The sequence below is a fragment of the Rhodococcus sp. 3258 genome, from assembly GCF_031456475.1.
Classification (GTDB): Bacteria; Actinomycetota; Actinomycetes; order Mycobacteriales; family Mycobacteriaceae; genus Rhodococcoides; species Rhodococcoides fascians.
In genome coordinates this window covers 167819-222296 of the sequence record NZ_JAVDUT010000002.1, presented here as the reverse complement: position 1 = coordinate 222296, position 54478 = coordinate 167819, and the positions used below count along the sequence as shown (strand labels likewise).

Annotated in this window: 65 protein-coding genes (2 of these 65 cut by a window edge); 28 read left to right on the top strand and 37 right to left on the bottom strand. The window is 63.6% G+C overall.

All coding sequences use genetic code 11. The features are described 5' to 3' along the window. The 6 genes in view from J2X62_RS08505 to J2X62_RS08480 are tightly spaced (at most 39 nt apart) and all read right to left on the bottom strand, a layout consistent with a single transcriptional unit that may run on beyond the window. Positions 1 to 630: the 5' portion of an ESX secretion-associated protein EspG gene (locus tag J2X62_RS08505; protein WP_310179698.1), read on the bottom strand. 81 nt of this gene lie to the left of the window's left edge; 630 of the gene's 711 nt are visible here — the first part of the coding sequence; the start codon lies at positions 628 to 630; its stop codon lies beyond the left edge, outside the window. Between the two features lie 26 nt (positions 631 to 656). Further along, positions 657 to 2027 (bottom strand): PPE domain-containing protein, encoded by a 1371-nt coding sequence (locus J2X62_RS08500; protein WP_310179696.1) that lies wholly within the window; start codon positions 2025 to 2027, stop codon positions 657 to 659. A gap of 39 nt (positions 2028 to 2066) precedes the next feature. After that, entirely contained in the window at positions 2067 to 2870 is an 804-nt protein-coding gene (locus tag J2X62_RS08495; RefSeq protein WP_310179694.1) for an HAD family hydrolase, read from the bottom strand. Beyond that, positions 2867 to 5200, bottom strand: coding sequence for a phosphoribosyltransferase (locus J2X62_RS08490; protein ID WP_310179692.1), 2334 nt, complete (start codon positions 5198 to 5200; stop codon positions 2867 to 2869). Before J2X62_RS08490 ends, J2X62_RS08495 begins: the two co-directional genes overlap by 4 nt. After that, complete coding sequence (locus tag J2X62_RS08485; RefSeq protein ID WP_032382656.1) at positions 5197 to 6345, bottom strand: HpcH/HpaI aldolase/citrate lyase family protein; 1149 nt, start codon at positions 6343 to 6345, stop codon at positions 5197 to 5199. The genes J2X62_RS08490 and J2X62_RS08485 overlap by 4 nt, the downstream gene beginning before the upstream one ends. 29 nt (positions 6346 to 6374) lie before the next feature. Beyond that, positions 6375 to 7454 carry a hypothetical protein gene (locus J2X62_RS08480; RefSeq protein WP_310180366.1) on the bottom strand — a complete coding sequence of 360 codons (1080 nt, stop codon included), beginning with the start codon at positions 7452 to 7454 and terminating at the stop codon, positions 6375 to 6377. A 220-nt stretch (positions 7455 to 7674) separates the two neighbouring features. Between J2X62_RS08480 and J2X62_RS08475 the strand changes: the two genes are divergently transcribed. After that, positions 7675 to 8250 carry a TerD family protein gene (locus tag J2X62_RS08475; protein ID WP_027495074.1) on the top strand — a complete coding sequence of 192 codons (576 nt, stop codon included), beginning with the start codon at positions 7675 to 7677 and terminating at the stop codon, positions 8248 to 8250. A gap of 125 nt (positions 8251 to 8375) precedes the next feature. Continuing rightward, positions 8376 to 9473, top strand: a complete 1098-nt coding sequence (locus J2X62_RS08470) for a DUF475 domain-containing protein (protein ID WP_027495075.1) — start codon at positions 8376 to 8378, stop codon at positions 9471 to 9473. A gap of 31 nt (positions 9474 to 9504) precedes the next feature. Here J2X62_RS08470 and J2X62_RS08465 read toward each other — a convergent pair whose 3' ends face one another. From J2X62_RS08465 to J2X62_RS08455, 3 genes are all read right to left on the bottom strand, one after another. After that, positions 9505 to 9849 (bottom strand): response regulator transcription factor, encoded by a 345-nt coding sequence (locus tag J2X62_RS08465; protein ID WP_032389419.1) that lies wholly within the window; start codon positions 9847 to 9849, stop codon positions 9505 to 9507. 151 nt (positions 9850 to 10000) lie between these two features. Beyond that, positions 10001 to 10699: a response regulator gene (locus J2X62_RS08460; RefSeq protein ID WP_048318943.1), complete on the bottom strand. Its 699-nt coding sequence runs from the start codon at positions 10697 to 10699 to the stop codon at positions 10001 to 10003. Between the two features lie 52 nt (positions 10700 to 10751). After that, positions 10752 to 12155, bottom strand: coding sequence for a hypothetical protein (locus tag J2X62_RS08455; protein WP_310179686.1), 1404 nt, complete (start codon positions 12153 to 12155; stop codon positions 10752 to 10754). Between the two features lie 161 nt (positions 12156 to 12316). Here J2X62_RS08455 and rpsF point away from each other — a divergent pair, with 161 nt between their 5' ends. From rpsF to J2X62_RS08420, 7 genes are all read left to right on the top strand, one after another. Then, positions 12317 to 12604 carry a 30S ribosomal protein S6 gene (rpsF, locus tag J2X62_RS08450; protein ID WP_008711385.1) on the top strand — a complete coding sequence of 96 codons (288 nt, stop codon included), beginning with the start codon at positions 12317 to 12319 and terminating at the stop codon, positions 12602 to 12604. Between the two features lie 57 nt (positions 12605 to 12661). Next, complete coding sequence (locus tag J2X62_RS08445) at positions 12662 to 13207, top strand: single-stranded DNA-binding protein (RefSeq protein WP_027495079.1); 546 nt, start codon at positions 12662 to 12664, stop codon at positions 13205 to 13207. Between the two features lie 42 nt (positions 13208 to 13249). Continuing rightward, positions 13250 to 13492, top strand: a complete 243-nt coding sequence (gene rpsR, locus J2X62_RS08440; RefSeq protein ID WP_027495080.1) for a 30S ribosomal protein S18 — start codon at positions 13250 to 13252, stop codon at positions 13490 to 13492. A gap of 15 nt (positions 13493 to 13507) precedes the next feature. Then, positions 13508 to 13963: a 50S ribosomal protein L9 gene (rplI, locus tag J2X62_RS08435; RefSeq protein WP_027495081.1), complete on the top strand. Its 456-nt coding sequence runs from the start codon at positions 13508 to 13510 to the stop codon at positions 13961 to 13963. A 228-nt stretch (positions 13964 to 14191) separates the two neighbouring features. Beyond that, positions 14192 to 16471 (top strand): bifunctional SulP family inorganic anion transporter/carbonic anhydrase, encoded by a 2280-nt coding sequence (locus J2X62_RS08430; protein ID WP_222063146.1) that lies wholly within the window; start codon positions 14192 to 14194, stop codon positions 16469 to 16471. A gap of 523 nt (positions 16472 to 16994) precedes the next feature. Further along, on the top strand, positions 16995 to 19637 hold the full coding sequence (dnaB, locus tag J2X62_RS08425; RefSeq protein WP_230074091.1) for a replicative DNA helicase: 2643 nt from the start codon (positions 16995 to 16997) through the stop codon (positions 19635 to 19637). Between the two features lie 89 nt (positions 19638 to 19726). After that, the gene (locus J2X62_RS08420; protein ID WP_032367678.1) at positions 19727 to 19984 is read left to right on the top strand and encodes a DUF3297 family protein; all 258 of its coding nucleotides are present in this window, start codon (positions 19727 to 19729) and stop codon (positions 19982 to 19984) included. A gap of 130 nt (positions 19985 to 20114) precedes the next feature. On the opposite strand, the gene J2X62_RS08415 is transcribed toward J2X62_RS08420, so the two are convergent. The 4 genes from J2X62_RS08415 to J2X62_RS08400 are packed head-to-tail and all read right to left on the bottom strand — an operon-like array spanning position 20115 to position 22691. Beyond that, positions 20115 to 20597 (bottom strand): cysteine hydrolase, encoded by a 483-nt coding sequence (locus J2X62_RS08415; protein WP_310179673.1) that lies wholly within the window; start codon positions 20595 to 20597, stop codon positions 20115 to 20117. Position 20598: 1 nt separating this feature from the next. Then, on the bottom strand, positions 20599 to 21591 hold the full coding sequence (locus J2X62_RS08410; protein WP_310179672.1) for an aldo/keto reductase: 993 nt from the start codon (positions 21589 to 21591) through the stop codon (positions 20599 to 20601). Continuing rightward, the gene (locus J2X62_RS08405) at positions 21572 to 22057 is read right to left on the bottom strand and encodes a MerR family transcriptional regulator (protein ID WP_310179671.1); all 486 of its coding nucleotides are present in this window, start codon (positions 22055 to 22057) and stop codon (positions 21572 to 21574) included. The genes J2X62_RS08410 and J2X62_RS08405 overlap by 20 nt, the downstream gene beginning before the upstream one ends. Positions 22058 to 22112: 55 nt before the next feature. Then, on the bottom strand, positions 22113 to 22691 hold the full coding sequence (locus tag J2X62_RS08400; protein ID WP_310179670.1) for a TetR family transcriptional regulator: 579 nt from the start codon (positions 22689 to 22691) through the stop codon (positions 22113 to 22115). Between the two features lie 40 nt (positions 22692 to 22731). On the opposite strand from J2X62_RS08400, the gene J2X62_RS08395 reads away from it, so the two are divergent. Then, positions 22732 to 23976 (top strand): KasA/KasB family beta-ketoacyl-ACP synthase, encoded by a 1245-nt coding sequence (locus J2X62_RS08395; protein ID WP_310179669.1) that lies wholly within the window; start codon positions 22732 to 22734, stop codon positions 23974 to 23976. Here J2X62_RS08395 and J2X62_RS08390 read toward each other — a convergent pair whose 3' ends face one another. The 10 genes from J2X62_RS08390 to J2X62_RS08345 form a co-directional block, all read right to left on the bottom strand. Beyond that, the gene (locus tag J2X62_RS08390) at positions 23977 to 26157 is read right to left on the bottom strand and encodes a cation-translocating P-type ATPase (protein WP_052074005.1); all 2181 of its coding nucleotides are present in this window, start codon (positions 26155 to 26157) and stop codon (positions 23977 to 23979) included. A gap of 18 nt (positions 26158 to 26175) precedes the next feature. Next, complete coding sequence (locus tag J2X62_RS08385; protein ID WP_027495086.1) at positions 26176 to 26460, bottom strand: DUF1490 family protein; 285 nt, start codon at positions 26458 to 26460, stop codon at positions 26176 to 26178. Between the two features lie 43 nt (positions 26461 to 26503). Then, positions 26504 to 27043 (bottom strand): hypothetical protein, encoded by a 540-nt coding sequence (locus tag J2X62_RS08380; protein ID WP_310179668.1) that lies wholly within the window; start codon positions 27041 to 27043, stop codon positions 26504 to 26506. After that, a complete protein-coding gene (locus J2X62_RS08375; protein WP_310179667.1) occupies positions 27033 to 27794 on the bottom strand; it encodes a class I SAM-dependent methyltransferase in 762 nt (253 codons plus the stop codon). The genes J2X62_RS08380 and J2X62_RS08375 overlap by 11 nt, the downstream gene beginning before the upstream one ends. A 9-nt stretch (positions 27795 to 27803) precedes the next feature. Then, positions 27804 to 28286, bottom strand: coding sequence for an N-acetyltransferase (locus J2X62_RS08370; protein ID WP_032373444.1), 483 nt, complete (start codon positions 28284 to 28286; stop codon positions 27804 to 27806). Positions 28287 to 28300: 14 nt separating this feature from the next. Continuing rightward, the gene (locus J2X62_RS08365; protein ID WP_032367682.1) at positions 28301 to 28636 is read right to left on the bottom strand and encodes a hypothetical protein; all 336 of its coding nucleotides are present in this window, start codon (positions 28634 to 28636) and stop codon (positions 28301 to 28303) included. A gap of 39 nt (positions 28637 to 28675) precedes the next feature. After that, positions 28676 to 29077 (bottom strand): hypothetical protein, encoded by a 402-nt coding sequence (locus J2X62_RS08360; protein ID WP_204847243.1) that lies wholly within the window; start codon positions 29075 to 29077, stop codon positions 28676 to 28678. Positions 29078 to 29089: 12 nt separating this feature from the next. Further along, positions 29090 to 29461, bottom strand: coding sequence for a VOC family protein (locus J2X62_RS08355; RefSeq protein ID WP_204847244.1), 372 nt, complete (start codon positions 29459 to 29461; stop codon positions 29090 to 29092). Between the two features lies 1 nt (position 29462). Beyond that, positions 29463 to 29603 carry a hypothetical protein gene (locus tag J2X62_RS08350; protein WP_176457832.1) on the bottom strand — a complete coding sequence of 47 codons (141 nt, stop codon included), beginning with the start codon at positions 29601 to 29603 and terminating at the stop codon, positions 29463 to 29465. 184 nt (positions 29604 to 29787) lie between these two features. Further along, positions 29788 to 30720 (bottom strand): WYL domain-containing protein, encoded by a 933-nt coding sequence (locus J2X62_RS08345; RefSeq protein WP_310179666.1) that lies wholly within the window; start codon positions 30718 to 30720, stop codon positions 29788 to 29790. 103 nt (positions 30721 to 30823) lie between these two features. On the opposite strand from J2X62_RS08345, the gene J2X62_RS08340 reads away from it, so the two are divergent. Then, on the top strand, positions 30824 to 31444 hold the full coding sequence (locus J2X62_RS08340) for a TIGR03086 family metal-binding protein (protein ID WP_310179665.1): 621 nt from the start codon (positions 30824 to 30826) through the stop codon (positions 31442 to 31444). Between the two features lie 128 nt (positions 31445 to 31572). Here J2X62_RS08340 and J2X62_RS08335 read toward each other — a convergent pair whose 3' ends face one another. Further along, positions 31573 to 32034, bottom strand: a complete 462-nt coding sequence (locus tag J2X62_RS08335; RefSeq protein WP_222063155.1) for a DUF6194 family protein — start codon at positions 32032 to 32034, stop codon at positions 31573 to 31575. A 5-nt stretch (positions 32035 to 32039) separates the two neighbouring features. Further along, positions 32040 to 32663 (bottom strand): hypothetical protein, encoded by a 624-nt coding sequence (locus J2X62_RS08330; protein WP_310179664.1) that lies wholly within the window; start codon positions 32661 to 32663, stop codon positions 32040 to 32042. A gap of 182 nt (positions 32664 to 32845) precedes the next feature. Between J2X62_RS08330 and J2X62_RS08325 the strand changes: the two genes are divergently transcribed. Then, complete coding sequence (locus J2X62_RS08325) at positions 32846 to 33121, top strand: PLD nuclease N-terminal domain-containing protein (protein ID WP_027495096.1); 276 nt, start codon at positions 32846 to 32848, stop codon at positions 33119 to 33121. Here J2X62_RS08325 and J2X62_RS08320 read toward each other — a convergent pair. Beyond that, positions 33114 to 34508 (bottom strand): PLP-dependent aminotransferase family protein, encoded by a 1395-nt coding sequence (locus J2X62_RS08320; protein WP_094695857.1) that lies wholly within the window; start codon positions 34506 to 34508, stop codon positions 33114 to 33116. The genes J2X62_RS08325 and J2X62_RS08320 overlap by 8 nt on opposite strands. Here J2X62_RS08320 and J2X62_RS08315 point away from each other — a divergent pair. From J2X62_RS08315 to J2X62_RS08290, 6 genes are all read left to right on the top strand, one after another. Then, complete coding sequence (locus tag J2X62_RS08315; RefSeq protein WP_310179663.1) at positions 34507 to 35265, top strand: DMT family transporter; 759 nt, start codon at positions 34507 to 34509, stop codon at positions 35263 to 35265. The two genes, J2X62_RS08320 and J2X62_RS08315, sit on opposite strands and share 2 nt — an antisense overlap. Continuing rightward, positions 35262 to 36482 carry a pyridoxal phosphate-dependent aminotransferase gene (locus J2X62_RS08310; RefSeq protein ID WP_032392587.1) on the top strand — a complete coding sequence of 407 codons (1221 nt, stop codon included), beginning with the start codon at positions 35262 to 35264 and terminating at the stop codon, positions 36480 to 36482. The genes J2X62_RS08315 and J2X62_RS08310 overlap by 4 nt, the downstream gene beginning before the upstream one ends. A gap of 177 nt (positions 36483 to 36659) precedes the next feature. Then, a complete protein-coding gene (locus tag J2X62_RS08305) occupies positions 36660 to 37304 on the top strand; it encodes an ABC transporter permease (protein ID WP_310179660.1) in 645 nt (214 codons plus the stop codon). Then, entirely contained in the window at positions 37301 to 38509 is a 1209-nt protein-coding gene (locus tag J2X62_RS08300) for an ATP-binding cassette domain-containing protein (RefSeq protein WP_032367689.1), read from the top strand. The genes J2X62_RS08305 and J2X62_RS08300 overlap by 4 nt, the downstream gene beginning before the upstream one ends. Next, positions 38506 to 39243, top strand: coding sequence for an ABC transporter permease (locus J2X62_RS08295; RefSeq protein WP_179274294.1), 738 nt, complete (start codon positions 38506 to 38508; stop codon positions 39241 to 39243). Before J2X62_RS08300 ends, J2X62_RS08295 begins: the two co-directional genes overlap by 4 nt. Then, entirely contained in the window at positions 39240 to 40214 is a 975-nt protein-coding gene (locus J2X62_RS08290) for a glycine betaine ABC transporter substrate-binding protein (protein ID WP_310179657.1), read from the top strand. The genes J2X62_RS08295 and J2X62_RS08290 overlap by 4 nt, the downstream gene beginning before the upstream one ends. A 7-nt stretch (positions 40215 to 40221) precedes the next feature. Here J2X62_RS08290 and J2X62_RS08285 read toward each other — a convergent pair whose 3' ends face one another. Both J2X62_RS08285 and J2X62_RS08280 read right to left on the bottom strand, forming a co-directional pair. Further along, positions 40222 to 40419: a helix-turn-helix transcriptional regulator gene (locus J2X62_RS08285; RefSeq protein WP_032373454.1), complete on the bottom strand. Its 198-nt coding sequence runs from the start codon at positions 40417 to 40419 to the stop codon at positions 40222 to 40224. Further along, entirely contained in the window at positions 40416 to 40823 is a 408-nt protein-coding gene (locus tag J2X62_RS08280; protein WP_094621841.1) for a hypothetical protein, read from the bottom strand. The genes J2X62_RS08285 and J2X62_RS08280 overlap by 4 nt, the downstream gene beginning before the upstream one ends. A gap of 181 nt (positions 40824 to 41004) precedes the next feature. On the opposite strand from J2X62_RS08280, the gene J2X62_RS08275 reads away from it, so the two are divergent. Then, a complete protein-coding gene (locus J2X62_RS08275) occupies positions 41005 to 41946 on the top strand; it encodes a DUF808 domain-containing protein (RefSeq protein ID WP_094621842.1) in 942 nt (313 codons plus the stop codon). After that, complete coding sequence (locus tag J2X62_RS08270; RefSeq protein WP_094621843.1) at positions 41946 to 42431, top strand: GNAT family N-acetyltransferase; 486 nt, start codon at positions 41946 to 41948, stop codon at positions 42429 to 42431. The genes J2X62_RS08275 and J2X62_RS08270 overlap by 1 nt, the downstream gene beginning before the upstream one ends. Positions 42432 to 42441: 10 nt before the next feature. Here J2X62_RS08270 and J2X62_RS08265 read toward each other — a convergent pair whose 3' ends face one another. The 4 genes from J2X62_RS08265 to J2X62_RS08250 form a co-directional block, all read right to left on the bottom strand. Next, entirely contained in the window at positions 42442 to 42654 is a 213-nt protein-coding gene (locus J2X62_RS08265; protein WP_032373455.1) for a hypothetical protein, read from the bottom strand. Positions 42655 to 42662: 8 nt separating this feature from the next. Continuing rightward, positions 42663 to 43250 carry a helix-turn-helix domain-containing protein gene (locus J2X62_RS08260; protein ID WP_032373456.1) on the bottom strand — a complete coding sequence of 196 codons (588 nt, stop codon included), beginning with the start codon at positions 43248 to 43250 and terminating at the stop codon, positions 42663 to 42665. A gap of 62 nt (positions 43251 to 43312) precedes the next feature. Next, a complete protein-coding gene (locus tag J2X62_RS08255) occupies positions 43313 to 43987 on the bottom strand; it encodes a DUF1109 domain-containing protein (RefSeq protein WP_310179652.1) in 675 nt (224 codons plus the stop codon). 18 nt (positions 43988 to 44005) lie between these two features. After that, the gene (locus J2X62_RS08250; RefSeq protein ID WP_032367695.1) at positions 44006 to 44377 is read right to left on the bottom strand and encodes a VOC family protein; all 372 of its coding nucleotides are present in this window, start codon (positions 44375 to 44377) and stop codon (positions 44006 to 44008) included. A 62-nt stretch (positions 44378 to 44439) separates the two neighbouring features. On the opposite strand from J2X62_RS08250, the gene J2X62_RS08245 reads away from it, so the two are divergent. After that, positions 44440 to 44874: a MarR family transcriptional regulator gene (locus J2X62_RS08245; protein ID WP_310179649.1), complete on the top strand. Its 435-nt coding sequence runs from the start codon at positions 44440 to 44442 to the stop codon at positions 44872 to 44874. A 16-nt stretch (positions 44875 to 44890) separates the two neighbouring features. Here the strand turns inward: J2X62_RS08245 and J2X62_RS08240 are convergent, their stop codons facing one another. After that, positions 44891 to 45613 carry a pirin family protein gene (locus tag J2X62_RS08240; protein WP_310179648.1) on the bottom strand — a complete coding sequence of 241 codons (723 nt, stop codon included), beginning with the start codon at positions 45611 to 45613 and terminating at the stop codon, positions 44891 to 44893. Continuing rightward, positions 45610 to 46062, bottom strand: coding sequence for a MarR family winged helix-turn-helix transcriptional regulator (locus tag J2X62_RS08235; RefSeq protein WP_032382398.1), 453 nt, complete (start codon positions 46060 to 46062; stop codon positions 45610 to 45612). Before J2X62_RS08235 ends, J2X62_RS08240 begins: the two co-directional genes overlap by 4 nt. A gap of 85 nt (positions 46063 to 46147) precedes the next feature. On the opposite strand from J2X62_RS08235, the gene J2X62_RS08230 reads away from it, so the two are divergent. Both J2X62_RS08230 and J2X62_RS08225 read left to right on the top strand, forming a co-directional pair. After that, positions 46148 to 46672: a VOC family protein gene (locus J2X62_RS08230; protein ID WP_027495111.1), complete on the top strand. Its 525-nt coding sequence runs from the start codon at positions 46148 to 46150 to the stop codon at positions 46670 to 46672. 34 nt (positions 46673 to 46706) lie between these two features. Continuing rightward, complete coding sequence (locus tag J2X62_RS08225; RefSeq protein ID WP_094662351.1) at positions 46707 to 47489, top strand: pirin-like bicupin family protein; 783 nt, start codon at positions 46707 to 46709, stop codon at positions 47487 to 47489. On the opposite strand, the gene J2X62_RS08220 is transcribed toward J2X62_RS08225, so the two are convergent. Then, on the bottom strand, positions 47486 to 49051 hold the full coding sequence (locus tag J2X62_RS08220; RefSeq protein ID WP_310179643.1) for a Na+/H+ antiporter: 1566 nt from the start codon (positions 49049 to 49051) through the stop codon (positions 47486 to 47488). The two genes, J2X62_RS08225 and J2X62_RS08220, sit on opposite strands and share 4 nt — an antisense overlap. A 32-nt stretch (positions 49052 to 49083) precedes the next feature. Next, positions 49084 to 49887 (bottom strand): SDR family oxidoreductase, encoded by an 804-nt coding sequence (locus J2X62_RS08215; protein WP_310179641.1) that lies wholly within the window; start codon positions 49885 to 49887, stop codon positions 49084 to 49086. A 35-nt stretch (positions 49888 to 49922) separates the two neighbouring features. Between J2X62_RS08215 and J2X62_RS08210 the strand changes: the two genes are divergently transcribed. Both J2X62_RS08210 and J2X62_RS08205 read left to right on the top strand, forming a co-directional pair. Continuing rightward, positions 49923 to 50723, top strand: a complete 801-nt coding sequence (locus J2X62_RS08210; RefSeq protein ID WP_371832715.1) for an ABC transporter ATP-binding protein — start codon at positions 49923 to 49925, stop codon at positions 50721 to 50723. Beyond that, complete coding sequence (locus J2X62_RS08205) at positions 50720 to 52303, top strand: hypothetical protein (protein ID WP_032367701.1); 1584 nt, start codon at positions 50720 to 50722, stop codon at positions 52301 to 52303. Before J2X62_RS08210 ends, J2X62_RS08205 begins: the two co-directional genes overlap by 4 nt. Here the strand turns inward: J2X62_RS08205 and J2X62_RS08200 are convergent. Beyond that, positions 52295 to 52855, bottom strand: a complete 561-nt coding sequence (locus tag J2X62_RS08200; RefSeq protein WP_032367702.1) for a sugar O-acetyltransferase — start codon at positions 52853 to 52855, stop codon at positions 52295 to 52297. The two genes, J2X62_RS08205 and J2X62_RS08200, sit on opposite strands and share 9 nt — an antisense overlap. A gap of 23 nt (positions 52856 to 52878) precedes the next feature. On the opposite strand from J2X62_RS08200, the gene J2X62_RS08195 reads away from it, so the two are divergent. The 3 genes in view from J2X62_RS08195 to J2X62_RS08185 are tightly spaced (at most 54 nt apart) and all read left to right on the top strand, a layout consistent with a single transcriptional unit that may run on beyond the window. Further along, entirely contained in the window at positions 52879 to 53832 is a 954-nt protein-coding gene (locus J2X62_RS08195; protein ID WP_310179636.1) for a D-2-hydroxyacid dehydrogenase, read from the top strand. A gap of 54 nt (positions 53833 to 53886) precedes the next feature. After that, positions 53887 to 54336, top strand: a complete 450-nt coding sequence (locus J2X62_RS08190; protein WP_032367705.1) for an SRPBCC family protein — start codon at positions 53887 to 53889, stop codon at positions 54334 to 54336. Between the two features lie 27 nt (positions 54337 to 54363). Further along, positions 54364 to 54478: the 5' end (the start) of a class I SAM-dependent methyltransferase gene (locus tag J2X62_RS08185; RefSeq protein ID WP_310179634.1), read on the top strand. It continues 647 nt past the right edge of the window; 115 of the gene's 762 nt are visible here — the first part of the coding sequence; the start codon lies at positions 54364 to 54366; its stop codon lies off the right edge, out of view.

The following is a 54478-nucleotide window of genomic DNA, read 5'->3' as shown; positions in this document are numbered from 1 at the left end:
CGCGTGGGACCGAACGAGGTAGCGGCCGTCCCCGTCGAAGTCCATCCAGAAGAACGAGACGGCATCGGTATCGCGGCGGTGGTCGTAGGTGGCGCCGCGCGCGACGATCACCTCGCCGACTGCCGATCGCGGTCGGGCGAAGAACGCCTCGAATTTCTCGTCCGCAGTCGCGTTTCGAGTGGCCGTGGACAGGATTGCTCCGCTCGATGTGGTTGCAGTGCAGGGATGTTCGAGGGTGGCGGCCGCACGGCGTCCGGCCTGCACGGTCGGCACGGACTCGGCGATCCGTACGGGGGCAGATGCCGGGGTCACCGTGTCGATCGTGACCGAACAGTCCGGCCCGGGGCGTTGGGTGAGGACAACCGCGAAATCATGGGTCACCGCTGCATGAACGCGCACCGGGCTCTGCCCGAGATCGTGGGTGTCGCTTCGGCATTCGATGCGCACAGCGGGGTCGACCACCACTCCGATGGCTGCCTCGAGCCGCTCGTCCACCAGCGCGTCGATCCTCGCCGACGCTTCGCGCCGCAGCTGTCGGAGCTGACCCTCGGTATCGACGTCGACGGTGACGGCCAGAGGGTAGGGCAGCCGATCCCGTCCGAAACGACTGCAGAGCATCGCGAAATCCATGCCCCGCACGGTCCACTGCGTCACCGTCAGCCGCCGAGCACAGGGGGTGCGACGAGTGGCAGGTCGCCGATCAGTTCGCTGCCGTTGCCGACGTCGATCAAATAGCCGGGGGTGGTGTGTTCTCCGTCGTTGTCGCCGGTGCCACGACCTCCCGCCGCGCCCATACCGCCCACTCCGGGCATACCGTGAGCCCCTGCTCGACCGGCCGCCGCCGCACTCGCGCCGCCCGGGCCGCCGCTGGAACCGCCGGAACCGATCGGAGACCCGAGAACAGAGCCGCCGAAACCTGCACCGGAACCCACACCGCCACCGGATCCGTTGTAGCCCGAGCCGCCGTAGTTGGAGCCGTTGTAGCCCGAGCCGCCGTAGCCGGCACCCGGGGAGCCTGTCCCCGAGGAACCGCCGCCTCCCACGTTGCTTCCGAGTCCCCCGGGAGCATTTCCGGGGCCACCGGCTGCGGCGGCCCGGGTTTCCCCGGATCGATCTGCAGGCGGCAGCGGTCCGGATGGACTCGAACCCGGTTGCCCGGTGTCCGATTGCCCAGGCGTCGCGGTGCCGGCATCGGTCTGCTGCGTAGCCGACTGCGCTGCGGGATCGACGGTTCCTGCCGAGCCTGCGCCCCCACCGGACGTCGCACCGCCGCTCCCACTGGCGGCCGGGAAACTGCCTGCCGGGAAACCGCCTGCCCAGCCGCCGGTGGAACCACCGCCTCCGCCGTCGACGGGATTGTGCGCCGTCGGCAGCACCGGAACGTTGGTGTCCGACAGCACCACGCCCGGTACGTACACCGATCGCATGATCCGACGCGCTTCGTTCTGCTGTTCCTCCTGCACTGCCGTCGCCGTTTTCGTGGCGAAGGGAACGGGGAGCAGGGAACCGATCAGGGTGCTGGCCTCGGACGCGACCACCGGCGGCATTCTCGACTTGGTCTGCTCGAATCCTGCGTGCGCTTCGAGCAGCTTGTTCCCGATCAGACTCATCGACGTGGCCAGCGCGGACGCGGACGAGACGTAATCGCCCACGCCGCCGCGCACGGCGTCGGACATCGGCCCGGACCAGCCCGACGCCATGGCCGCCTCGATTCCCGTTCGGAAGCCGTCGGATCCGGAGCCGGCGGCGGCCGAGAGGTCGTTCCAGTTCTTCGACGAAGTCGCAATGGGACCGATGGCCAACGACCCGACCATGCCCGCGATGTCCTCGTGTGACATCACCTCGAACGGTTCGGTGATCGTCACTTCGTTGGGTTCGTAGTCACCGCGGTAGTCGAATGCCCCGTTCGCTTTCTCGAACGCCTCCCCGAGCATGGTGCCGACGAGCTCGGGCCCCACCGGGGTCACGAATATGTTGGTGACTATCCCGTCGATCGTCGCTTCGAGTTCCTCGTACGGATTCGCCATGCCCACCCCTTGCCACGCGCCTGTCCCCCCGACGAAGTGTTAGACGCGGTGCGCGGTGGTTCGGTTCCGCAGCCACTCGAGAATTTCCTCGCTGGCCCGCACGCCGGAGAAATCGGTGACGGTCAACCCGGGCCGGGTGAACCCCAGCAATTCGAGCTCGCCGTGCCGCGGTCGAACGGCCTCGTCGGCGGCCATGAGCATCTCGGCGTCGAGTGCGCCGTCACCGGCAGCGAACACGCCGGCCTCGGCATCCAGGGAACCGTCCTGAACCAGCCTGGCACGGACCTCGGCCACGGCGGAGCTCTTGCACACCGCGTTGGGCATCGTGTAGATTTTGCGACCCTGCTGGGAGACGTTCCAGTCGCGTGCCGCGCACCACTGCGACCAGTCCGAGACGAAGTCCGGCGGGACGGCGGTGACGTCGACGACGAGGTAGCAGAACAGGCCGTCGGCCTCCCGGTACTTGAGCACCCAGTCCTCGGAGACCCTCGATCTCAACTCTGCGCCGACGCCGGCCAGGTCCAGATCGAAGCCCTTGCGCCAGGCCGTATCCGGCTCACCGTCGACGAGAATGTTGCCACCGTTGCTGGTGATGGCGTACCGCCACGGGGCACCCGGCAGGTCGATACGCCGGAACTGTTCGATGGTTCGCGTCGTCGTCGGAACCACGGTGACGCTCTCGCTCAACCCGCGGAGCAGCGACATCGACCGAATGCTCATGTACGACAACGGTTTACCCTCGTACATCTCCACGCACTCGAACGTCTCGTCCAGGGGCACACCGAGCGCGCCTTCGGAGAAGATCATCGTGCGATCGAGGTCGACGGCGACGAGGGCGCTCACGAGGCATCCTCGGTCGAGACGTTCTTGATCAGACCCATGCACGAGTAGGCGAGGTCGGGTACCACGTCGACCGGTACTCCCCTGGCTTCGGCGAGCATCCGAATATGTTGGTGCTCCGGAGCATTCGCGTCGCGCACCAACACGCGCCACGGTACTCGGCGTAGCAGCACCCGCGTGGTCTCGCCGACACCGGGCTTGACGAAGTTGACGTGCGAGATGCCGTACTCCTGGCGGACCTTCTCCACCGATGCCCATCCCGACCAGGTGGGAGTTCTGTCGGACGCGAGCACCGACGACACCGTCTCCGCGACCTCGTCACGCACGTCGTCGAATCGAGCTGCCACCGCGTCGAGTAGATGCCGTGAGACATCGTCGGGGGCGAGGTCCGAGTAGTACTTCGCGCCGTGGAAGTCACCCGGCCGGATGAGACTGTCGTTGAGGACTGTTCGCGAAACGAGTCCCGAGACGGTCGAATTCAGGCAGGCCGACGCAATGAGAAAGTCGTCTCGGGTGCCGTAGGTGCGAGCGCAGTGTCCGGGATCGGCGAGCACGGCCAGATCGTCGTCGAAGTCCGCCCCAGGGAAGTCGCGTAGTGCCGCTGTGAGTTCGCGTGCGATGGCACCTTTGCCGGTCCAGCCGTCCACGAACACCACCGAGCGTGAATCGTGGTGCTCGGCGAGGTAGCGCAGAGCGACGCTGTCGATACCCCGATCACGCACGATCGAGACGGCGTAGTGCGGTATCTCGATGCCGTGGGCGGCGAAAGCCCAGCGCCGCATCAGAATTCCCACCGGAGTACCGGCCCGCGCCAGTGATGCGAGCACGATGTCGTGTCCGCGCTCGGCGAGCACCACCTCGGTGACGGTTCCAACGGCGACCGCGAGCCGCGCCGCACTGTCGTGCAGTACCTTCTCGAACAGTTCGCGATACGCAAGATCGGGTTGGTATTCGACCGGCAGCGATTCGGCATAGTGCGCCGTGCCGGCCTGAATCGCCCTCTCGCGCTCCGCCGTTGCTGCTTCCAGCGAGACGTCCGACAGGTCTTTCAGTAGCCAGGTCACCTCGTCCGGCGCGTACGAGCCGAACTCGGGCCCACGCAGCGGACGGGCGCGCCTGGCGATCTCGAGCGCCTGCGGATCGGCACCGGTCACGACCACGACCAGCACGTCGGTGCCCGCCGCCGCGAGTGTCTCCGCCGCGGCGGTGAGTGCGTCGGTATCCGCGGGGGCATCGGCGACGAACACCAGGGTCGAGTCGGCCGGCGCGTCGGCGTTGTAGAGGTAGCGCACAGAGGATTCGTCCTCGGGCGCTGCGAATTCGAAGCCCCGGCGCAGTGGGTAGCCCGCCACGTCGAGTACGTAGGCGGGCGAGCGGGTGGTCGTCTGGAACAGTGCGCTGTGTCCGCGTCGTTGCAGCGCTGCCGCCAGGCGTAACGGCAGGTACATCAGCTCCTCGTGCCCGACGACCACGACGGCACCCGAGTCGGGGAGCGACGCGTCGACGGTGGCCGCGACTGCTTCGATCGCGTCGGCGAACCCGGCCGCATCGGACCTGAGGAAGCCGTGGCGGCCGCCCTCGGGTAGAGCTGCGGGCCAGGGCGCGTCGATGCGGCGTACCGAACCGGGTTGTGTAGCAACCGGATTGAACGTCGGATCGGGGAGGCTCAGAACCGTCTCCACGAGCCCGGGTTCCAGCTCGACCGATCCCTGAGCGAGGCTGACGTTGTCGATCACGACGCCCAGTTCGGCGGCCGTTGCTGCGGTCGCGTCGAGATGCTCGGCGGTACGCATGTCCACCAGGGATGCGATGACGTAGTGGGAACGCGCAGCCGTGGAATGGATCTGGCGGAGCGCATCGAGCGCGGTGGCTCCGGTCGAGATCTCGTCGTCGACGAGAACGAGGGGTAGTTCGCCGCCGAGCAGGTCCGCCGAGGTCGGCATCAGCAGATGGTCGGTGGCGTGCGAGTGCCCTTCCTCGAACTCACCGTGCACCGTCATGCCCGGTACCGTGCGGCGGGTCGAGTGCACATAGCAGCGCGCATCGAGGGCGGTTGCCACCGTGTGACCCAATCCCGTTGCCGTCTCCGCGAATCCGAGAACATCGACGTCGGAGCCGCCGACCGCCGCAGCGACCAGGCTGGCCAATTCATCGCCGGCACCGATGACGACGTCCGGATCCACGGGTATGTGTTTGCCGAGCACAGTGGACACCAACAGGTGTGCCCGTCGGGGATTGCGACGTAGGCCGGGACGCACCAGTTGTCGTGCCGTCCACGACGACGAGGAGCCGGTGTCGGTCAGGACGATGCCGTCGGCCGGGTTGTCGGTCATCGCTGAGCCAGCGCCGTCAGGAGGTCCACGAACGTGATCCCTTCGTTGGTGACCCCGAATGCCCGGGCGCGAACCATCGTCTGTTTCGCCCAATTGCGATGTGGTCCCAGCTCGTTCATCTTGTTCCGGTATCCGGAGGCCTGCGCGCCGCCCTGGTCGGAGGCCAGAATGTCGAGGGCGTCGTGGTATTCCTCGTGCGTCACTGCGGACAATGCGTGCACGGCAGGAACGTGGGATGGATGGATGACCGTCTTGCCCTGGATACCGTTGGCGCGGTCGAGGGCGACCTCGCGCAGCAGTGCGTCCAAGTCGCTGCTGACCAGTTGCTGCCGGAAGCGCACGGCCTCCTGGTCGACGAACGGCGTCTGGCGCAGCAATGGCCGGAACATGCGTTCGTGGTCTGCGAAGTACTCCCACACCGGCCCGGTGATGACGAATCCCGATCCGTCGTTGCGGCCCAGATGATTGACGATCGCGCTGATCACGTCGGCTACGACGCGGACGTCGTAGATCGTCAGGTCACGGTCGCGGCGAATGCCGAAGGTGCCGCACATGTCGGTGGCTCCGATGCGGACTGCCAGCACGATGTCTCGGTATTTTCCCAGTAGTTCTCGGATGGCAACGAGTTCGGTGTCGCGTGTTTCGCGGTGGACCACCTCGGCCGACTCGAGAACCGGCATCGCCAACAAGCGGGTGTCGTGCGCGGTGGACGCGGCGAGAATCTCGTCGAGGTACTCGGCTCCGGTTGCCGAGGTGAACTTCGGTACGACGAATCCGGCAAGTCCAGCGGCCCCAGGAGTCAGACCGGCGCAGACCGTCCGAATCTGTTGGGCCGTGCGGGCTCGGACGAACACCAGTGCATTCGAACCCGAGAGTTCGTTCAGAGTTCGGATGGTGTTCTCCACCGCGTACTGCAGATCATGATCTGCGACTGCATCTTCGAGATCGATCACGATCGATCGAACGCCCTCGTCGGTGCGCTTGTGCACCGTCGCGGTCAGGTCCGCACGGGTCGCGGGAATGTACAGCGTCGCACCGAGTGCTGTTGCTACGACGTTGTTTCCGTCACTGACCGCGATGTCCTCCGGTTGCAGGAAGAACATGCGTTCGCGGGTGTCGGCGTCGAGATGGCGAAAGTGTTGCACCATGATCCTTCGTGTGAATGCGGTCGGTGCTAGCTGCGCATGCGTTCGATCACGCCTGCGATGAAGTCCGAAATGGTAGCCAGATCCTGCAGATATGACCAGTAGTCGGGATGGGTACCCGTCAGTGCGTTGCTCGCCCTGTCGATCCGGGCGAGCTGAGCATCCAGCACCGAGCCCCATTCGGCAACCAGACCACGATTGATCGCGAGTTGTTGAGCGTCACGAAGTTTGAACCGGACCTTGTTCTCGGTCTCGCTCGGATCGGCTTTGACTGCGCGCAGCAGGCGAACACGATCGGTGACGGCATCGACCAGGTGCTCGGCATCGGTCAGGTGCGACCGGGCCTGGGCGACGAGATCCAAGGCCTGCTCGGGGTTGCCCGTGTCGAGCGCCGAACGGGCCGCTCGCAGATCCTCGTCGGCCTGTTCGATGTGGCGTGTGCTCGATCGTTCGTTGTGCGATAGATCTGCCGAGCTCTTGGCATTGAATTCGCGAAGCAAACTCGAGAAGGCCGGCGCGATCCCCTCGGATCTCGTTCGTACGGCTTCGATTCGGGTCCGCACCGAGACCAGTGCGGTCCGGGCCTCCTGCTGGCGTCCGGGAGCCGAGCGAACCGCTTCGCGCAACGCAGTGGACCTGTCCCGGACGACGGCGGCCTGCTCTCGCGCACGCAGCGGATCCCGTCGAACATCGTTCAATTGTGTTGTGGCGGAGTCCAGTTCGTTCCAGGCCTGCCGCAATGATGGATAGGTGGCGTACTGCTCGTCGACGGTGGACCGCGCAGCGTCCGCCTCGGCCAGTGCGTCCTGCACCAGGCGCGGGGTGGCCGCGAACTGTGCCGAGGCGTGCTCGAGAGTGCTGCGATTAGCCTCGTAGAAACGGTCGACGGCGACACTGGCGTCGTGGAGCAGTCGCGTCGCGTTGTCGAATGCCGACCTGGCGGCGGCAGTGGTGATTCCGTCGAACTGTTCGACGGCAGCGAGATACGCCGCTCCCGCGTCGAAACACAGCTTCTCGGTATCGAACCATCGGCGGGCGAGTCCGTCCTCCGGACGCAGCGCGGTGGATGCCTCGACGCCGGCGGATGCGATGGACTGTCGCTTGTCCATGTCGAGAAAGGCGGCGACAGCGGCGTCCTGGGAACGACGCGCGGCGGCGTCCGATTCGGAACCTCGGCGAAACACCCCAGGCCAGCGACTTGTCACCTGTTCGATACTACCGACGGGAACCTCCGCATCACCGCGCTCGTTGGTCGAGTACGTCCAGAAACCGGACATTCCCACTACGGTTGTACCCGTAACGGGAAACCAATTGCGAAAGGACCTCTCAATGGGCGTCAGCCTCAGCAAGGGTGGCAATGTCTCGCTCACCAAGGCAGCACCGAACCTGACCGCGGTCGTGGTCGGCCTCGGTTGGGACATCCGCACGACGACGGGCACCGACTTCGACCTCGATGCCAGCGCCATCGCATTGAACTCGACGAAGAAGGCCCTGAGCGACGGGCACTTCGTGTTCTTCAACAACTTGAAGTCTCCCGACGGCTCCATCGAGCACACCGGGGACAACACGACCGGTGAAGGCGACGGAGACGACGAGCAGATCAAGGTCGATCTCGCCGCTGTGCCGCCGGAGATCGAGACCATCACGTTCCCCGTGTCGATCTACGATGCGGACGCTCGCTCGCAGTCGTTCGGTCAGGTGCGCAACGCGTTCATTCGCGTCATCAACCAGGCCGACAACTCCGAGCTTGCTCGCTACGACCTCAGCGAGGATGCCTCGACCGAGACCGCGATGGTCTTCGGCGAGTTGTACCGCAACGGCGCGGAGTGGAAGTTCCGCGCAGTCGGCCAGGGCTACGCGTCCGGACTCGCAGGTATCGCCCGGGACTTCGGAGTAAACGTCTAGTAAAGGCACTCCCAAGATTGGGGATACCCCCGCCTCGTCATTCATGATGGGCGGGGGTTTTTCCGTTTCGTCCCCCAACATGGTCGCGCCTGCGGGCTCTGCTCCTAGCCAGAAAGGCCACTGACGTGGTTATGAGAATCTTCGGCTGGTCGATTGCGGTCACCATCGTGTCCGTCATCGTGGCCTTCTTGTACGGCGGACTCGAGGCGATGATTCTCGTCCTCATCCTCGGTGTGCTCGAAGTGTCCCTGTCCTTCGACAACGCCGTCATCAACGCCACCGTGTTGCGACGGATGAGTGAGTTCTGGCAGAAGATCTTCCTCACCATCGGCATCGTCATCGCCGTGTTCGGCATGCGGTTGCTGTTCCCGCTGGTCATCGTCTGGGCTGCGTCGGGCCTCGGTCCGGTCGCCGCCATCGACCTAGCGCTCAACCCGCCCGCCGACGGTGCCGCGACCTTCCCGGACGGTTCGCCGAGCTACGAAACGCTCCTCACCGACGCACATCCGCAGATCGCAGCCTTCGGCGGCATGTTCCTGCTGATGCTCTTCCTCGGCTTCATCTTCGAGGATCGCGAGATCACCTGGCTGAGCTGGCTGGAGAAGCCTCTCGCCCGGATCGGTCGCCTCGATCAGCTGTCCGTTGTCGTCGCGGGCCTGCTGCTCGTGCTCAGCGCCGAATTCCTCGCTGACGACGACAAGATTTCCACCGTCATGGTCTCCGGCGTGCTCGGCATGATCACCTACATTGCCGTCAACGGTCTCGGCGAACTGTTCCACATCGAGGAAGAGGGCGAAGAGTCCTCCGGCGGCCCGAGCGAACTGGCGAAGGCGACCGGCAAGGCCGGTTTCTTCCTGTTCCTCTACCTCGAGGTCCTCGACGCGTCGTTCTCGTTCGACGGTGTCATCGGAGCCTTCGCCATCACCGCGGACCCGATCATCATCGCGCTCGGCCTCGGCTTCATCGGTGCCATGTTCGTTCGCTCGATCACGGTGTTCCTCGTTCGCAAGGGAACGTTGTCGGACTACGTGTACCTCGAGCACGGCGCGCACTGGGCAATCGGTGCCTTGGCCATCATCCTGCTCGTGTCGATCGGCGTTCACATCAACGAACTGATCACCGGCTTCGTCGGAATCCTCTTCATCGGTGCGGCACTGATCAGCAGCATCCGACGCAACAAGCGTCTCGAGAGCGAAGGCGTGGACACCGAAGTCCACGTCTGACCTTCGCTTCGAACCACAACAGCTCGAAGACTTACAGCTCCGAGATGTCGACGAGTCCGTCCTGCAGGGCCCGGGCCACCAGGGCGGCCTTGGTCGGGGCGGACCGTCCGACAGAGGTGTATTTCGCGCGGATGCGCGTCAAGTGGGTGTTGACGGTTCCCAGCGACAGGAACAGCGCCTTGGCGACCTCGGTCTTGGAGTCGAGGCGAATCCAGCAGAGCAGTACCTCGATCTCACGGTCGGTCAGGCCGGGCCGAGTGGGAAACTTGTCGCTCTGCTCAGCGGGCGGCACCAGGCTGATCAGTCCGCGAGCGAGCGGTGCGGCAGAGATGGAGTCGCTGTGTTCCGAGGGCATGGGATCGAGCAGTGCGGACATCAGTTCTCCCGAGGGCCGAGGCAGGTTGAGACGGTCTAAACCTGAGTCAACTCATTCTCACAGGTCGATCACAGACTCGCTGCCCTGATTTCTATGGGCATTTGAACCGTCAACTCCGAGGATGCGTCATGAATCGCGTTCCAACCGGTCATCAGTCCTGCGAGGGGAGCTCGGGCATCGGGAGCCAGCCGTCTTCGACCGCGCGTTTGTACAGATCGGTTTTGGTCGGTGCCGGACGCCCCGCCTCGGCGTATTTGTTGCGGATGCGCACGAGGTAGTCGTTCACGGTCTGTTCCGACAGTCCGGCCAGGCGGGCGACGCGTCCTGCCTTCTCGCCCGACGCGTAGAGGGCGAGCACCTCGCGTTGACGTGGGCTCAGACCGACGTCGGGCAGTTGTGGATCGCCGTCGATCGCCGCGGCCCAGTCCGTGGTGACCACCTGCCCGCCGCTCGCGGCTCGCCGGATCGCGGACACGATGGCCGATGCGGGCGCGGACTTGCGCACCACGCCGAGCACTCCCGCGCGTGCCGCGGACCGAACCAGGAATGCGTTCTCGGCACCGGTGTACACCAGCACTCGTGATCCTGCGGCGTGCAACTGTTCCACGTTCGAGCGCGGAGACGATCCGTCGCCGAGGCGCAGATCGAGTACCACCAGGTCGAGCTGCTCTCGGTGGGCGAGCAATTCGTCCACGGTGGAGGCCATGATCACGAGATCGAGATCGGGTTCGTCCGCCAGCATGGCCTTGAGGCCGAGCGCAACGGATTCGTGGTCCTCGATCAAACCGATCCGACGTACCGCGGCAGTGCCGTCCTCGGTACTTCCCTGAGATTGCGACACCTGTGCCATGTCCCCGCCCCGCTCTGCGCGCTATTTCCCCAGCGCCCTGTTTCCCGAAGCTCTAGTGCCTCGGTGATGCCGTCACAGATGTCGTCGACGAACGAGTCGACGTTACCGACTCCGAGTCGGTTTCGCCCGGCTGGGCAAACCGCAGGCGAGCGCGGGCGAACATCACGAACAGCACCACCAGCAGCAGCGCTCGCCCCCAGACTCCGACGAGGACGAAGAATTCTTCGTCGTTGGCGTCGACGCCGGAGGCCAGCGCAGCGAAGTACTTGAACACGCCGATCCCCATCGACAGATCGACCATCAAGTACGCGGCGACGATCCCCCAGGGGATCCGAAGCAACACGAGGAAGGGAAGCAGCCACAGCGTGTACTGGGGTGAGTGCACCTTGTGCAGCAGCATGAAGCCGCACAGCATCGACCCGCTCACGGCGACCCAGGGATAGGTGCCGATCACGTTCGCGCGCCGGAAGCCGAGCCACAGCGCGATCGCGAACGCGACGAACACCAGTAGCGGCGAGGCCACGTCGACGACTTTTTGGAACGACGCTTCGGCGTCGTTGTACGCGTCGGGCGTCATGCGGTCGTTGACGTAGAAGTGGCGCAGCCCCCAGTACCAGATGGAGTTGGTCGTCAGGTCCGCCTGGCGCAGCGACTGGAAGGTGAAGGACGCGCGCCAGCCCTCGTAACCGATGACGGCGAACGGCAGGTTGACAGCGACGACGGTGGCGATCGCGGCTCCGGCGACCTGCAGGCCGCCGCGTATGTCGTAGCGGCCACGGATGGTCTCCGGTTTTTCTCGACCGTTCGTTCCGCCGGTGACGACATAGGCAATGAGCGGGAGCACGAACGCGCCCGGATAGATCTTGAGGCAGAAGCCGATCGCCAGCAGTACCGAAGCCACAATTGCCTTGCGCCGCAATGCAATCGGCAATGTCATGACGAAGATCGCACCTACCGCAGAGGCGACGACCGGTAGCTCCCAGTTGTGGAAGGCGTACATCACCAGGGGTGGGGAGATGGACCACAGCAGCGCCGGCCAGCCGGCCATCCGCCCGAGCATCCAAGCGGTGAGAAGCCCGAACGGCGCAAGGATCAGTGCCGAGGTCAACAGGAACTGCGCGTCGGTGTGGGCCGGGATCGCGCCGAGCCACATCAGCAGACCGCTCAGAACCGGATACTCGACCGTCCCTCCGGTGAGGATTCCATCGCTCGTGATGGCCCCGTGGATGTAGGGAAATATGTGATTGTCGATATCGCGACCGAGCCACAGGAACTGGATGTCGGAGTAGCAGACGGACGAGTCCTTGATGACGTCGAACACCGTGCTGCGTCCGGACTCGTCGAACGGTGCGACGGCGCAGCGGGCCTTGTTCAGATATCCCAGAATCAACCCGATTGCTGCCATCGCGACGACCACGACAACCGTCGTCGGACTGGCGCGGACCCCGGATCGCATGGTGCAAGAGTATGACGAGCGAATGCCCGACTGTGCGCCCAGAGGGAATTAGCAGGTCAGGGCCCTGTCGTGTATCTTCGAGGGGTTGCTGACGCAACGACCCTCCTGCCACGGATAGTCCGTGGCCGTTTTCACTAGTCCACAGGAGGTGATGAGGTCTTATGCGTCATTACGAATTGATGGTCATTCTCGACCCCAATCTGGACGAGCGCACTGTCGCTCCGTCGCTCGATACGTTCCTCAACGTCGTTCGCAAGGATGGCGGCACCGTCGACAAGGTCGATGTATGGGGCAAGCGTCGTCTGGCTTACGAGATCCTCAAGCATGCCGAGGGCATCTACGCCGTTGTGAACCTCAACGCCGAGCCTGCCACCGTCAGCGAGCTGGATCGTCAGCTCGGACTCAACGAGTCCGTGTTGCGTACGAAGGTCCTGCGACAGGGCAAGTAATTGTCGGTGTCCGGCCCTAGGCTGGCACTCACAACGCTTACTACTGAAAGAGGAACCATGGCAGGCGAGACCGTCATCACCGTCATCGGAAACTTGACGGCTGATCCAGAACTTCGATTCACCCCCGCCGGTGCGGCAGTTGCCAACTTCACGGTTGCATCCACCCCGCGCACATTCGATCGTCAGACGAACGAATGGAAAGACGGCGACGCGCTCTTCATGCGCTGCAACATTTGGCGCGAGGCAGCGGAGAACGTTGCCGAGAGCCTGACCCGAGGCTCACGAGTGATCGTGAGCGGACGGCTGCGGCAGCGTTCGTACGAGACGCGCGAGGGTGAGAAGCGGACAGTCGTCGAGCTCGAAGTCGACGAGATCGGACCTTCACTTCGCTACGCCACCGCAAAGGTCAACAAGGCCAATCGCGGTGGAGGTGGCGGCGGAGGCGGCTTCAACTCCGGCTCGGGTTCCTCCGGCGGATCGGGCGGCGGCCGCTCGAACTCCTCGTCCAACTCCGGTTCCGGTGGAGACGATCCCTGGGGCAGTGCCCCAGCGGCGTCGGGCTCCTTCGGCGGACGTGGCGGAGACGAAGAGCCACCGTTCTAGATCCTTCGATCGAGAACAACCAGATGTAACGGAGAAAGACCCATGCCCAAACCGCCATTGCGCGACAAGGTGCTCAAGAAGAAGGCGTGTTCCTTCTGCAAGGAAAAGAACACGGCGATCGATTACAAGGACACGACGTTGCTGCGTAAGTACGTCAGCGATCGCGGAAAGATCCGTGCTCGCCGTGTCACCGGCAACTGCGTCCAGCATCAGCGTGACGTGGCCGTTGCCGTGAAGAACTCGCGTGAGGTAGCACTGCTGCCTTACGCCGCGACGGCTCGATAGAAAGGGGCGATTGGTATGAAACTGATCCTCACCGCTGATGTGGACAACCTCGGTGCGCCTGGCGACACCGTAGAGGTCAAGGACGGCTACGGCCGTAACTTCCTGCTGCCCCGCGGATTGGCCATCCAGGCCACCCGTGGAGCTCAGAAGCAGGTCGACGGCATTCGCCGCGCTCAGGAAGCTCGGGCCGTTCGCGGCCTCGAGCACGCCAACGAGCTCAAGCAGGCCATCGAGGGCCTCGAGTCCGTCACGCTGTCTGTCAAGACTGCCGGCGACTCGGGCAAGCTGTTCGGCTCGGTCACCGCGTCGGACGTCGCTTCTGCACTCAAGGCTGCCGGTGGACCGGTCGTCGACAAGCGCAGCATCGATCTGCCGAAGGCTCACGTCAAGAGCACGGGCAAGCACGACATCGTCGTGAACCTGCATCCCGACGTGACCGCCAAGTTCAAGCTGGAGGTCGTCGGAAGCTGATTTTCAGCTTTCGGCCCGAAACGGCTGCGAGAAACCCCACGAACTTCGGTTCGTGGGGTTTTTTCGTGCCATCTCACAAAATTCAACTGTCACAACGGTTTCCAAATTGTGAAGGATCTCTCTCGGTGCCACCTTCGGCCGAGGTTTGCGTACCCTTTACTTGGGGGCGACATTTCAAGCCGGAACACGATCGACCGACCTGACGCCTAGACGCCCGGAGGAACTGCCGTGACAACGACAGCAGAGCACGATTCAGAACCCAGTCCGAAGACCCGATCCGAGCCGCCGTCTCGGGTCGGGTCGATAATCAAGTACGACCTACCGGCCTCGCTGGTCGTTTTCCTTGTGGCAGTGCCACTTTCGATCGGTATCGCTGTCGCCTCCGGCGCTCCCATCATGGCCGGCCTCATCGCCGCTGTGGTCGGCGGCATTCTCGCCGGTATTCTCGGCGGATCGCCGTTGCAGGTCAGTGGTCCGGCTGCGGGTCTGACTGTGGTGGTCGCCGAGTTGGTCAACCAATTCGGTTGGGCCACAACATGTGCCATCACGGTGTTGGCCGGCCTCGTCCAGGTTCTTCTGGGCATGAGCCGCATTGCTCGTAGTGCACTTGCCATTTCGCCGGTGGTCGTTCACGCGATGCTCGCCGGCATCGGTATAACCATTGCGCTGCAACAGATTCACGTGCTGCTCGGTGGAGAGTCCGAAAGCTCCGCGGTGCAGAACCTCCTCGCCATTCCGCGTTCCGTGGCCGACGGCCAATGGCCGTCCATCGTCGTCGGCGGCATCGTCGTCGTGCTGATGTTCTCGTGGCCGCGACTGGCCGGCGTGTCCAGTGTGATGGCCAAGGTTTCCAAAGTGCCTGCGGCACTGGTTGCAGTGGTCACTGCAACCGCGGTCTCGATCTTCTTCTCGCTCGACGTCGAGCGAATCGAGTTGCCGGGCAACCTCATCGAGTCTCTGAGCTTCCCGATCATGCCCGACGGTCAGTGGGGTGCATTCGCCACCGGTGTCATCACCATCGCGCTGATCGCCAGCGTCGAGAGCCTGCTGTCCGCTGTGGCCGTCGACAAGATGCACAGCGGTGAGCGCACCAACTTCGACCGCGAATTGATGGCGCAGGGTGCGGGCAACATGGCCTCCGGTGCCATCGGTGGCCTGCCGATCACCGGCGTCATCGTGCGTAGCGCGACCAACGTCAAGGTCGGTGCCAAGTCTCGTGCGTCGGCGATTCTGCACGGCGTGTGGATCCTGATCTTCTCGGTGCTGTTCATCTCGATCGTCGAGCTCGTGCCCTTCGCGGCGCTCGCCGGGTTGCTCGTGATGATCGGTGTGCAGCTCATCAAACTGGCCGACATCAAGATCGCGAACAAGACCGGTGACATCGCTGTCTACGCAGTCACGGTGCTGGGTGTCGTCGCGCTCAACCTGCTCGAGGGAGTGCTGATCGGCCTGGCGCTCTCGATCATCCTGGTTCTGCGACGCGTGGTGCTGGCGAAGATTCGGGCCGAGGAAACGGTCGACGGAACCTGGCGGGTGACGATGGAGGGCTCGCTGAGCTTCCTCGCGCTGCCGCGACTGACTCGTGTGTTGGCCACGGTGCCCGCAGGCACGTCGGTCACCGTCCATCTCGGAGTCGACTTCCTCGACCATGCTGTGCACGACGCGTTGAACGAGTGGGTCCGCCAACACGAAGCGACCGGTGGTTCCGTGCGCGTCGAGGAGGTGGGCACGGCGTCGATGGCTGCGGCCACCGAAGGGCCACCGCGGCGCGGATCTGCCACGGTGCGCAGCTCGTTGGCACCGTGGCGGGCGTGGCAGCTCAAGAGCGACGACACGCAGGAGGGTTCGCCTGCTGCTCTGCGTCCGGTGTTGAGCGGAGTGGCCGAGTACCACCGCACTCATGCCCCCAACATTCGTCCGCACCTGGAAGGTCTGACCGAGTCTCAGGACCCGGACACGCTGTTCCTCTGCTGCGTCGACTCACGCGTCATGCCGAACACGATCACCAGTAGCGGCCCCGGTGACCTGTTCACCGTGCGCAACGTCGGCAACATGATCCCCACCCAAGGTCAGGATTGCTCGGTGGAGGCAGCCCTTGCCTTCGGCGTCGACGAAGTGGGTACGTCGTCGGTCGTGGTGTGTGGCCATTCCGGTTGCGGTGCCATGAAGGCGATTCTCGGCGGGGCGGAGAACGCCGCCGACCCGTCGGTGGCCGAGTGGCTCGGGCACGGGAGAGCCAGCCTGGACGCGTTCCGCAGTGGGCACGCGGTGGGCCGTCAAGCGGCGGAGCTGGGCTTCGGCGAGGCCGACCAGCTCGCGATGGTCAATGTCGCGGTGCAGCTGCAGACGTTGACCCGCCACCGGGTGGTGGGACGCGCGAACGCGGAGGGTCGTCTGCGGATCACCGGTCTCTTCTTCGACATCCCGTCGGCCCGGGTGCTGCAGATCGGTACGAAGGAAATCACGGTTCTCGACCCGGCGCTGTGCCCGCAGAAGGCCGATCTCTGACGGTCTGTTCGAGCGAAGTACGAGGGCCCGATTCCCGACGGGGATCGGGCCCTTCGGCTCGGAAACCAGCATTAAGACTTTTTCGGTGCCAATTTCCAGCCGGTGTGACGTACTTCACCATGGAGTTCACTCGGCATTTACGCAACACGCCCGAGTTGTCAATTCGGCCGACACGCCGCCCCCAGAACGATGCACAGGCAAAAAACTTTATGTACACGCCTTGACGTGCGGGAATGGTGCAAAGTCCAAAAGTTATACCCAGGTTATCCCCAGACGGTCAACACCGTTGTTCAACATCGTCCACATTTCATCCACAGATCCATCCACAGCCTGTGTTGTGACTCCTGGCGATACCGCTTAACGTCCCTCCAGCGTCTCTCTCGATGCCGTCGAACGGTGCCGGGGCAGCGCGGATCCGGTACCGATCAGGACCTGTCGGTGCCCGGGGGTAGAACTTGCTTGACCGCACGTCCGGGTGTTATCCGGACGTGCTCGGACTATGGGGAGAGGACGGCCGGTTCGCGTGGCAGTTGTGGACGATCGAGGACAGTCCGACTACTCCGGCTCCTCCTCCAGCGAAGGTCCGGGCGAAGACTTCGGGCGACAGCCGCCACAGGACATGGCCGCCGAACAGTCCGTGTTGGGCGGCATGCTGCTGAGCAAGGATGCCATCGCCGACGTGCTCGAGGTGCTCCGTCCGGGCGACTTCTACCGGCCGGCACACCAGAACGTCTACGACGCCATTCTCGACCTCTACAGCCGCGGTGAGCCCGCCGACCCGGTGACCGTCTCGGCCGAGCTGGATCGCCGCGGCGAGCTCAAGCGCATCGGCGGCCCGCCGTACCTGATCACGCTGACTCAGACGACGCCCACCGCCGCCAACGCCGGGTACTACGCCGAGATCGTGGCGGAGAAGTCCATTCTCCGGCGGCTCGTGCAAGCCGGTACCCGCATCGTTCAGTTCGGTTACGCCGGAGCCGACGGTCAGGACGTCGCCGAGGTCGTCGACCGCGCACAGGCAGAGGTGTACGAGGTCACCGAGCGACGTACCTCCGAGGACTTCCTCCCCCTCGAAGAGCTGCTGCAGCCCACGATGGACGAAATCGACTCCATCGCCAGCCGCGGCGGCATCTCCCTCGGCGTGCCGACGGGATTCGCCGAACTCGACGAAATCACCAACGGTCTTCACCCCGGTCAGATGATCATCGTTGCGGCGAGGCCCGGCGTTGGTAAGGCGCTGTCACTCGACACGCCGCTTCCCACGCCGGATGGCTGGACCACGATGGGCGAGGTGGCCGTGGGTGACCACCTCATCGACGCCCATGGCATGCCGACGCGTGTCGTGGCGGCCACGGACGTCATGCTCGATCGACCGTGCTACGAAATCGAATTCTCCGACGGCACAGTCATCGTTGCGGATGCAGAGCATCAGTGGTTGACGGAGACCAGGGCGTCGCGTAAGTCGGCGCAGGCGGCGGCGGTCGACTACAACCGGACTCGCAATCAGAAGACCTTTGCTGCTGTGCGTACCACCGAAGAAATCGCGAACACGGTCCGCTGCGAGACGAAGGACGCCCGCATCAATCACTCGGTCACCAATACCGAGGCCGTTCAGCTGCCCGAGCGTGAGCTTCTGGTGCCGCCGTACACCCTCGGCGCATGGCTGGGAGATGGAACGTCGGCCTGCGCGCAGATCACCAGCGCGGACCCGGAAATCATCGCCAGGATCGAAGGCGAAGGCCTGCACGTGGTGGCGTCGGAGAAAGCCGCACTCCGATACTCGATCAAACTTCCTACCGAGGTTGTCGAGGCAAAGGATTGTGTCGTCTGCGGCAAGCAATTCATGCCGTTTCCGCTCAATGTCCGTACCTGCGGTCAATCCTGCGGTGGCAAGGCACGTTTCATGTCCGCTCCTGTCGCTGCCCCGGCGTGCGTCGACTGCGGCAAGGTAACGACCGGTCTGCGCCGCTGCCAGGCATGCCGCAACTCGGTCGGGACCGTGCAGGCGCGTTTACGGACAATCGGTGTGCTGGGCAACAAGCACGTACCCACCGACTACCTCCGCGGTTCCGAAGCTCAGCGACGTGCGCTCCTTGCGGGTCTGCTCGATACGGACGGCACTGTCACCGGGGGCGGCTCGGTTCAGTTCTCGGTGACCAGCGAGCGGCTCGTTCTCGGGGTGCGCGAGCTGATCGTCAGTCTCGGCTATCGCGTGCAGATGTCGACCAAGAGTGTCCGAGGCCGGAGCGAAGCGTCGTCCACTGCTTTTACTCTGACGTTCGCGACGGACGATGTCGTCTTCGGTCTGCACCGGAAACAGATCCTGCACAAGGAGCGTCGTGCCGCTGGATCGACTGTGCGGTCGGGTTCGCGGTTCATCGTCGACGTTCGTCGAGTCGATTCCGTTCCTGTTCGTTGCGTGGAGGTCGACAACGCGGATCATCTGTATCTCGCCAGCGAATCGATGATCCCGACCCACAACTCCACGCTGTCGATGGATTTCATGCGTTCGTGCTCCATCAAGCACGGTATGCCCAGTGTCATCTTCTCTCTGGAGATGAGTCGCACCGAGATCGTCATGCGTCTGCTGTCCGCGGAAGCGAAGATCAAGCTCGGTGACATGCGTTCCGGAAAGATGACCGACGACGACTGGACCAAGCTGGCCCGTCGCATGAGCGAGATCAGCGAAGCACCGCTTTTCGTCGACGATTCGCCCAACCTGACGATGATGGAAATTCGAGCCAAGGCGCGACGCCTCAAGCAGCGCAACGGCCTCAAACTCATTGTGGTGGACTACCTTCAGCTGATGTCGTCCGGCAAGAAGGTCGAATCCCGTCAGCAGGAGGTCTCGGACTTCTCCCGTCAGCTCAAGCTGTTGGCCAAGGAACTCGAATGCCCGGTGGTCGCGGTCTGCCAGCTCAACCGTGGTCCTGAGCAACGAACCGACAAGAAGCCGATGGTCTCGGACCTCCGTGAGTCCGGCTCACTCGAGCAGGACGCCGATATGGTGATTCTGTTGCACCGCCCCGACGCCATCGAGCGCGACGATCCCCGCGGCGGCGAGGCCGACCTGATCCTCGGCAAGCACCGTAACGGTCCGACCGCGACAATCACTGTGGCACACCAGCTTCACCTGTCCCGATTCGTGGACATGGCGCGGGGCTAGGGACAGCGGCGCTGGTCCAACGCTGGGTCGCGTATTCTTCATGGGGTTCAGACCCCAGCACCCAACGCAGCACATCGACGAAAGTAATCATGCCCGAGGACCAGAACACAGACGTTCCACCGAATCATCTCTCGATCGATCCGAGCAGCCGCTTCTACAACGAAGAGGTTCTTCGCCGCGACGTGGGCATTCGCTTCAACGGCGTCGAGAAGACGAGCATTCGCGAATACAACGTGTCCGAGGGTTGGGTGCGTGTCGAGGTCCCGACCGCGAAGGATCGCTACGGAAACCCCATGCTCGTCAAGCTCAAGGGCACGGTCGAACCGTACTTCCGCGACGCGAAGTAGGGGACATCGACACACTGACCCCACCGTCTTAGGGGCCCAACGTCACCAGACCACCGCGATAGTCTCTCGGCACACCGGCTTTCGTGTCGAGGTGCGTAGGTATATCGCGCGGGTGACAGCCGAGCATGGACTACTCGAGAGTGGCACCGGCTGCCGCTATGGATTCGAGGGCTCGCTGATGCTCGTCTTCGGTCGATCCCGCGCAAGCATCGGAGTGAACCGTGACGCGGTATCCCAGTGCGCACGCACGTTCCGCGGCAATCCGGACCCCGAAATCCGTGAGGTACCCGGTGATCACCACGTGCTCCACCCCGACAAGTCTCAGCTGGGCATCCAGATCGGGGTTGGACCAGATGTCGCGGTCGAACTTCGTTGCGATGAGGTCTCCCGGCCGAGGCGTCATCCTCGGGTGGAAGCGGGCTCCGACGCTCTCCGGGTCGGAACGCAGAGGATCGGCAGCGTCCTGGCTCAGATAGCGGCTGCACACCACCAGTGCGCCCGTAGCGCGCTGGGCTGCACGGACCGATTCGGCGCGAGCCACTGCGTCGGGATCGTGTCCGAGCTCGATGATCCAGGGCTGAAAGTCGATCTCCATTAATGCCGTTCGCGGCATGTCAGTATCTGGTTCCGACTGCAGCGGGTGCATCGTCGAGCGCGGTGAGATCCTCGGCGGTGAGCTTAAGCTCCAGTGCCGCCAGGTTGGCGTCGAAATGCTCGATGTTGGTGGTGCCGGGAATGGGAATCACGTGGGGACCCTGGGCGAGTACCCACGCCAATGCCACAGCGGCAGGGGTGGAGTCGTGCCTCGATGCAACTGCGGACACCACCTGGACGATCGATCGGTTCTGTTCGGCGGCAGCTCCGGAGAATCTGGGAAGTGCCAACCGCATGTCGGTCGCCGGAAGTGTGGAGGTATCGAGTGAACCGGTGAGAAATCCTCGACCCAACGGCGAGAACGGCACGAACACCGCGTCGTTCTCACTCGTCCACTCCACCATGTTTCCCATAGGTTCACCGTCGGGTGTTGTGCCCTGTCCCAGCGCGTTTCGAGTCCACAGGGATAGTTCGGACTGCACCGCGGAGACCGGATGAATGCTGTGGGCCACCCGTGCCTGCTCGACGGTGACCTCGCTGAGTCCCACGGCGCGCACCTTGCCCGCCGCAACCAATTCGGACAGCGCTCCCCAGGATTCCTCGATCGGCACCTGGTCGTCGACGCGATGGAGGTAGTACAGATCGATGGTGTCCACACCGAGGTTCCGCAGGCTCGAGTCGCAGGCCTGCGCGAGGTGCTTCGGCGTACCGTTTCGGGTCAGAACAGGCGCTCCGCCGTCGACGTTGCCGATCAGCCCGGCTTTCGTGGCGATCACGGCATCCGTCCCGGCCAGAGCGCGGCCGACGACCCTCTCGTTGTGTCCGGCGGCGTAGGCGTCGCTGGTGTCGAAGAAGTCGATCCCCGACTCGAGTGCATGCGCAAGGATTGGTGCACCGGCAGTGTCCGAGGAGGTGTCGGCACCGGCATAGGCCCAGCTGATACCCATGCAACCGAGGCCGATGGCACCGACATTGCGTCCGAGTGCCGGGACGTTACGAGTGGGAATCGACATCAATGCTCCTGTGCTCGTTGAATGATGGGGTGACGGCCGCAAGACCGTCACAGTCGAGACCCTGGGCGATCAGGTCCTCGTAGTGCGAAATTTTCGACTCCAGCGCCGACCGTGCTTCGGCGAGACGACGTTGCTTCTCTTCGACACGTACCCGGTGCGCGGTCAGAATGTCGATCCGTTCCTGATGCGTCGACGCACCCAGATTCACCAGAATCACGAATCGGCGCATATCGGCTGTGGGCATCCCGGTCGTCCGCAGACGAACCAGAAGTTTCACGAGTGCGACCAGTCGCGGGCTGAACGCGCGCCGACCCATCGCCGTGCGAGGGATCTCGGGTATCAGGCCCTCCCGCTCGTACCAACGCAGCGTGTCCTGCGTCAGCCCCGAGGACTCGGCCATCTCGGCAATTCCGATACTCACGTCCTCGGCGTCGGTCGCGGCCGGTGAATGCGGTGCTGCGGTCATGGACCAGACGCTACGTCTTGGAGTGCACTCCAACGCAAGCCGAAATCAGCGAGGATCACACCGTTGGCAAACACGGTCGCGCTGCAGCGCGAAAGAGCATGGCGGCGGCCGCGTCGGTGCGTTCGGAATCCCCAGTGGTGAAGCGGTCGAGCAGTAGCCCTCGGAATCCGGCCCCCATGGTTGTCGCCTGTACCGAGGCCGTGGTCGAGTCCATCCCGCAGCGCGCCATCGCACTGGCCAAAGCGTCGGTCAGTGCCCGAACACTGTCGCGTGCGAAGTCCGCGAGGACTCCGGACTTGATGGAGGCAATTCCGATGACCTGCATAAGGATTCGTGAGCTGACCGCGTCGTGACCGTCGGACATCGACTTCCACAATTCGAGCAGTCGGCTCTCGAGCTGGTCGGCAGTGTCGACGTCGCCGAACATTTCTGCGAACGCCGGCCGCTGACTGGTCAAGGCCTGCACTATCAAGTTCTCGCGAGAATCAAAGTAGTAGATCAGCATTCGCGAGCTAGTGCCAAGTTCGGCGGCCAGGGGGCGAAGGGTCAGATCGTCGAGACCGTGAGTGCCTATGTAGTCGACAACGCGGCTGAGCAGCTCGACGCGCTTGTCGTGATCGAGTGGACGGGCCATGGGTTGACTGTACCGGTCGTTACATGTATCCATGGACGTCATGAGTGAACCGATCGCTACACAAACGATTCATCGCAAAGCCGTCGTCACCGGGTACGTAGCCACGACGGCTCTGGCCGACGACGCCGACACAACATGGGATCGCCTCATGGACGGGCAAAGTGGGATAGGCCCGCTCCTGAGTGACTTCGTTGCGAGGTATGACCTTCCGGTTCGCATCGGAGGTGTCCTTCAGGTGGCGCTCTCCGACCATCTGACCCGCGTGGAGCAGCGGAGACTGTCCTTCGTCGAGCAGTTGGCGGTGGTGCTGGGACGGCGACTGTGGCGTGCCTCGGGTCTGGAGGACATGGACTCGGATCGTCTTGCCGTCGCAGTGGGGACCGGACTGGGTGGCGGCGATGCGTTGATCGGGGCCGTCGACGCGATGAGGGCGGGCGGATACCGGAAGGTGTCGCCGATGTCGGTCCCGATGGTGATGCCGAACGGACCGGCTGCGCATATCGGGCTCGAGATCGGCGCTCGGGCGGGGGTGTTCACTCCGGTGTCGGCATACTCGTCGGGTTCGGAGGCGTTGGCTCACGCATGGAGACTGATCGCTTCGGGTGAGGCGGATGTCGTGATCGCTGGTGGCGTCGAGGGGCATATCGACGCAGTGCCGATCGCTAGCTTCTCGATGATGCGGGCGATGAGTACTCGCAATGACGAACCGACGCGGGCTTCGCGGCCCTTCGATCGTGACCGTGACGGATTCGTGTTCGGTGAAGCGGGTGCGCTGCTGATCATCGAGTCCGAGAGACACGCCACGGCGCGAGGTGCACGAATTCACGGCCGACTGCTCGGTGCAGGAATAACATCGGACGGGTTTCACATAGTCGCACCGGATCCTGAAGGTCGAGGGATCCGTAAAGCCATGCAGAAGGCCATAGGCACGGCTGGTTTGACTGCCCGAGACATCGACCACGTCAATGCGCATGCAACGGCAACGCCGATAGGTGACCTGTCGGAGGCCAGGGCCATCGCCGCTACCGTTGGCCATGCATCCGTCTACGCACCGAAGTCTGCACTGGGTCATTCCATCGGTGCAGTCGGAGCAGTGGAGGCGATTCTCGCGATGCTGTCGATTCGCGAATCGGTGGTGCCGCCAACTCTCAACCTCGACAATCAGGATCCCGCAATCGATCTCGATGTCGTCGGTTCACAACGCCGCCAGCAGATCGACTACGCGTTGAGTACGTCGATCGGCTTCGGCGGGCACAACGTTGCCCTGGCGTTCGGGCGCTACTGATCAGAGTCGGTATCGGATCAATCGCGAACTGTTGCCCACCACCGCGACCGACGAGGCGTTGTGCAGGATTGCCGCCAGCACAGGTGACAGCGCACCACCGGCGCTGACCGCCAAGCCGAGAGCGTTGACGGCAATGGACATTCCGTAGTTCTGACGGATGACCGATACGGAATGACGGCCGAGGTCACGTACGTCGAGTAGACGCGACAAGTCGTCGCTTGCCAGTGCCACGTCCGCAGTCTCGACGGCAACGTCGGTGCCCGCCAATCCCATTGCGATTCCGATATCGGCGACGGCCAAAGCAGGGGCATCGTTGGTGCCGTCACCGACCATCGCCACGACGTAGCCTGCGTCCTGCAGTTCTCGGACAGCTTCGAGCTTTTCGTCAGGCATCACTTCGGCCCGCCACTCGGTGATGCCGAGTTCCGCGGCGACCGCCGCCGCTGTCTTCGGGTGGTCGCCGGTGAGCATGATGATGCGTTCGACACCGTCGGCACGGAGCGCATTCAGAACGGCGGATGCGTTGCTACGGACTTCGTCGCGGAGACTGATCAAGCCGACGAGTACGCCGTCGACGGCCAACAGCAGCGGCGTTTCGGCCTCGTCCTGCAGCCGCGAAACCCATTGCTGCGCATCCTCGGACACCGCGACGTCCTCGCTGCGGAGGAGAGATGGACTGCCCAGGAGCAGCGTCCGTCCGTCTGCGACCGTCCGCATGCCGAGTCCGACTATCACCTCGCACTCCTCGTGCGGAGGGATGACGATGTGCCGTTCCTCCGTACTCCGAATGACTGCCTCTGCCAGAGGATGTCGAGAGTGGATCTCGGAACTCGCTGCGTAGGCCAGGACCTGCTCCGGTTCCCAATCGTCCTGGAACGACACAACATTGGTCACTACGGGGCGTCCCACCGTGAGGGTTCCGGTCTTATCGAACACAAAGGCGTCGACCCTGCCGGCCTGTTCGAGGTGAGATCCGCCCTTGATGAGAATGCCTCTGCGAGCACCGTTTCCGATGGCTGCGCTGATGGCGGTCGGCGTGGACAACCCCACCGCGCACGGACATGCCACGAGCAGCATCGTCATGGCACGTCGAACATCCCGGGTGACGACGAGAGTCAGCGCCGACAGGATGAAGGACGCAGGGACGAAGCGTCGTGAAAAGTTCTCTCCCACAGTCTGAATCGGTGCACGATCTTCCTGCGCCTCCTCGACGCGAGAGATGATGCGGCCGATCGTGGTGTCGCGGCCGACGGCGGAGGCACGCACGACGAGGCGGCCACGGACGACGACGGATCCCGCATGAATACGGTCTCCGGCGACGATCGATACCGGCAAGGTCTCGCCGGTGATCGCGGACTGATCCACCACTGCGTCACCGTCGACCACGGTGCCGTCGACGGGAACGCCCACGTGGTCGTGGACGACGACCTCGTCGCCGATCTCGAGTCGATCGACGTCGACGGAGATCTCGGAGCCGTCGGGCAGCCTGATCCAGGCGGTGTCCTGTGTGCCGGTCAGCAGATCGGAGATCGCGCGTCGAGTTCGCTTGAGGGTCAATTCCTGCAGGTACTCGCCGATGTTCAGGAGCCACAGCACGGTGAGGGCGACGACGTTCTCGCGCAGCACGAGGCTGGCTACGGTTGCGGCGCTGACGAGTGCGTCGGTTCCTGCCGTCCTGTTGCCGGCCAGCGAGCGCACGGCTCCCTTGAGAAACGGGTAGCCGGTGAAGATCGTTGCGCCGGTAGCAACGAGACGGCTGGTGGGGCCGAGGATGGGCGGCCGACGGAACGCGTAGCGGCGAAGGCCGAGAAGGACCAGTGCCGCGCCGCCGATGGTCATCCGCAGCACGTCGCCGCTGGTGACGTCAGCTGAGCGCGGACTACGGACCGGTACCAGGGCCCAATTCGTCGAGCGCCCGGCATTCACCGCGTCGAAGAGTTCGGCCCTGTCGATTCGTGTGCGGGAGTACCAGATGACGACCGACGCCGTCCGCGGGTACGCATGAACGGCGCGCACTCCGCGGATCTTGTCCACGTGGTCCTCGACCGCAACTGCACGGCCCGGGCTCGAGCGGAGCCAGTCGACGCGGAGGCGCATACGGCCGGCGGCGTCGGAGAGAATCTCGATGCCGTCTGCCTGCGTCGCGTCGATGTCGAGGGGGCGTTCGGCGAGGGTCGTCATAATCGGAAGCAGTCCCGGTCAGTGCGCGTGGCCGTGGCCCGCATCGGAGGCCGTGGGCGGCTGAACCTCTTCACCGATCCGGTCCCGGGCCTCGGCGACGACGTCGGACACGGCCAGTCGGGCCGATTCCGCGTGAACCTCGGCCTTGCGCGCTGCGCGTAGACCGAGCTCGGTGGCCGACACCGCAGCCTTGCGGACGGGGGCCTTCTCGTACAGCTTCTTGGCACCGTTGTATGCGGCGACGCCGACTGCACCCGTCACGACCGTCGATACTGCCTTCGCGACGATGATCGGAAACGCCATGTTGTAGCTCCTCGTATTCGAACCGGTACCCACTTATTGGGAATCATATTCGTTTCCTGTGATCATGGCGACTTGCGGGGTCCCCGGGGCGCAGGGCCACCCATACGTCGATCGGGCCCGGGTGAGGTTGGGCGAGCCAGTCGCAGGCACGTCGATCGAGGTGCAAATACCCCAATGTCACCACCAGTGTTCCATCGCTGTCGCGATACGCGCCCGTCGCGCTACGAAGATCCGACTCGCTCTGCTCTACGGATTCCAGGACGGCATTCCTGGTCCAGGTACTCCCGGCCGGACCAGGAATGCGCAGTGCGGGTTCCCCAGGAAATTCGGGCCTGTCGATGCCATCGATCACGTCGGCTTCGATGGCTCCATCGAGCAACGTGCCGCTCAGCGACACCCACCCACCCGATGGCATGACGGGGCTGCGTACAGACACCGGGACGGTCGCTGCGCTTTCGGTCGCTGTCCGCTCGTCGGGGGCATTGGGCGTGAAGCGAATCGATCCGTCACGGACGATCAGTGCGCCGAATCCTACGATCGAATCGCCTGATTCGACAACGAACGAACCGATGTCAGATGTCATCGGTTCGCCTGGTGGATCGAAAAGCTCTGGTCACATAAGGCAGGTCGATCGTTGTGGACCCATGCAGCCCTATCTCGTCGAACAAGGTGGCGAGATTCTGATCTATGCCGTTACGCTCGTCGGCCGTCGCGGTGATGTAGAAGCTGCGCGATCGAACCAGGTCGGTCAACAGCGACCGGTTCACCGTGCGAGACCACGCCCATTCTCGCTCTTCGAGATGATCGAAGGGCTCGGCTATCGGCGGCGGTCCGTCGTCGAACATGGCCATCGCTCCACCACGTGAGACCACGGAGTTGAGGCGTCGAACCCAGGGCTGTGACTCGTCGCGAATGTTCCAGATCAATCCCAGCACACCGCCAGGACGCAGGACCCGTCCGATCTCGCGTGACGCGGCCACTGGATCGACCCAGTGCCAGGCCTGTCCGAGCAGCACTCCATCGAGACTCTCGTCGTCTATTGGGAGGGACTCGGCAGTACCGACCTTGGTCGGGACACCCGGTACCGCGATCCGCAGGACGTTGAGCATGGCGTTATCGGGGTCGACGGCAATGGCGTCGCAACCAGCGCCAACGATGTTGCGGGTGAGCTTGCCCGTGCCGGCACCGACGTCGGCGACTCGTGGACGACGATCGGACGCGAGAGTGGGCTCCAACATCCACGCGACTGCGTCCGACGGGTATTCGGGACGAGCAGATTCGTACACCTCGGCGGCGGTCCCGAACGACGTCGAGCTGTTATCTCGGCTAACCATAAGGTCACGTTACCCGTCCGGTTCGAGCTCGAGTTCGTAGTAGAGAGCCTTTGGTCCCTCGCCGCGTCCTTCGTGACAGTCGAAGCCGCGCTTCTCGTACACGTGGCGGGCTGCCTCGTCGTCTTCCGAGGTATTGAGGTCCATATAGGTCGCACCCCTACCGCGTGCGTGCTCGATGACATTGTCGAGAAAGGTTGTGCCGTAGCCTTTCCCGCGCAGCCCGGGCTGGATGTAGAACTCGGCGAGATAGGCCTCCATGTCTGCGCTCAAACTCCCGATCCGAAAACGCACAACCGCTACACCGATGGCGGGAGTCCCAAACGTCAGCACGCTGGTGTCGCCGGACTTCACCAGAGTGTCGAGATGCGATGCAAGCCAATCCGGCTCGGGCACCGGGTAGTCGTACTCGCGATTGAAATCGATCAACAGGGTTGCGGCCTCGATGAATTCGGCGGGATCCTGGACGGCACGTGTACCGCTGACCGATGTCATCGACTTCTCCCCTGTCAGTGATCCGGTTGAACGAGATTCTTGGCGTCGAGCAGACCGAGGCCGGGATGCATCTCTCGCAGCGCTTTGATGGCGTAGACAGTTCTGCCGCGTTCTTCGACTACCGCTTCGACATCCTCGGCGGGTACGGATTCGGGACCGATCTTGTTGGGTACCGGCCGGTGCCGACCGCCTTGGTACCAGAGCGCTGGGGCGGCTACTGCCAGCACCACCAGCTTCGACCAGTTCCAGACAGAAGGATCGGACACGAGGTCGCTGATCGTCAGGAACGCGAGCGCGGCCAGCAAGATGACAAGCGCGTATCGGGTCCAGGGGCGTTCTCGGGCCTTCATGCCTTCATGCTGTCACCGCACCCCGATCGGGGCAACGGTTCAACGACGCAATTCGCTATCGAGCTGTGCCAATAGTTTGCCGAACGTGGTGCGCCCTGCGACAGGTTGTGGAAACAGTCTAGGGACCGACCGGAACGTTGCATCGGCTTGTGTATGGGTCCATTCGATCTGCTTCGCAACAGCTTTGGAGTCCGTCAGCTCGAGATGGACGGCAGAACCGAGAATGTGTTTGACCTGATTCGAGTTGTACAGCGGATGGAGAAAGGCATCACCGGCGGCGTGCAGGGCAGCAAGGGCGGCGTCGATCGCCGCGCAAGGACGGAGATTGTTCGAGTGCGAGGCCTCGCAAATCGGCAAGGCCCGACGGGCACAGGCAGCTGCGAAGGCCACAACCTCCCGAATGTCGTCGAGACTCAGCTCCACTGCAGAGGATTCGCCCACCTCATAATCGCCTCAACCTTCGTGCACCTCTGTAGTGATGCAGAAGGGGTGGCCGGCGGGGTCGAGGAGAACTCGCCACCGCGGGTCCGGTTGCTCCTCTGCCTCTGTTGCCCCACATTCGACTGCATGAGCGACGGATTCGTCGAGGCTCACTCCCGCATCGAGATCGAAGTGCACGATGGACGCCGACGGCCATGTAGGCGGGATGTAGTTCGCCACTCTTTGCGCAACGATGTTCAGGCCCGAGTGCGTGCGAATCCCCGAGCTCGACGGGTTCTCCCACAACAGGTCTCCGCCCAGAAGCGCAAGGTAGAAGCGAGCGAGGGCTACCGGTTCGGGGCAGTCGATGGATATCCCTGCTACGTCGAGGTGTGGACGCGACATGTCACGAGAATACGGTGGCCCCCAGCGTGACGACGACTATCACGAAGACGAACAGGAGTAGCCAGCCCTCCCAGGTGTGCGGGCTGATTCCCCAGCCGTACCGTTTCGGGCCGAACCAACTTCGGGGTGGATTGAAAGCCATAGCGCCGTCCTGCCTGTTCGGAGTCGCGTCCACCCTATGAAGGCACCAGACTATTCGCAATGGTAATGACTTGGTGATCGGTGGTGCGCTGAGTGTCCACAATTCGGCTCGAGAATCGGGAAAGCGCGCCGGCCTAGTAATAGTGGACACTGTGCACACCTTCCCAGAAGATCCAGCCGCGACGTCAGCTGTACAACCGCGCCGTTGCCGTAGCCCGTTGAGCCAATTCGTCGCGAATTGTGTTCGGCTGGAGCACTGTTACCGCAGGTCCGCAGTGCCACAACGCCCCCACAGCGTGATTGTGTCCGGAGAACTCGATGACTGCGAGGCGTCGTCCGTCGTCCTGAACCTGGTCGCTGATCACTCGAACGACATTCTTGGTCACCGAGATCCATACCGATTCTTCTGCGAGGCAGGTGATTTCGATGTGGGTCAAACTCGCACGGAACGACTTCCAGTGTGCGGTGAAGGCGGCCTCCAGGTCCACGGTGGAAGCGCGGTGAGCCTGCTCGTCGAGCACGGTCAGTTCGTCGATCCGCGATACCCGGTAGACACGTTCGGTGCCCTCACGCCCGGCGAGTAGGTACCAGTGATCGCCGGCGTAGACCAGCCCGATGGGGTCAAGGATTCGATCGTTCACCGAACCGCTGCGATCGCGATACGTGATTCTTATCCGCATACCGTCTATGACGACCCGTTGGAGTTCCACCAGATGTTCTTCCGGTTCGTGGGGATACGCGAAACCGTCGGGCCGGACCAGGATTCGTTGTGACGCAGTGCTTGCCGCCGCCCGGTGAGCGTCGGGTATCGCGGCGATCACCTTGCGCATGGCGCTCGCGAACGCCGGGGTGGCGACGCGTCCCGCGCCGGAAGCGAGCAATGCCGTCGCCTCGGCGGCCGTCAGACCGGTCAGCTCGGTGCGATAGCCCTGCAGCAGACTGATGCCACCACCGCGACCGCGATCGGTGTAGACCGGAATGCCCGCCGAAGACAAGGCTTCGATGTCACGCAACACGGTGCGCGTGGACACTTCGAGCTGGGCGGCGATGTCGGCAGCGTTCAGTCTGCCCCGATGTTGGAGCAGCATGACGATGGACAACAACCGGTCTGCGCGCACCCGAAAAGTCTCTCACCAAAACATGACAGAAGATGTCATGTTCACCCGATCTACTTCTACCCAGCAGGCCACACCCGGTGGCCGCGAAACGGAAGGATCGACAATGAACACCATCGAGACCACGCAGCAGACGGATCCGCGCGAGGTGTACTTCACGTCCGCCGCATGGGTGAGCGGTCTGCTCACAGGCGTGCGCGCCGACCAACTGGACCTTCCAACTCCGTGCGACGAGTTCGATGTCCGGACGCTGGCAGGCCATCTCGTTGCCACGGTCCGAAGGCTGATTGCGATCGCCGAACTCGGGAGTCCGGACTCTGTGTCGCCCTTGTGCTCCGATCATGACGCCGCATCCTTCGACACGTCGGTGACGCAAGCCCGTGCCGCGTGGGCCGACGATGCATTGCTCGATGCCCCGGTCGCGGTCCCGTGGGGTGAGGTACCGGGGCGATCGGCTGTGTGGGGATACACGCGCGAGCTACTACTGCACGGCTGGGACCTCGCGGTGGCGACTGGCCAGCCCGCAGAAGTGGACGACACTCTCGTCGAGCCGGTAGCAGTGGAATTCCATGCAATGCTTCCAGCGGATGCGCGGGTTCCGGGAGTGCCGTTCGGCCCCGTCGTGGAACCGAGGCCGGAAGCGGGTTCACTCGAACGCCTGGCGAATTTCTCCGGTCGGTCGTCGGACGGCTGGGGTGTAGTCACGAGTATTGGCTCATGCAAATGACTTTCGACGAGACGCAGCGACATATGGCAATGCGCTGATTCACCGCCGATCTGCAACTGCTCTGAGCGTCCACAATTCGGCTCTGGAATCGGGATCGCGTCGATGCCTGCGAATTGTGGGCGCTCACCTCACTTGTGGCGGCGCTCGAATCGTGTTTTCGCGGTCTCGTAGGCCGATCGAAGCAACTCCTCGACTTGTGGCTGCGTTCCAGATGCCGGATTGACGATCGATATCCATCCGGCAGTGCCGTATTGCGGATGCGCTGCGAGCGTGTCGTCGGCATCGGCTCGAGGCGCACGGTCAGCCTCGCGTGGCACTACACCCAACAGCCTCTCGAATTCTTCCTTCGCTACAGGGACATTGACGCGGAAGGCGTCGGGACGATCCAGCCGAGACAGTTCGTCGCCCGGGTAATTCTTGGTCACGACGGTGGCGAACGGCTGAGTACCGGTCGGGATGGTCCCGTCGGGTGAGTAGTAGAAGAACACGTCGCCCCAGGCGAGTTCGGGGGTTCCGTCGCCCTCGCTGGGACGCTGCGCCACTGTTCCGTCGAAGCTGCCGACCAGGTCGACGATGTCGTCGAGAGTCATGTTCTTCACCTCGTCGAAGTAGCTGTTGCGCGATGGATGATCTGTTCGATTCGATCTGCGTCGTCGGAATCTCTCGGTGCGTAGAGGAAGACGTAGGTTTCGGGAAGTCCGAAGCCAGGGCGTCCGGCGAGGGGGTGTAGCTCACCCCAGCCCGCGGAGATGACGGTCTGAGCATCGTCGGGCTGCATGACGACGTGCATCGATCCTTCGGTCTCGTGGACGTGGAGTATCTCGCCGTTGGATCGCGAAATCCACGGTGCAGCAGCGGTGACATCCGTCAGATACAGCGCGTCCCCTCGCCTCTCGAAGTGGCTGCGCGCCAGCCGGTATCGATTGTTCATGCGCGCTTCGGCAGCAACTGCGCCGGTGATCCTGTCTGTCAGTACGGGCGTAGCACGGTCGGTGAGCTGGCGATGTGGAATCGGGTACGGGGCGATCCTCGGACGCGGTCCTCGGCGCGTCTCGAGGTGCCAGTGCCGGCCTGCGCGCGACGCGCCGGCGACGGTCATAAGATCACGTCTGGACAACGGTCGTAGCGCGGTGGCGATCAACCACCCACCGACGTTGGCCGGTAAGCCACCCGGCCCCAAGGCCCTCCACGTCGTGTAGTCGTTCTTGACGGTCTGCACAAGTCCCCCCCCAGGTCGTATACGTCCGCACCACGGTAACTGCGCGACGACTCCGGCGGTAGGCCTACATCGTCCGATGTACGACGAGATACACGTGCAGACCGATGTGCAGGAACGTTCGGGTCCATAGCGTTGTGGTCGTCAACGAAACAGCGAAGAACAAGCACAGCAGAGGAACCGTCATGCACGCCGCAGTACTACTTTCACAACAACACTCGACCACCGAGCAGGTACTCGGGTTCGGGCTGGGAACCATCGTCTTGGTGGCAGTGCTCGGCGCGGTCGTTCTGTTCGTCGCCGCGCTCGTCAGCATCCTTCGCTCACCCAATTACAGTGTCGCAGGCCGTGCGGTGTGGATCTTCGTCGTGCTCGCGTTTCCGTTTCTCGGGCCTCTGGTCTGGTTCGTATGGGGCCGCACCTCGACGTTCGCCGTCGAAGCGTCGAACAGTCTCAGATGACCGATCCGATCGTGCGTGCCGCATCCGGGAACTCACCGGCGTTCGAGCCCGCGTAATTCAAACGAAGGAACTTGCCGGTGGGTTCGGCCGGGAAGTAGTCGTCTCCCGCTCCGACGATAACACCCGCCGATTTGCATTTGTGCACAACGCCTTCCAGGTCGATGTCGTCACGCAGGCGCATCCACAGATTGAGTCCACCCCGGGGGATCCGGTCGAGATGCCCGCGAGGGGCGAACTCGATCAGGCTGTGGGCCAATAGGTCTCGACGCGCTTCGAGTTGCGTGCGTAGGCGTCGTAGGTGTGTGCGCCAGGCGGGTTGGGTGACGACGTCGAGAGCGACGGTCTGCAGGATGCCGCTGACGTACATCGATTCGGCTCCCGTGTCGGCGAGGATACGTTCGTGGGCCGGGCCACGAGCGATCAAGCCTGCCAACCGAATCGACGGTGATACGACCTTGGTCAGCGAACGCAGGTACACCACATGTCCGCCGTCGTCTCGTGCGGCCAATGGGCTGGGTTCGGCGGTGATGCCGAAATCGTGGGCGGAGTCGTCCTCGATCAGGAACGCGCCGTGTCGTCGAACGATGTCGAGCACACGTTCGGACAGGTCCGGAGACCACTGTGCTCCGGTGGGGCTGGCGAAGGTCGGTTGAGCGTAGAACGCCCGCGCGCCGGACTCGGCGAATGCCTGCTCCAGCGCGTCCGGGTCGGGTCCGTCGACCCCGGTGGGGACCGGGACCACGCGAACGCCCGCCTGCGTTGCCGCCAGGATCGCTCCCCAGTACGTCGGCGATTCCATGAGAAGTGGGCGTCCCGCACCGACGAGCGCCCGAAAAGCCGTGCTCAGGCCGGTCTGGCTGCCCGGGATGATGACCACGTCGCTGGCCGAGGGCGGCGTGACGCCCAGCGGGGTGGAAGCGCCGAGTTCCGCGGCGAACCAAGCTCGAAGCTCGGGCAGACCTGCGGTCGGTGGCCGGGCAACCACTGCGTCGGTGCGTGAAGCTCGGGTGAAAGCAGCGTGAACGAGTCGCTCCGGCAACAGCTCTCGGGCCGGGTAACCGGAATGCAGAGCGATCACGTCACTCGACGTGGACTGCAGTGCGGCGGGGAGTTGCAATCTGTTTCCGGGTGCACCGAGCGCGGCAGTCTGCCACCCGTAGTCGTTCGGGCGGGCCGTGTGCACGGTCTTGACGAATGTTCCGACGCCAGGCCGTGTTTCGATGACACCCTGCGACATGAGCGTGCGCAGTGCTTTCTGCACCGTCACGGGGCTGGCCGAATGCTGGGCCACCAGCGCCCGAGTGGATGGCAGCTTCGCCTCGGGCGGGGCGGTTGCGATCCAGGTTCGCAGTGCGGACACGATCCGGGAACTGCTATCGTCGGACATGACACAGCATAGTAGCGCTACCCAGCTCGCGCCGGGACTGCTATCCCGAGCCGGCCTCTTGTGGGGACTGTTGGGTGTCACGGCGTTCTCGTTCACCGTGCCACTGACTCGGATCGCCGTGACCGGTGGCCTGTCGCCGCTGTTCGTCGGGTCCGGCCGGGCCGTCGTCGCCGCGGCTCTCGCTGCTGCCGCCCTGGCCCTGACCTCGCAACGGTTGCCACGCGGACGGCAATGGGTTCGACTGGGTGTCATCGCGGCCGGGGTCGTCATCGGTTTCCCCGTGCTCACGTCGTTCGCTCTGACCACCGCCTCCGCCGGCCACAGTGCCGTCGTGGCGGCCGCGATGGGATACGCGGAGGGCGGGCTGCTTGCGCGTGAACTGGGAGCGTGGCAGACGGTCTCGTGGGCGCTTGTCGTCTCCGTTCCGGTGACCGGAGCGATGACGGCGTTCGCGTGGTGGCATCAACCCACGAGCGGAGGTGTCTCGGAGTGGGCTGCGTTCGCCTATCTGGCCGTCGTGAGTATGTATCTGGGGTTCTTCGCCTGGTATCGGGGGTTGGCCATCGGTCCGATGTCGAGCGTGAGCCAGGTGCAGCTCGTTCAGCCGGTGCTGACGATCTGCTGGGCCGCGATTCTGCTCCACGAGGGACTGACGTGGCCGGTGGTCGTGGGTGGAGCAGCGGTCATCGTATGTGCAACAGTGGCGGTCCGAACTCGGATGTCGCCGTCCGTTCGACAGGAGGAACTTTCGTCATGACGCGATCGATCGATCAGGCACGCAAGCTCGAGAATGTTCGCTACGACATTCGTGGCCGCATTCTGGACAAGACCGAGGAACTCGAGGAGCAGGGGCACAAGATCCTGCGCCTCAACGTGGGTAACCCGGCCCCGTTCGGTTTCGAGGCACCCGACGAGATCATGATGGCGATGATTCGCAATCTGCCTACCGCGCAGGGATATTCCGACTCGCGGGGCCTGTTCTCGGCGCGCACCGCGGTGGTGCAGTACTACCAGACCAAGGGCCTGAGCGACCTCGACGTCGGCGACGTCTACCTGGGCAACGGGGTCTCCGAGCTGATCACCATGACGATGCAGGCGCTGTGCAACCCCGAGGACGAGGTGCTGATCCCCTCCCCCGACTACCCGCTGTGGACGGGCTCGGTGGCTCTCGCCGGAGGCACTCCGGTCCACTATTTGGCAGACGAGACTCAGGACTGGGCTCCGGACTTCGAGGATCTGGAATCGAAGATCACCACCCGTACCCGGGCCATCGTCGTGATCAATCCCAACAACCCCACTGGTGCGGTGTACTCACGCGACGTTCTGCAGCGTTTCGTCGACCTCGCGCGCGAGCACGATCTGATTCTGCTCGCCGACGAGATCTACGAGAAGATCGTGTACGACGGTTCCGAGATGACCAATCTCGCAACTCTCACCGGCAAAGATGTGCTGTGCCTGACCTATTCGGGGTTGTCGAAGGCCTACCGAGTGTGTGGATTCCGTGCCGGGTGGCTGGCGATCACCGGTCCACGGCGCCGTGCGGCGAGCTTCATCGAGGGCATCACGTTGCTGTCCAACATGCGCATGTGCGCGAATGTGCCTGCACAACATGCAATACAGACGGCGCTCGGCGGCCGTCAATCGATCGAGGACCTCCTGCTGCCGACGGGTAGGTTGACCGCGCAGCGCGATCTGGCGCATCGAATGCTGAACTCCATCGACGGGATCAGCTGTGTGCAGGCTGCGGGCGCGCTGTACATGTTCCCCAAGCTCGACACCGACCGTTTCGGCATCGTCGACGACGAGAAGTTCGTCCTCGACCTGCTCGAATCCGAGAAAATCCTGGTCAGTCACGGTCGAGCGTTCAATTGGGATGTGCCCGACCACTTCCGGCTCGTCACCCTGCCCAACGTGGACGATCTCTCGACCGCACTCGAGCGGCTCGGCAACTTCATGAGTTCGTACACGCAGTAGAACCGATTCTGCTCGAGCTGATTTTAAGTCCGTGCGGGCGCTCGGCAAGGGGGTATTCGCGCAGATGAACCCGCGTATCGCTCTGCTGCACGGCCTTTGGCGAACCCGCATTTCCCCGACGCCCCGGGGAAATGCGGGTTACGCTCGTCGTCCGATCTGCCGGGCGAGAGGGAATTCGTGGATCTATGGGGCTATTTGCAGGGGCGGGGTGAATCCCTCGCGTTTCTGACCTATCAACATGCGTCGCTGGCGTTTCAGACGGTTCTGGTGGGCACGGTCGTGGCCGTGCTCATCGCGATCGCAGTCCATCGTCTGCCTCTCTTCTCGGCACTGACGCTGACGACCAGTCGAGTAGCGCTGACGATTCCGTCTCTGGCGTTGCTCGCGCTGCTCATCGTCCCGTTCGGCTTGGGTGTGGTGCCCTCGTTCATCATGCTCGCGTTCTTCGCCGCCATGCCCGTGATCGGCAACGCCATCGTCGGACTGCGTGGAGTTCCCGACACCGTGATCGAGTCGGCGAAAGGAATCGGGTTGTCGCGCAGCCGCATCCTCGTCTCCGTCTCGCTGCCCATGGCATGGCCGGTCATTCTCACCGGAATCCGCGTCTCGACTCAGATGGTTGTCGGCGTCGCGGCCATCGTCGCGTACGTACTCGGGCCGGGCCTCGGGTCGCTCATCTTCAATGGCCTGTCGAGACTGGGCGGGACCAATTCCGTCGAGATGGCAGTGACCGGCACAGTGCTCATCGTCGTCATCGCCCTGGTGTTCGACGGCCTGCTCGTCCTTCTCGGGCGCCTCACCATCTCGAAGGGATTGTCATGACGGACAACACAACCGGCGAGCGAACGGTCACCGGCGCCTCGATTCGCCTCGACGGTGTGGTCAAGCAGTACAAGGGCCAGAACAAGGCGGCGGTGCAGAAGATCGACCTCGATATCGAGGCCGGCCACATCGTCGCGTTCGTCGGTCCGTCGGGTTGCGGGAAGACGACCACGCTGAAGATGATCAACCGCCTCATCGAGCCGACGGAGGGCCGAATCTTCATCGGCGACCGTGACGTCACCGGTGAGGATGCGGACAAGCTGCGGCAGTCGATCGGGTACGTCATTCAGTCCGGCGGACTCTTCCCACATTGGTCGGTCGCCAAGAACATCGGCGCCATTCCACGGGTACTGGGGTGGGACGCGAAGAAGATCGACGAGCGAACCGATTACCTGCTGGATCTGGTGGGACTCGACGTCGCCGACTTCCGCGATCGTCTACCCAAGGACATGTCGGGCGGACAGCAACAGCGAGTGGGTGTGGCGCGAGCACTCGCCGCCGATCCACCGGTGTTGCTGATGGACGAGCCGTTCGGTGCCGTCGACCCGATCACCAGGGTTCGACTGCAGGACAGCCTCATCGCCATCCAGCACGAACTGGCGAAGACGATCGTGATCGTCACCCACGATTTCGAGGAAGCGACGAAGCTCGGTGACAAGGTACTGATTCTGTCCGAGGGCGGCCACATCGAGCAGTATGCGACGCCGGAAGAAATCTTGGCAAAACCCGCGAGCCCGTTCGTCGAGGAGTTCATCGGATCCGGGGCCACGCTGGCACATTTGACGTTGTCCCGCGTCAAAGACGTCGACCACGACTCGGTCGTCACCGCCGAGGTGGGCGATGCGTCGCAGGAGGTCATCGCTCGTGCTCGGGCTCAGGGTGCCACCTGGATCGTCGTCATCGACGAACACGGCCGGCCCCGCGCCTGGCCGTCGCTGGACGAAGTCGCCACCAAGGAGCGCATCACCGACTATGTCGACGAGCGATTGCCCACCGTCGCACCGTCGTCCACGCTCAACGACGCACTGGACACGATGCTGGCCGCCAGTCAGGGCGGCGTACTCGTCACCGACGGCCGCGGTGCCGTCACCGGCGCACTGACGATCGCAACCGTGATGGCCGTCATTCGGGGCCAACTCTCGGATGCTCGCTCCGGTGACGGTCACGTCTCGTATTCGGCCCATACCGAGGGCGCAGCAACATGAATCGACTTCGACGCGCACCGTTGGACGTGTGGTTCGAGCCGCTCCTCATCGTCGTGCTCGGGGTCGGTTACATCCTGTGGTACCGCTCCACGACGCTGACGACTACCGAGCAGGCATCACTGGGCTGGGACAATTTGAAGACGACGATCGTCGACCACATCGTGTTGACGTTGACCGCGACCGTGATCGTCGTCGCCATCGCAATTCCGTTGGGCATCCTGCTCACTCGCGACAGGGCGAAGAATTTCCGACCGGTGGCCGTCAACTTCGCCAACATCGGCCAGGCCGCTCCGGCGGTGGGTCTGATCGTGTTGCTGACGATGTGGCTCGGAACCGGGTTCCGCACCGCCGTCATCGGATTGGTGGTCTACGCGATACTGCCGATTCTGCAGAATACGATCGTCGGAATCCAACAGGTCGATCAGCGGACCATCGAAGCGGCCCGGGGAATCGGGTTCTCCGGCCTCCGCACGCTGGTGCAGGTGGAGTTGCCGCTCGCGGTGCCTGTGATCCTGAACGGCGTACGTACCGCGTTGGTCATTCTCGTCGGCACCGCGACACTGAGCACCTTCATCGGGGCGTCAAGCCTCGGCACGCTCATCACCACGGGTACCACGCTGTTCCTACCGAAGTTACTCATCTCCGGTGCCGTTCTCGTTGCGCTGCTCGCATTGATCATCGACTGGCTCGGCCGTGTGGTCGAACTGATCGCGACCCCACGAGGAGTGGCATGATTCGCCGACTGGGCACGGCAGCAACCGCTCTCGCTCTCGCAGCATCACTTGCAGGCTGTGGGTTGGTCAGCTCGTCGGGAACGTTCGAGAGCACGTCACTCCCGGATGGTGCGACCCCGCTCGACGGCGCATCGTTGGTGGTGACGAGCAAGAGCTTCACCGAGGGTGTATTGCTCGGAAAGATCACGGCCACATACCTAGCCGCTGCCGGCGCAAAGGTCACCGACCTGACCGGAGCGCCGGGGTCGGCGTCGTCGAGACAGGCACAGCTCAACGGTGACGCAGACATCCTTTGGGAATACACCGGTACCGGGTGGGTCAACTACCACAGCCAGACAGAGACGATCAGTGATCCGCAGGAGCTGTGGGAGCGCGTCCGCGACATCGAGAAAAGTGAGCACAACCTCGACTGGCTACCGCCCGCGAATTTCAACGATACGTATGCGTTCGCCGCTTCGGCCGAGACGGCTCAGCGTCTCGGGGTCGCATCTCTGTCGGATGTAGCGAAGCTCCCCGCGGCCGAACGGACTTTCTGCGTGGACGACGAGTTCTTCTCTCGCTCCGATGGATTCGGGCCGATGCTCGACACGTACGGCATCGGATTGAACGCACCCGACGGGGTACCGTCGGGCAACGTCACGCGGATGGATGCGGGTGTCGTCTACACCTCGACCGCCGACAGCTCACCGTGCAACTTCGGGATGGTCTACACCACGGACGGCAGAATCAAGAACTTGAATTTGACTGTGCTGCAGGATGACAGGGCCTTCTTCCTGCCCTACAGCGGGACCGCGGTGGTGCGCGATTTGGTGCTCGAACAGCATCCCGAGATCGCCGATCTGCTGGCCGTCGTATCCGAGCGATTGACCGACGATTTGATGCAGGAGTTGAACGGGCGGGTCGACATCGAGGGCGAAGACCCATCCGATGTCGCCTACGAGTGGTTGAAGAGCGAAGACCTGGTGACGTGAGGTCCGGTCAATTCGTATCCGGCTCGAACAACTCCTCGATAGTGCAGTCGAATGCTGCGGCAAGGCGGAAGGCGACAGGCAGGCTCGGGTCGAACCGCTCCTTCTCGATGGAGATGATCGTCAGTCGGGTGACGTCGATTCGCTCGGCCAATTCGCTCTGAGACCACCGCTTCTCGGTGCGGCGCCGTCGAACATCGTTCTTCACTCGGACAGGGCCCGGTAGCGCGCGAACGCGTACCGCGCGGTGAACGATGCGAATGCCGCCAGCAGCAAGCCCGTCAGCAGCAGCGTGGCCGGGGGATCGACGCGGGCGATGGACACCACCGCAAGAGTCAGACCCAGCACGGTCACCAGATCGGTGGCCGTACCGCTGGACGCGGATGTCGTCCAATGGCTTTCGATGCTGTCGCCCGAGGTGTAGGTCTGGTCGGCGGTGACCGGCGCGACGAACAGTATCCAGCCCAGCATCGCGCCGAAGGGCAGCGCGGTGACGCCGAACACCAGCGCGGAAACCCCTGGCGCGATGGGTGACACGAGCCAGGCGAGCAGTGCCGTCGCCGATGCAGTGGCCAGGCCGACAGCGGCGACCGATATCCATCTGAGTCTCACCTGAATGCTCCGTTCGTTGGTATAGCTCGCTATACGTATAGGAAACCATACATCCCACTCCGATGTGTGGTCCGCAGCGAGCTACTGGCGGTATGGTTCGAGCACGTGGATTGCCGGATTTCGGCGTCGTACTCAGCCCTAGGAGCCTGATCGTGCATTCGTCTTCACTCGGAGATCACTGATGGCCGGCGGACTGGTAGCCCTGCTCGACGACGTGGCCGCGCTGGCACGGCTGGCGGCAGCATCGATCGACGACGTGGGAGCCGCTACCGGCAAAGCGACGGCCAAGGCCGCCGGTGTCGTGATCGACGACGCAGCGGTGACGCCTCAGTACGTTCGCGGTCTCGCGGCCGAACGGGAATTGCCCATCATCAAGCGCATCGCTGTCGGCTCGCTTCGGAACAAGCTGCTAATCATTCTGCCGATCGCCCTGCTGCTCAGTCAGTTCCTCCCATGGCTGCTGACGCCCATTCTGATGCTCGGTGGCTGCTACCTCAGCTACGAGGCAGCGCACAAGATCTGGGGAGCGCTGTTCGGCCACGGCGATCATCACGCCGAGGCAGAGGACGGGCCGCGGGACGAGGACAGCGTGGTGTCCGGTGCCGTTCGGACCGACCTGATTCTCTCCGCCGAGATCATGGTCATCGCTCTCGACACCATTGCGAGCGAGGGCTTCTGGAGTCGCCTCATCATCTTGGCGGTCGTCGCGGTGGTCATCACCATCGTCGTCTACGGCGTCGTCGCCCTCATCGTCAAGATGGACGACATCGGTCTGAAGCTGGCCGAGGGCTCGTCCGGGTTCGTCGAAAAGTTCGGCCGCGGACTGGTCAAGGGCATGCCGAAGGTGATGGCAGTGCTGTCGGTCGTCGGCACCGCAGCCATGCTGTGGGTCGGTGGGCACATCCTTCTCGTGGGCATCGACGAGCTCGGTTTCCACCCCATCTACGAGCTGGTGCACCACGGTGAGGATGCGGTGCGTGGGGTCGCGGGTGTCGGCGGAGTGCTGGCGTGGATCGTCAACACTCTTGCGTCGGCAGTCATCGGTGCGATCGTCGGCTGCATCATCGTTGTTGCGCAGCTCGGGATCTCGAAGGTGCTCGCCAAACGGGCCGCCGCGAAGTAGTGCCTGTATCGGCGACGTTCGCCGTCGTTCATCCCTCCTCGGAGCCGGCGCTCGACATCCTGTTTCGCTACAACGTCGATATCGTCGGACGCTTCTACGGCCGCGAGGCGTCGGACGAGGAAGTACGACGAGTCATGGTCGACGAGCCGAGTGACGATCTCGTGGGTGATTCGGGCCTGTTCGTTGTCGCATACCTGGGCGCGACGCTGGTCGGTTGCGGTGGTGCTCGTTTCGTCTCCGACGACATCGCAGAACTGACTCGGGTCTTCGTCGACGCGCGCGCCCGTGGAAACGGCGTCGGGTCGTCGATCGTCGAGTTCGTCGAGGGATCGGTTCGCCAATCGCGCCGCACGACAGTGCGATTGGATACGCGAGCGGACCTCGTCGAGGCCCGGGGCCTGTACTCCAAGCTCGGCTATCGGGAGGTGCCGGCATTCAACGCCGAGCCCTACGCCGAGGTATGGCTGGAAAAGCGACTGCTTTGAACAGCTTTCGTCACCGACGAGCCAGCTCGAGGACCCGTCGCTCGGACAGGGAGACATCGGCGAGCGATGCGGTCAACTCGTCCCACGCCTTCTGAACGCGGAGTTCATCTCGGCGGAGGCGCTTCTGCGCAGCAGCGAGTCTGCGCCGCTCGGCCAGAAGCACATGCCGATCGCGATCTTGCTCGGCCAAGAGGAGGTACGTGTGCGGATCGAACGGATACATGCCAACTCCTAAGGTGTAGTGGGGAATCCATGCATCAGCACCATCACGTGTTCACGCTCCCCCGAGGTCGCGTTCTCGCCGTGTCGACGCCATTTGTCGATGACGGCACGCATCTCCGTGCCCATCTTCTTCGTCTCCTCGGCGGTGAGCCGCAGGACGTCGTCGGAGCTGAAGGCCGCCGATACCCACTCTTGGCCCCACGACTCGGAAGTCCGGTCGAAATCACGCAACCGAGACCACTGGTGCGCCAACCAGGAGTCCTTGGACGCCTTGGCGACCGACAGTGACTCGGGCGAGTCGGAGAAGTCGTTCTCGGACCAGCTGAAGCCCTCCTCATTGGCCTCCGACCACCAACGTTGGCGCTTGTCCGAGCCGTTCTCTACCTCCTTCACGAACCCGTGCTCGGCGAGTTTGCGCAGGTGATAACTCACCGAGGCGGGTGACTCGTCCACCAGATCGCCGAGCTGGGTTGCCGTCATCGACTTGTTGGCGCGGAGTGCATAGAGCAGACGTAACCGGATGGGATGCGTCAGCGCTTTCAGCTCGGACATGTCTGTCAGCTTGCGCGGCGTCCGGGACGGAGGTGGTGGGCTCATGCAACAACCATAACCCGAAAGAAATATTTCGCAATAGTTCTTTCGGGTCTGCGGTTGGGGTATCAGTCCCGCCAGATGGCCGAGAATTCGTACCAGGGACCGTCCAGGTGCGTGGCGGTGAAGTCGTCGAATCCCGCGGGCGGTCCACCTGGTGCATACGCCCAGCCCGAGGCGCTCATGAGGGAGAAGCCGCCGTCTTCGGTGAAGTAGACCTCGCCGCCAGATGTGGCGCGTGCCGAGCTGATGTCGAACGGGCCGATCTCGATGTGTTCGCGGCTACTCGAGGGCTGTGCACTCAATTCTCGCGCAACGGCCTCGAATTCGTCGCGATGGTCCAGCATATTGTCCGGTGGCAGCAGTACCAGAACAGCCGCTGCCAAGCCCACCACCACCGGAGCCGACGCTATCCACCACGACCATCTTCGATCCTGGCCGACGACGTGGAGGGTGCGAATTGCCCAGATGAACCCGACGATCAGCAGCACCAGGATCGACGACGCGCCGGCGAGGAGCGGATCGAACCAGGCGAACTGTCCGTAGGGCGAGGGCCACCAGTTCCTGGACACGCATACCCACGTGACGGCGGCGATCGTGGTGAACACCAGCAGGATCGGCCCGGGCGGTTTCGAGGCTTTTCGAGGTGCGTTCGCCGACTCGATGAGGCGGTTCTTCAGGCGCTCGATGATGGTCGTGTTCCCTACGCGTCGGAGGTGGCATCCGCGCTCAGGGTCCCACATTTGTCGATGACTTCGGGGCTAACTGCTGTGCACGGTGACGGCGTATCCGTCGGGGTCACGTAGGACGAAGGTCTTTCCGAAGGGGCCGTCGAAGGGGGCGGTCACGATCGTCACGCCGGCGGCGACGAGATTTTCGTGGAGCGCTTCGGCGTCGTCGCACACCAGCCAGAGGGCAACTCCGAGTCCCGGCTGACCACTGTCGAGATCCGTTTCGGGAGCGGGGTTTCGGACGGCGAACGGTATCGGTGAGGTGGTGAACACCACTGCGCCGGGTGGTGCCTGGGGTGCGCGGACGAGGCCCAGCTGCGATTCGTAGAAGTCTGCACTGACGGCGAGGTCACGTACCTGGAGGGAGAGGAAGCTCGGTCCGGAAACGGTTGCAACGGTCATGTCGTGTCCTTTCGGTAGTTCGTCAAGTTCTTGACGAGATGAACGTATGTCAAGATGTTGACATGAGTCAAGTGGATGTCGACACCTCGATCGGTTACGCCCTCAAGCGGGCCACGTCCGCCCTGCGTTCGGCGATGGACGAGTGCCTACGCGATCTCGATATCACCGTCTCGCAGTACTCGAGCCTCGAACTCCTCGCGCACAAACCGGGACTGTCCAACGCCGAACTCGCGCGCGCGGTATTCGTCAGCAGGCAGGCAACCCATCAACTGCTGGCCGGGCTCACACGCGGCGGCCTGGTGGAGATCGAGGGGGTAGGTCGAGACCAGCGTCTGTACGTGACAACCCTGGGCAGGGAGCGCCTGCGGCAAGCGTCGGCCGCTGTCGCCGCGGTGGAAAATGCCATGATTGCGTCGCTGTCCAAAAGTGAGCGAGAAGTGTTGCACCGCAGCCTTGTTACGTGTGCTGAGGCTCTGGACGGGTGCGAGCAGTCGTAACCTCGGTGGTTCTCGGTCAGGCGAAGCCGGCGTGCATTTCCCAGATCAAGATCTCGCTCGCCGTCGATGCTGTCACACGGTGACCTCCGGTGGCGGTGAGTCGGACCGCGTCACCCTGGGCAACGTCTCCGACGGTCTCGAACACTGCGGAACCGTCGGCGACGAAGACGTGACCGTACGGCGCGTCAGGGACGGTGACGGACTCCCCCGGTGCGAGTCGGGCGGTATGCAGCGTCGCGTAGCGGTTGCCGATCCGAACGCCGCCGCGGCCCGGCATGCCGGACGCCACCGGAACCAGCTCGCCGTTCGCCAGCTGGTCCTGTACGTCCAGCTCTTCGTACGAGGGGTCGGTTCCATCGGTGTCGGGTGGGATCCACATCTGCACCACGCGCAGCTTTTCGCGGCTGGTCCGGCTCGACGCATTGGTCTCGGTGTGCCGGATTCCGGTTCCGGCACTCATGCGTTGAACGAGGCCGGGGTAGATCAGCCCCGAATTGCCCTCGGAGTCAGTATGTTTCAGCGTCCCTTCCAACACCCACGTGACGATCTCCATGTTCTCGTGCTGATGGGAGTCGAACCCTTCGCCGGGTAACACCGTGTCCTCGTTGTGCACCATCAGTAGCCCGTGCGCATTGGCCGCGAGGTCGTAATTGCCGGTGGCGGGAAACGACTGCTTCGAGTCGAGCCACTCGTTCCACCAGTGATGGCGTTGTGCACCGCGTATGTGAGTCACGGTCACGATGCGTGGTTCCGCATCGCCGTGAAAGTCCGGGTCAGAGCCGCGAGATCGTTCGGGTCCACCAGATCGAACATTTTCCCTCGCACTGCTTCGACGTGTCCCGGGCTGGCGGCGGCGAGGGTGTTCATGCCCGCTTCGGTGAGTTCGGCGGACATTCCTCGCTTGTCGTCGTCGCATTTGACGCGCGTGACCCAGCCGTTGTCGACCAGTCGGCTGATGGCCCTGGTGACGCCGCTGCGAGTCGTGGTGACGGCGTCGGCCAGTTCGCTCATTCGTCGGCGACGGTCGGGCGCTTCGGACAGCACGACCAATAGCTCGAAGTCGGTGAAGGAGATCCCGGAGTCGCGTGTGAGTTGATTGTCGAGGTCGCGAAGCAGCAGCCGCGTCGCATCGAGGTATGCGCGCCAGGCCTGCTGTTCGTCGGCATCGAGCCACCGTGGTGAGTCCATGCCCCCATGCTAGTTGACAACGCAACTAACCGGTGTACTGTTCTCGGTAGTTGACGAAGCAACTACCTGACCGGAGGCCGAAGCGATGACTGAAACCAACGAACTGACTGCAGACGAGACACGCCGCGCGCAGGAGCACGCCGAGCAGCGGGACCGCATCCGTCAGCAGTACATGAAGCCTGCAGGTGAGCGTCCGGCATCGTCTGCCCGCGGACTTCATCACACGGCTTTGGTCAGCAGCGATGTCGAGGCGACCGTGCGGTTCTATCAAGACCTGCTCGAGTTCCCTCTGACCGAGCTCATCGAGAACCGTGACTACCCGGGTTCGTCGCACTTCTTCTTCGACATCGGCAACAGCAACCTGTTGGCCTTCTTCGACTTCCCCGGACTCGACGTCGGGCCGTACGCGGAGGTGCTGGGCGGTCTGCATCACGTGGCCATCAGTGTCGAGCCCACCCGCTGGGAGCACCTGCGCACCAAGCTGATCGACGCGGGAATCGAATTGATCGAGCACAGCGAGGTCTCGCTCTACTTCCGCGACCCCGACGGTGCACGGCTCGAACTGATCGCCGATCCGCTCGGTGAAATGTACGGCTCGCACGTTCTCTGAGAACACACCTACTTTCGAGATTCGAGGCAATGACATGACCTCTGCAGCAACCACACTCGACCTCCGCCGCGCCGACGACCGATTCAAGACCAAGATCGGCTGGCTGGACTCCAAGCATTCCTTCTCGTTCGGCAACCACTTCGATCGCAGTAACACCCACCACGGCGTCCTCATGGTCAACAACGACGACATCGTCACCCCGGGAATGGGATTCGATACCCACCCGCACCGCGACATGGAGATCATCACCTGGGTTCTGCAGGGATCGCTGGTGCACCAGGACTCGATGGGCCACTCCGGAGTCATCTACCCCGGCCTCGCACAGCGCATGAGTGCGGGCACCGGAATTCTGCACTCCGAGAAGAACGATTCGTGGCGACTCGGCGATACTGCCGGCTCGTACTCGGGCAAGCACGGCGATCCTGTTCGCTTCGTCCAGATGTGGGTCGTGCCCGACGAGCAAGGCATCACCCCGGGCTACGAGCAGCTCGAGATCGACAACGAATTGCTCAGCGGCGGTCTGGTTCCCGTCGCATCCGGCATGCCCGACCATGCCGATCACGCCGCCATTCGCATCAAGAACAAGTACGCTGCCATGCACGTGGCGCGCCTACAGCCCGGGCAGGCTCCGGTGGAGATTCCCGATGCACCGTTCGTGCACATCTTCGTGGCCGAGGGTGAGGCGATGCTCGAGGGAGTCGGACCCCTCGCGCAGGGTGACGCCGTGCGCGTCAGCGGAGGCGGCGGTCAGAAACTGAGCAGTGCCAGTGGTGCCGAAGTGATCGTCTGGGAGATGCACGCCGCGATCGCCGGTTAATCGGTCTCTCGGTGTGGGCGGAACGAATGCTCCTCGTGGTCGAGTTCGTGTTCGAGGCTGCGCATGCTGTTGTCCGGTAGCCGGCCGGCATCGCGCCAGCAGAGCAACTCTTCTCGCTCCACATCGAGGATTCGGCGGCGCGTACTCATCGCAGCAATCTGTTCCGGTGAGATGACCGCGTCGCCGACGTCCGTCTCGTCGAGATGATCGAGTCGACGGTGGTAGCGGTCGATGCGATGCTCGAGCTCGCTCCGCAGGATCTCCCGGCCCTCGTCGTCGAGGTTCTCTTCGTCGGCGATGCGATCGAGCTGTGACAGTGCAGCTTTGGCCGATCCCTCACGTGCTTCGTTTCGCAGACGCGCCTCTGCGGCGGGGTCCGCGACGACGTTCAGCTTGCGCACCAGTGGAGCGAACGTGAGGCCCTGTCCAAGGACCGTCACCAGCACGACGAGAAATGCGCAGAACAGCAACAGGTCTCGGCTCTCGAACGGCTCGCCCGAGTCGATCGTCAGAGGGAGCGTGAACACCGCGGCGACGGTGATGACGCCGCGGGTGCCGGCCCAGCTCATCACCACCGCCTCGCGTGGGGACAGCCCGGTCGTGAGCAACCACAGCGGACGCAGCAGGAGCACGCCGGCCAGAGTGACCGTGACCGCGAGAGCGATGGTCGTTCCCGAGTAGGCCGAGAGGCCGCCGACCACGGTGGGCAGTTGCTCACCGATGAGCAGAAAAACGAATCCCTCCAGCAGCAGATCGATCAGTCGCCACACAGCGCTGGTCTGCAGTCGGCTGGCCCCGGAGATGGCGTGGCGGGTGTGGTGCCCGATCACCAGAGCCGCGACGACCACGGCGAGAACACCCGAGGCGTGAACTTCCTCTGCCGCCAGGTACGCCACGAACGGCGTCGCCAGCGACACGATGTTGAGCAGCAGCGAATCGTGAACGTAGCGCTGTACGAGGCGAATCAGCAGGGCGACGACCAATCCGACGACGATTCCGCCGGCCGCAGCCAACACGAACAACCCACCCGCGTGGACGAAGGTCATGTCCTGACTGGATATTGCGGCGATCGCGACGGTCAGCATCGTCAGCGCCGTCGCGTCGTTCAGCAGTCCCTCACCTTCGATGAGGGTGACGAGTTTCGGTGGGATACCGGCGCGACGACCCACCGCAAGGGCGGCGACCGGGTCCGGCGGCGCAACCGCGGCACCGAGCGCCAAACCGGCGGCCAGGGTGATGCCCGGAACGAGCAACCACATGCCGACGCCCACGAGGGCAGCCGTGGCCACCACGAGGGCGACCGACAGACTCAGGATCGTCCAGACGTTGCGGCGGATCGCGATCAACGAGGAGTTCAGCGCGGCGCTGTAGAGCAGCGGCGGAATCACCAGAGTCAGCACGACTTCGGGGTCGAGAACGATGTCGGGCAACGCCGATGCCGAGACGGCCAGGCCGGCCAAGGTCAACAACGCTGCCGCGGGCAGCGCCGTCTTCTTCGAGATCACCTGCGCGGCGACGATCAGACCCGTCGCCGCCAGGACCAGGCCCAGAGTTTCTATCACCCGGCTGTATTCCACCAGGTCAGGGGTTCAAACTATCTCTTCAACCCGAACATCTTCGCAATCGTCTTCTCCATGAATGTCGCCGGCAGCAACCGTCGCGCCAGAAACACGACCGGTGCGTTGCTTCCTCTGGCGTACAAGGGTTTCGGCTTGTCGGCCTCGATGGCCTTCAGTACTACTTCGGCGACGTCCTCGGCGGAGATTCCGGTTCCCTCCTTTCGATCCAATGACGAGATCGCTGTGTGGAAGTCGTCTCGGTGGACCGAATCCGCGGCGATGTACTTGGTGCGTCGTTCGCTGATTCCGGTGTTGATCGATCCCGGCTCCACGGTGGTCATCCACACGCCGAACGGAGAGAGTTCCAGCCGCGCTGCGTCGGAGAAGCCCTTGATGGCTGCTTTCGTCGACGCGTACGAGGAGCGGTAGGCGAGCGGAAAGCTCGCCAGCATCGACCCGACCATGACGATGCGGCCGTACCCGCGCTCACGCATGCCGGGAATCACGTTCTGCGACAGCGTCACTGCGCCGAACACGTTCAATTGGAACAATCGCTCGATGGCGTCGGTCGGCAGTTCCTCGAAGGGCCCGGACTGGCTCTCGCCCGCGTTGTTGACCAGAACGTCGACGGCGCCCAGCTCGGCAACGAATGCGCCGATCGACGCGGAATCGGTGAGATCGAGAGCGCGATACTCGACGCCTGCTGCCCGTTGATCGGAGGTCATCGAATCCGGATTCCGAGAAGTGCCGATAACTCGGTAGCCGCGGGCGACCAGCGCCGACGCGACGGCCCTTCCGATGCCCGACGAAGCTCCGGTGACCACTGCAGTGCGATTCATGCCCAGATGGTACCGGTGCAGTCGGTTCGTAGCGCATGACGAAACCGCCCATACCGGTTAGTCTGTTACCCGTGCAAACGAATCCTCCCGCTTTGCTGCTCGAGCACATGTGCATGGCCTTCGGCCCCAAGATTGCGGTCGACGACCTGTCGTTGATGGTTCCGCCCGGGTCGATGTTCGGGTTGGTCGGCCCCAACGGTGCTGGTAAGACGACATGTCTGTCCATGGCGGTCGGGCTGCTCAGACCGCAGTACGGCCGAAGCCTCGTTTTCGGGTGTGACGTCTGGGCCGATCCGATCGCGGCGAAGGAGCTGCTCGGCGTGCTACCCGACGGACTGACATTGCCTTCCCAGTTCACCGGCCACGAGCTCCTGACCTATATCGGTCGACTGCGCGCGATGCCGGAGGACGTCATCGCACAGCGTCGCGACGAGCTGCTGAACGCGTTGGGTCTCGCCGATGCAGGCGGAACCGTCATCGCCGACTATTCCGCCGGAATGACCAAGAAGATCGGACTGGCGTCGGCGCTGTTGCACGGGCCTCGCCTCTTGGTGTTGGACGAGCCCTTCGAAGCCGTCGATCCCATCTCGTCGACGACGATCCGCAACATCCTGATTCAGTTCGTTCGCTCCGGTGGCTCGGTGATCCTGTCCAGTCATGTCATGGCCCTCGTCGAACGGCTGTGCTCCCACGTCGGTGTCATCACCGGTGGTCGAGTCGTGGCGGCGGGAACGGTCGACGACGTCCGCGCCGGTGGCACCCTCGACGACGCCTTCGTGCGCCTCGTCGGATCCCGAGACCAGAACCCGGACGGCTTGTCCTGGATGCGCTCGTGAAGTCGGTCGGTCGCACCGTCCTGCAGATGCGAATCACGCTCTACCGCAGGCAGTTCAAGGGCGGACAAGCAGTGGTCAAGACCGTGTTCGGGTTGCTGGGGCTGGCCCTCGCGGTTCTCGCATGCGTGATGGCGGCCCGAACCGGCGCGTCGCAGGTATTGGTGGGCGGCACCGCAAGCCTCGGACTGACCCTGACGGGCCTGAGTTGGGTGCTCTTCCCGGTGCTGTCGGGTATCTCCGACGACAACATCCAGCCCCGCCACTTCCAATTGCTGTCCGTCGATCCTGCGCGACTGGCCCGTGCGCTGCTGACCACGTCGGTGATCGGCATGGTGGTTCCGCTGACGATCGTCGCGACGGCGTCCATTCCGATCTACGCTCTGTCGCGGTCGGCTGCCGCAGTACCTCTGGCGCTCGTGGCCTGGCCCGCGACGGTGGTGTTCTTCGTGACGTTGTCACGGGTGGTGACGCTGGCCATGTCGCAACTACTCAAGAGTCGCCGCAGCCGCGAATTCGCGTTGCTGGCGTTCGGCGCTGTCTTCGGAGGCCTGTACTTCCTGCAGTTCCCCATCACGCAGAATCTCGATCGTGTGCTGTCGGGTGAGGTGACGTGGCCGCTGACACTGGCTCATTCGATTCCCTTCGGCTGGGGCATCACCGGCGTCGATGCTGTGCTGGAGGGCAATTGGCTGTTGGCGATCGGCGCGGTGGTGGGATTGCTGCTGCTGGACGTCGCACTGGTGTGGGCCTGGCAGCGACTGGTTCTACGCCACTTCGAGGGACGTGTCTCGACGTCGTCGGGATCGACCCGTAAGCAGACGGCAGAGAAGGGGCGCGACGGTGCAACAGGGTGGCGGGCAACGCGCGTCGGCGCGGTAGTGACCCGAGAGCTGTCTCTGTGGCGCGGTGACATGCGTCGTCGGAGTCAGCTGCTGTCGGTGCTGATTTTCGCAGTGCTGGCCGGCATCGGCCCGCTGGTGACCGACTCGATTCCGTTCAGCGCAGCCTGGGGTGCGTGGATCACGATCTTCATGGCGATGGGTGCGGGATCGAATTCGTACGGTCTCGACGGTGGTTCGATGTGGCATCTGGTGATGATTCCGCAGGCTCTCCCCGACGACATCCGTGGTCGGCAGATCGCCTGGTTGCTGGTTGCGACCCCCTTCGCGATCGTGCCGGTCCTGGTGGTCCGAGTGTTCGGTGATCTCGGGCTCGACCGATGGGAGATCCCTGTCGCCGTGACGATCTCGATGCTCGGAGTCAGCGCCGGTCTGACCGCCGTGAACTCCGTACGCGGTGCCTACCCGGTGCCCGAAGCTACGAAGTCGTTTTCGATGAACACACGGGGGTCGTTCACCGGAAATGCATTCGTATTCCTCATCCTCGGGATAGTGGTCCTGGCCGTGTCGGTCGTGCCCGCACTGCTTCTCGCACTGCTCCTTCCGGGAGCGTGGGCGTATCTGTCCATCCTGGTGGCCGTAGCGATCGGCTGGCTGGGGATGTGGTGGGGCGCGCGAATGGCAGTCGGCACGCTGGTTCGTGACTCCGACAGAATCCTGAACTCGGTGATCTCACGGTAGTGCGCGGATCGCCCGACACGGGTTCCCTGCAGCGAACGTATGCGGCGGTACGTCGCGGGTGACGACACTTCCGGCTCCGATCACCGAGTTCTCGCCGATCGTGACTCCGGGACAGACGATGACGCCTCCGCCGAGCCAGACATTGTCTCCGATAGTGATGGGAAGGGCGCTCTCCCAACGAGATCGACGAGCATCGTGGTCCTCCATGGGATGCAGCGCCGTCAGTAGCTGGGCCCGTGGACCGATCGAGACGTCGTTCCCGATGGTGATGGGCGCGCAGTCCAACAGAATGGCGTCGTAGTTCAGAAAGCTGTTGGACCCGATGGAAATGTATGTGCCGTAGTCGCATTGGAATCGCGGCATGATCCACGAGTCCGCTCCGATGGAACCGAGTAGCTCGCCGAGCAGTTCACGTCTTTCTGCGTCCTGGTCCGCCTCGGTTGCGTTGAATCTGTCGAGCAGCTTTCCACACGACACCCGAGACGCCACCAGGTCGGGATCACTGTCTCGATAGAGTTCGCCGCGCAACATCCGGTCTCGATTCTCGCTCATGGACCAGAGGCTATCTTTGTCCCGTGATCAATGTGCTCGTGGTCGAGAGTGATTCGGACCGAAAGGCCTTCCCGTCGATCGGCGGAGTCCACTTCCGCAGTTGCACGATCCCCGAACTCGTCGACGCTGTGTCGTGGGCAGAGGTTCTACTGTTTCGCACGTTCGAGGCAGTCGACCTGCAGAATGTGTGGCCGCACGCCGACAAGCTTCGCTGGATTCATGTGTCGAGCGCCGGGGTCGATCGGGTGCTGGATCCGGTGCTGCGGGACAGTCCGTGGGTGCTCACCAACTCCGGCGGCATTCTCGACCGTGCGATCGCCGAGTACGTCGCTGCGGGCGTTCTGGCGTCGATGAAGAAGCTGCCCGAAGCGCTTCGGCGACAACGTGAACGGGTCTGGGAGCATCGCCTCACCAGTGGAATCCACAATCGGAGGGTGCTGGTCGTCGGTCCGGGTTCGATCGGCCGCGCCATCGGTCGCGTTCTCGGTGCACTCGGCATGCGTGTCGACGCGGCCGGTACATCCGAGCGGCCGGGAGATGCGGAGTTCGATAGAATTCGTTCGGTGGACGAGTTACCCTCCTACGCAGATGAATACGACGTGGTGGTGCTGTCCGCGCCGCTGACCGAGAAGACCCGCGGGCTCGTGAATGCAGAGGTCCTCGGGGCAATGCGTCACGACGCGGGGCTGGTCAACATCGCCCGTGGGCCCGTTGTCGACGAACAGGCCTTGTGTGAGGCATTGGATTCCGGGGCGATCGGATGGGCCGTGTTGGACGTCTTCGAGGTCGAGCCACTTCCGACGTCGAGTCCGCTGTGGGAGCTCGACAACGTGATTCTGACGGCGCATCTGGCCGGTGACGCCGACGACTTCGCCGATCGGCTGTGGACGCTGTTCGAGGACAATCTCGATAGGTACCGGCGGAACGAGTCCCTGGTCAATGTGGTGGATAAGCAGGCGGGCTACGTCCGCCGGTAGAAGCCGACGTCAATCTATGTGTAACACGCCGTCGCGTGTATTAGTGTCGGTGGAATGCGTGAGATAAACCATTCGGCGGTCGCGTCGACACCCCGCGATGCGGCTTTCGCCTACCTCGACGACTATCGAAACGTCCCGAGGTGGATGTTCGGGATCACGCGGTTCGAGCCGAGGAGTGAGACCACCTCCGGTCTCGGGGCGACGTACGACGCAACCATGCAGATCGGCCCCAAGTCGTTGAATTCGATCGTGCGCGTCACCGAATGGGTCGAGAACGAGCGACTCACGCTCGAATCGGTCGAAGGCCTGTCCAACTCCTCGACCTGGTCTTTCACGGACCTGGATGAGGGCCGGACCCGCCTCGATGTCATCTTCCGTTACAGCCTGCCCGGGGGTATCGCCGGTAAAGTTCTCGGGGCCGTTGTGGAGCCCGTCGTCGGGCAGGCGATTCGGCACACCGAGTCCACATTGCGGTCGCAACTGGAATCGGCCGAACATCGGTAGTCCCGAATAATCGGTACTCTGGCTAACGTGACGGACGAGCCGGAACGACCCCGCGGACTGAGCTTCGGCAGAGTCGCCGAGGAGTACGACCGGGCTCGCCCTGGATACCCGCCGGCGCTGTACACGGATGTTCTTGCCGGCG

Bases quoted from the DNA above. Each gene is read 5' to 3' on its own strand.
- J2X62_RS08500 (WP_310179696.1), bottom strand. From the start codon at position 2,027: ATGGCGAATCCGTACGAGGAACTCGAAGCGACGATCGACGGGATAGTC.
- J2X62_RS08490 (WP_310179692.1), bottom strand. From the start codon at position 5,200: ATGACCGACAACCCGGCCGACGGCATCGTCCTGACCGACACCGGCTCC.
- J2X62_RS08480 (WP_310180366.1), bottom strand. From the start codon at position 7,454: ATGGACAAGCGACAGTCCATCGCATCCGCCGGCGTCGAGGCATCCACC.
- J2X62_RS08475 (WP_027495074.1), top strand. From the start codon at position 7,675: ATGGGCGTCAGCCTCAGCAAGGGTGGCAATGTCTCGCTCACCAAGGCA.
- J2X62_RS08465 (WP_032389419.1), bottom strand. From the start codon at position 9,849: ATGTCCGCACTGCTCGATCCCATGCCCTCGGAACACAGCGACTCCATC.
- J2X62_RS08460 (WP_048318943.1), bottom strand. From the start codon at position 10,699: ATGGCACAGGTGTCGCAATCTCAGGGAAGTACCGAGGACGGCACTGCC.
- J2X62_RS08455 (WP_310179686.1), bottom strand. From the start codon at position 12,155: ATGCGATCCGGGGTCCGCGCCAGTCCGACGACGGTTGTCGTGGTCGTC.
- rpsF (WP_008711385.1), top strand. From the start codon at position 12,317: ATGCGTCATTACGAATTGATGGTCATTCTCGACCCCAATCTGGACGAG.
- J2X62_RS08445 (WP_027495079.1), top strand. From the start codon at position 12,662: ATGGCAGGCGAGACCGTCATCACCGTCATCGGAAACTTGACGGCTGAT.
- rpsR (WP_027495080.1), top strand. From the start codon at position 13,250: ATGCCCAAACCGCCATTGCGCGACAAGGTGCTCAAGAAGAAGGCGTGT.
- rplI (WP_027495081.1), top strand. From the start codon at position 13,508: ATGAAACTGATCCTCACCGCTGATGTGGACAACCTCGGTGCGCCTGGC.
- J2X62_RS08420 (WP_032367678.1), top strand. From the start codon at position 19,727: ATGCCCGAGGACCAGAACACAGACGTTCCACCGAATCATCTCTCGATC.
- J2X62_RS08415 (WP_310179673.1), bottom strand. From the start codon at position 20,597: ATGCCGCGAACGGCATTAATGGAGATCGACTTTCAGCCCTGGATCATC.
- J2X62_RS08410 (WP_310179672.1), bottom strand. From the start codon at position 21,591: ATGTCGATTCCCACTCGTAACGTCCCGGCACTCGGACGCAATGTCGGT.
- J2X62_RS08405 (WP_310179671.1), bottom strand. From the start codon at position 22,057: ATGACCGCAGCACCGCATTCACCGGCCGCGACCGACGCCGAGGACGTG.
- J2X62_RS08400 (WP_310179670.1), bottom strand. From the start codon at position 22,691: ATGGCCCGTCCACTCGATCACGACAAGCGCGTCGAGCTGCTCAGCCGC.
- J2X62_RS08395 (WP_310179669.1), top strand. From the start codon at position 22,732: ATGAGTGAACCGATCGCTACACAAACGATTCATCGCAAAGCCGTCGTC.
- J2X62_RS08390 (WP_052074005.1), bottom strand. From the start codon at position 26,157: ATGACGACCCTCGCCGAACGCCCCCTCGACATCGACGCGACGCAGGCA.
- J2X62_RS08385 (WP_027495086.1), bottom strand. From the start codon at position 26,460: ATGGCGTTTCCGATCATCGTCGCGAAGGCAGTATCGACGGTCGTGACG.
- J2X62_RS08380 (WP_310179668.1), bottom strand. From the start codon at position 27,043: ATGACATCTGACATCGGTTCGTTCGTTGTCGAATCAGGCGATTCGATC.
- J2X62_RS08375 (WP_310179667.1), bottom strand. From the start codon at position 27,794: ATGGTTAGCCGAGATAACAGCTCGACGTCGTTCGGGACCGCCGCCGAG.
- J2X62_RS08370 (WP_032373444.1), bottom strand. From the start codon at position 28,286: ATGACATCGGTCAGCGGTACACGTGCCGTCCAGGATCCCGCCGAATTC.
- J2X62_RS08365 (WP_032367682.1), bottom strand. From the start codon at position 28,636: ATGAAGGCCCGAGAACGCCCCTGGACCCGATACGCGCTTGTCATCTTG.
- J2X62_RS08355 (WP_204847244.1), bottom strand. From the start codon at position 29,461: ATGTCGCGTCCACACCTCGACGTAGCAGGGATATCCATCGACTGCCCC.
- J2X62_RS08350 (WP_176457832.1), bottom strand. From the start codon at position 29,603: ATGGCTTTCAATCCACCCCGAAGTTGGTTCGGCCCGAAACGGTACGGC.
- J2X62_RS08340 (WP_310179665.1), top strand. From the start codon at position 30,824: ATGAACACCATCGAGACCACGCAGCAGACGGATCCGCGCGAGGTGTAC.
- J2X62_RS08335 (WP_222063155.1), bottom strand. From the start codon at position 32,034: ATGACTCTCGACGACATCGTCGACCTGGTCGGCAGCTTCGACGGAACA.
- J2X62_RS08325 (WP_027495096.1), top strand. From the start codon at position 32,846: ATGCACGCCGCAGTACTACTTTCACAACAACACTCGACCACCGAGCAG.
- J2X62_RS08315 (WP_310179663.1), top strand. From the start codon at position 34,507: ATGACACAGCATAGTAGCGCTACCCAGCTCGCGCCGGGACTGCTATCC.
- J2X62_RS08320 (WP_094695857.1), bottom strand. From the start codon at position 34,508: ATGTCCGACGATAGCAGTTCCCGGATCGTGTCCGCACTGCGAACCTGG.
- J2X62_RS08310 (WP_032392587.1), top strand. From the start codon at position 35,262: ATGACGCGATCGATCGATCAGGCACGCAAGCTCGAGAATGTTCGCTAC.
- J2X62_RS08300 (WP_032367689.1), top strand. From the start codon at position 37,301: ATGACGGACAACACAACCGGCGAGCGAACGGTCACCGGCGCCTCGATT.
- J2X62_RS08295 (WP_179274294.1), top strand. From the start codon at position 38,506: ATGAATCGACTTCGACGCGCACCGTTGGACGTGTGGTTCGAGCCGCTC.
- J2X62_RS08290 (WP_310179657.1), top strand. From the start codon at position 39,240: ATGATTCGCCGACTGGGCACGGCAGCAACCGCTCTCGCTCTCGCAGCA.
- J2X62_RS08275 (WP_094621842.1), top strand. From the start codon at position 41,005: ATGGCCGGCGGACTGGTAGCCCTGCTCGACGACGTGGCCGCGCTGGCA.
- J2X62_RS08265 (WP_032373455.1), bottom strand. From the start codon at position 42,654: ATGTATCCGTTCGATCCGCACACGTACCTCCTCTTGGCCGAGCAAGAT.
- J2X62_RS08260 (WP_032373456.1), bottom strand. From the start codon at position 43,250: ATGAGCCCACCACCTCCGTCCCGGACGCCGCGCAAGCTGACAGACATG.
- J2X62_RS08255 (WP_310179652.1), bottom strand. From the start codon at position 43,987: ATGTGGGACCCTGAGCGCGGATGCCACCTCCGACGCGTAGGGAACACG.
- J2X62_RS08250 (WP_032367695.1), bottom strand. From the start codon at position 44,377: ATGACCGTTGCAACCGTTTCCGGACCGAGCTTCCTCTCCCTCCAGGTA.
- J2X62_RS08245 (WP_310179649.1), top strand. From the start codon at position 44,440: ATGAGTCAAGTGGATGTCGACACCTCGATCGGTTACGCCCTCAAGCGG.
- J2X62_RS08235 (WP_032382398.1), bottom strand. From the start codon at position 46,062: ATGGACTCACCACGGTGGCTCGATGCCGACGAACAGCAGGCCTGGCGC.
- J2X62_RS08230 (WP_027495111.1), top strand. From the start codon at position 46,148: ATGACTGAAACCAACGAACTGACTGCAGACGAGACACGCCGCGCGCAG.
- J2X62_RS08225 (WP_094662351.1), top strand. From the start codon at position 46,707: ATGACCTCTGCAGCAACCACACTCGACCTCCGCCGCGCCGACGACCGA.
- J2X62_RS08215 (WP_310179641.1), bottom strand. From the start codon at position 49,887: ATGAATCGCACTGCAGTGGTCACCGGAGCTTCGTCGGGCATCGGAAGG.
- J2X62_RS08210 (WP_371832715.1), top strand. From the start codon at position 49,923: ATGACGAAACCGCCCATACCGGTTAGTCTGTTACCCGTGCAAACGAAT.
- J2X62_RS08200 (WP_032367702.1), bottom strand. From the start codon at position 52,855: ATGAGCGAGAATCGAGACCGGATGTTGCGCGGCGAACTCTATCGAGAC.
- J2X62_RS08190 (WP_032367705.1), top strand. From the start codon at position 53,887: ATGCGTGAGATAAACCATTCGGCGGTCGCGTCGACACCCCGCGATGCG.